We start from the raw sequence: 49,774 nt of genomic DNA on the forward strand, positions 1-49,774 counted from the left end.
ACGCGATCCGGCCGCTGGCCGACGCCATCGCGGCGCTGTGAGCGCGGAACCAGCTCCCCAATCGACGCGCCTCAGCGTCCTGATCCCGTTCGCGATCGTCACGCTGATCTGGGGCTCGACCTGGATCGTGATCCGCGACCAGCTGCTGGTGGTGCCGCCGAGCTGGTCGGTGACCTATCGCTTCACCGTGGCGGGCGTGACGATGCTCGGCTGGGCGCTGTTGCGCGGCGAGCGCCTGGCGATGGATACGCGCGGCATCGGCTTCGCGGTGCTGCTCGGGCTCGCGCAGTTCGTGCTCAACTTCAACCTGGTCTACCGTTCGGAGCAGTACATCACCTCGGGCGTGGTCGCGGTGGTCTATGCGCTGCTGCTGGTGCCCAATGCGGTGCTGGCGCGGATCTTCCTGGGCCAGAAGATGGGCCGCCAGCTGGTGATCGGCTCCGCCATCGCGGTGGCAGGCGTCGCGCTGCTGTTCGTCCATGAGGCGCGGCTGAGCGCGGTCGGGCCGCATGCGGCGCTGCTCGGCATCGGCATCGCGCTGGGCGGCGTGATGTGCGCGTCGGTGGCGAATGTCATGCAGGCGACGAGCACCGCCAGGGCCTATCCGATGGCGACGATGCTCGGCTGGGCGATGCTGAGCGGCGCGGTGCTCGACGCGCTGTTCGCGCTCGCCACGGTCGGCGCGCCGGTGTTCGACTGGCGGCCGAGCTATGCCGGCGGCATCCTCTATCTCGGCGTGCTGGGATCGGCGGTGAGCTTCAGCCTCTATTTCCGGCTGATCCGCACGATCGGCCCGGCCAAGGCGGCCTATACCGGGGTACTGATCCCGGTGATCGCGATGCTCTTCTCCACCCTGTTCGAGGGCTATCGCTGGTCGTGGCTGGCGGCCGGCGGCGCGGTGCTGGTGGTCGCCGGGCTGGTCGTGGCGCTCAAGGCGCGCAGGCCCAACCGGTAATCCGGATAGCGCGGGCGCCAGCCGAGAATGCGCTTCGCCTTCCCGTTCGCGACGCGCCGGTTCTCCGCATAGAAGGCGCGGGCCTGGGGGCTGAGGTTTGCCTGTTCGAGCGGCACCAGCGGCGGAACCGGCAGGCGGAGCAGCGCGCAGCCATAGGCGAGGACGTCGCTCTGCGGCGCGGGGCAATCGTCGGCAAGGTTATAGGCGCCGGGCGGACCGTCGAACCCGGCGATCACGCCGCCCACGATATCCTCGACATGCACCCGGCTGAACACCTGCCCCGGCACGTCGATCCGCCTGGCCTCGCCGGCGCGGATGCGGTCGAGCGGCGAGCGGCCGGGGCCGTAGATGCCGGGCAGGCGGAAGACGCGGGCACCCAGCGCCAGCCAGGCGGCGTCAGCGTTGCTGCGCGCGGTCCGGCGTCCGGTGCCGGTGGGGGCGGTCTCGTCCACCCAGGCGCCGCCGGTATCGCCATAGACGCCGGTCGAGGAGAGATAACCGATCCACGCGCCCGACGTGGCGATCTGCGCGCCGTACGCGGCGAGGACAGGGTCATCCTCGCCCGGCGGAACGGTGGAGAAGATGTGCGTGGCACCCGCGATCTCGCCCGCCCGCCCGGCGAAGTCCTCGCGGGTGACGGTGGCGATCTCCGCCTGTCCCGCCAGCCGCGCGATCAGGCGGCTGGCGCTATAGCCCGGACCGAACACCAGCAGCCGCATCTAGCTTCCCCTCCCTGGAAGGGAGGGGATCGAGGGGTGGGTCGCGTCCAGGCAATACTGCCGCCAAAGATGCAATGGCCGCCCCATCGCGGGAATCCACCCACCCCCGGCCCCTCCCTTCCAGGGAGGGGGGCAGAGGTCACTCCGCTCCATAGCCCCCGAACTGGACCCCGAAGAAATCGCCCTTGTTCCAGCGCGGCCGCTCGGGCGCGTCGGTGAGGGTGCGGGCGATCGCATAGTTCAGCCGCATATACTTGGCGGCCGAGTTCCAGTCGAACGGCAGGTCGATCTGGTCGGAGGGCTTGTGGTAATTCTCGGCCAGGAACTTCTTCTGCGCCTCGGCGCCCTGCCCGCCCGGCCCGGTATCGAGCGACACTGCCGGCACGCCCGACTTGACGAAGCTGTAGTGATCGGAGCGGACGAAGAACATCTCCTCCGGGCTCGGATCGGGCACGACCTTCAGTCCCTCGGTAGCCGCCGCCGCCGCGATCACCGGCCCCAGGCTCGAGCGCTCGCCGCCCAGCGCCACCACATCGACCAGCGGATAGGTGAGGATCGGCATGTCCATGTTGACGTCGGCAACCAGCTTGTCCTTCGGCACCGGCGGATAATGCGCGAAATAGTCGGAGCCGAGCAGCCCCTTCTCCTCGCCCGCCAGCGCCACGAACAGCATCGAGCGCTTCGGCTTCTCGCCCGAGGCGATGAACTTGCGCGCCACTTCGAGCATCGTCGAGACGCCCACCGCATTGTCCATCGCGCCATTATAGATGCGGTCGCCGTTCACCGCGTCGCCCACCCCGACATGATCGAGATGCGCGGAGAGCACGACATATTCGCCCTTGAGCGCGGGATCGCTGCCCGGGATCATCCCGACCACGTTGCGGGTCGACTGGGTCACCAGCCGCGTCTTGCTCGCCACCTTGAGCGTGCCGATCAGCGGACCGGTCGGGATCTTCGTGCCCTTGCGCTCGGCGGCCAGCACCTCGGACCATTTGATCTTCGCGCCCTGGAACAGCTTCTCGGCGCCGGTGCCGCCGACATAGCCGACCGGCGGCGCCCCCGCGGCGATGGCGAAGGCGGTGCCGTCCGGCCGCGCCCAGCTGTTCCGCTCATAGTCGTAATAGGGAACGATCGCTTCGAACGGGAACTGCTCGCGCTGCGCGACGGACTCCAGCACGACCACCGCCACCGCGCCCTTGGCCTGCGCGATCGCCGCCTTCTGCTCGTCGTCGCCGAAATGCGCCTCGACTTCGTTGGGCAGCCCCTTGGGCACGCCGGGGAGGATCGCGACGATCTTCCCCTTCACGTCGAGCCCCTTGTAGTCGTCGCGCTTCCCCTCGGGATAGACGATGCCGTAGCCGGCAAAGACCATCCCGCCCTCGGCCTTGAAGTCCGGGGTCGCCGGCGCCGGGGTGTTGACGAAATCGATGCCGAACTGGAGCGGGATCTCGCTCGACCCGCGCACCAGGCTCCACTTCGCCTTCTCGGCCGGCTTGAACGCCACCAGCTTGAGCGGCTGGAACCAGCTGCCCTCCACCCCCGGCTGCAGCCCGATCGCGAGCATCTGCGCCGCGACATATTCGGCCGCGATCTCATAGTCGCGCGTCCCCGCCTCGCGCCCGCGCATCGCATCCGAGGCAAGGAACTGGACATGCCCCTTCAGCGCCGCCTGTTCGGGCGGCAGCGGCTGGGGCGCCGTCTGCGCATGCGCGAGCGGTGCCGCGAGCAGCGCGGCGGCGAGGAGGAGGCGGCGCAGGATCATTTAGCCATCGGGCCCTTGTACAGCGTGCCGAAGAAGTCGCCCTTGTTCCACACCGGCTTGTCCGCGCCATCGGCAATGGCGCGGGCGATCGCATAGTTCAGGCCGACGAAGCGCAGCCCCTGCTTCCAGTTGATCAGCTCCACCTGGTCCGAAGGCTGGTGGTAGTGCTTGTCGAGGAACTCCTTGGTCGCGGCAGCCCCCTCGCCGCCCGGCCCGAGATCGAGCGAGACCGCGGGGATGCCCGCCTTGACGAAGCTGTAGTGATCCGAGCGGACGAAGCTCGCTTCCTCTGGCGTGGGATCAGGCACCAGCTTGACGCCCTCGGCCGCCGCGGCCTGCTCGACGATCTTGCCCACCGTGCTGCGATCCGCGCCATAGGCGACGAGATCGACGAAATTGTAGGTCAGGATCGGCATGTCGAGATTGACGTCGGCGACGATCGATCCCTTGGGCACGGTCGGGTTGGCGGCGAAATATTCGGAGCCGACCAGCCCCTTCTCCTCCGCCGTCACCGCGACGAACAGGATCGAGCGGCTCGGCGCCTTGCCCGATGCCTGGAAACGCCGGGCGACCTCGAGCATCGAGGCGGTGCCCACGGCATTGTCCATCGCGCCGTTATAGATGGTGTCGCCCTTCGCATCGGGCTTGCCGACGCCGACATGATCGAGATGGGCGGAGATCACCACATATTCGCCCGCCTTGTCGGTGCCCGGCAGCAGGCCGGCGACATTGTTGGCGCTGAGCTTGCGGATCGCGGTGTTGGCGGTGCCGGTGATCGTCACGCCGATCGCGCCGGTGGGCAGCTTCTTGTCCGCCTTGTCGGCGACGAGCACCGCGTCCCACTTGATCTTCGAGCCGGCGAACAGCTTCGCCGCGCCGTCAAAGCCCAGATAGGCGAAGGGCGGCGCGCCGCCGCCCGCGTCCGATCCGGCCCAGGTCATCGCCTCGCTCTGCGCATAGCCGACGCTGACCGCGAACGGGAAGATCGCGTGGCGGGCATTGCCCTCGAGCAGGATCACGCCGACCGCGCCATGGCGAGCGGCAACCGCCGCCTGCTGGTCGGGCTGCGACGAATGCGCGCGGATGTCGCTCGGCAGGTCGTGCGGCGAATCGCGCAGCACCGCGACGATCGCACCCTTGGCGTTCAGCCCCTTATATTCGGCCTCGCTGCCATAGCCGGCGAACACCACGGGCCCGGCAACCGCGACCTTGGGGTTGGACGGCACCGCGCGGGCGACATAGTCCTTGCCCCATTCGAGCGGGGTCTGGACACCGCCCCGGGTCATGACGAGCGTGCCGTGATCGGCCGACTTGTAGGCGACCAGCGGCACCGGCTGGAACCACGTCCCGTCCACGCCCGCCGGCTTGAGCCCGGCGGCGAGCATCTGCGCCGCGACATATTGCTCGGCGATGGTCAGCTCCGGCGAACCGGTGTCGCGGCCCTTCATCGCATCCGAGGCGAGGAACTGGACATGCGCCTTGAGCGCCGCCTCGTCCTTGCTGAGGTCCTGGGCGAAAGCGGGAGTCGCCGCGAGCAGGGTCGCGGCGAGCAGGAGTGCGCGCTTCATCATCACTTGGCGCCCGCGCCTTCATAGGTGAGGCCGAAAAAGTCGCCCTTGTTCCACACCGGCTTCTGGTCGCCATCGGCGATCTCGCGCGCGATGCGATAGTTCACATCGACGAAGCGCACGCCCGATTCCCAGTCGATCGCCGGCAACTGGCCGACTTCGTCCGAGGGCTGGTGATAGTGGTTCTTCATGAAGTGATCGATCGCCGCGCGGCCCGGGCCGCCGGCACCCGGCCACAGGAAGACCGAGGGCACACCCTTGCGGACGAAGTTGTAATGGTCCGAGCGGACGAAGATGTTCTCGCCGGGCAGCGGATCGTCCGACAGCGGCACGCCGATCGCCTTGCCGGCGCGCTCGACGATCGGGCCGAGCGTCGAGTGGCTGGCGCCGTACACCACGATGTCCTGGAACTTGTAGGTGATGATCGGCATGTCGAGGTTCACATCGGCGACGATGCTCGACAGCGGCACGGTGGGGTTGTTGGCGAAATAGTCCGAGCCGACCAGGCCCTTCTCCTCGGCGGTAACCGCGAGGAACAGGATCGAGCGGCGCGGCTTGGTGCCCGCCGTCTTGAAGCGCTTGGCTTCCTCGATCAGCGAGGCGATGCCGACGGCGTCGTCGAGCGCGCCGTTGTTGATCGTGTCGCCGGTCTTGTCCGGGCGGCCGACGCCGATGTGATCGAGATGCGCCGAGAGGACCACGACTTCCTTCGACAGCGCCGGGTCGCTGCCCGGCAGCATGCCGGCGACATTGTAGCTCTGCACCGGGGTCAGCGCGGTCTTGGCGGCGACGGTGATGCTCACCGGCAGCGCCTCGGCCTTGAACTTCGCGTCATCGGCTTCCGCCGCCTTGGCGATATCGGCCCATTTCTGCTTGGCCCCGGCGAACAGCTTCTCGGCGCCGACCAGGCTGACCGTGCCGGCCGAAGGCGTGCCCGGCGCGGCGATATGACCGGTGCCGTTGGCATTGCCCCAGGTGAAGCGCGCGCGCGCCACCGCGCCGGCATAGACGCTGAACGGGCGCGTCTTGGCGGTGCGCGGCGATTCGAGCGTGATCGTGGCGACCGCGCCATGCTTGGCGGCGATCTCCGACTTGGATGCCGGGTTGGAGAAATGCGCGGCGACTTCGCCGGGGAAGCTCTCGGGCGCGCCGCCGAAATAGGCGACGATCTTACCCTTCACATTGACGCCCTTATAGTCGTCACGGCCTTGGCCGACGATGCCATAGCCGACGAACACCACCGGCGCGGTGACGGTGTAATTGGGCGTCTCGGGATTGGCCGAGGAGACGAAGTCCTTGCCGAATTCGAGCGCGACCGGCGTGCCGCCCTTGCGAGTGAGCGACAGGGTGCCCGGGCCGTCGAGCTTGGCGCTGATCAGCGGCACGTTCTGGAGGTAGCCGCCGTCGTCACCGGCCGGCTTGAGGCCCGCCGCATAGAATTGCGAGGCGACGTACTGCGCGGCGATGTTGAACTCGTTGCTGCCTGCCTCCCGGCCCTTGAGCGCGTCCGAGGCGAGGAACATCACATGGCTCTTGAGCGCGGCCTGGTCGGCCGGCAGCTCGGCATTGATGATCGCATTGCGCTCGGCGGCGGTCGGAGTCGGCGCAGGTGCCGGGGCCGCATCCTGGGCATAGGCGGGCATCGCCAGCGACAGCGCAAGGGCGAGCGGCGTGGAGTTGCGGATCATGTTGGGGGGAACCTCTCGGCAGAAACTCGGTATATCGCTTCGGTAGCACGGCTTGGCGCAGGCGCAAGTCGGCAGATATCGTTACGGCGCGCGGAGATTGAAGTCGCGGCGAGCCGTTGAAACCTGCCGTCATCCCCGCGCAGGCGGGGATCCATTCTGGCTGGCCGCAGTGAGTCTCACAGGTCGCAACGCCAATGGATCCCCGCCTGCGCGGGGATGACGATACAAAATAGCCGGGATCCCGACCAAATTAGGTGTCCCCAATCCAATAGTTGCCCCTATATCCGAGGGATCATGGCAGACGCACGTATCGCACCGCAGACCCCGCAGATCATTCGCCGCGAAGACTATCGCGCGCCGGACTGGTTTGTTCCCGAGATCGCGCTCGACTTCGATCTCGACCCCACCGCGACCAAGGTCCGCGCAACGCTCAAGGTCGAGCGTAACGGCGCGCATGATCGCCCGCTGGTGCTCAACGGCGATGCGCTGGCGGCGGAATCGGTGCTCGTCGACGGCGTCGAGGCGCAGGGCTGGACGATGGACGGGCCCGACCTGGTGATCCCGCTCACCGGCACCGCCCATGTGATCGAGACGGTCGTGACGATCGCGCCCGAGCGCAACACCCAGCTGCAGGGGCTCTACGCCTCCTCGGGCATGCTCTGCACCCAGTGCGAGGCCGAGGGCTTCCGCCGCATCACCTTCTTCCCGGACCGGCCGGACGTGCTGTCGAAGTACAAGGTCCGCATGACCGGCGACAAGGCGCGCTTCCCGGTGCTGCTCGCCAATGGCGATCCGATCGCCCAGGGCGATGCCGAAGACGGGCGCCACTGGGCCGAGTGGCATGATCCCTTCCCCAAGCCGAGCTATCTGTTCGCGCTGGTCGCCGGCGACCTGGTGGCGAACAAGGGGCATTTCACCACGATGAGCGGCCGCAAGGTCGATCTCGGCATCTGGGTGCGCGAAGCCGATCTGCCCAAGACCGATCACGCGCTGCACGCGCTCAAGCTGTCGATGGCGTGGGACGAGAGCGTCTATGGTCGCGAATATGATCTCGACGTGTTCAACATCGTCGCGGTCGATGATTTCAATTTCGGCGCGATGGAGAACAAGGGGCTGAACGTCTTCAACAGCCGCTACATCCTCGCCGATCCCGACACCGCGACCGACTATGACTATGACGCGATCGCCGCGGTGGTCGCGCATGAGTATTTCCACAACTGGTCGGGCAACCGCGTGACCTGCCGCGACTGGTTCCAGCTTTCGTTGAAGGAAGGCTTCACTGTCTTCCGCGACCAGAGCTTCTCGGGCGACCAGGGCAGCAAGGCGGTCAAGCGGATCGAGGATGTGCGCGGCCTGCGCGCCTCGCAGTTCCCGGAGGATTCGGGGCCGCTCGCGCATCCGGTGCGCCCGGACGAATATATCGAGATTTCGAACTTCTACACGGCGACCATCTACAACAAGGGCGCCGAAGTGATCCGGATGATGTCGACCATCCTGGGCCCGCAGAAGTTCCGCGCGGCGACCGATCTCTATTTTGACCGGTTCGACGGCACGGCGGCGACCTGCGAGGATTTCGTGCGCTGCATGGAAGAGGCCGGCGGCGTCGACCTCACCCAGTTCCGCCGCTGGTACAGCCAGGCGGGCACGCCGCGCGTCTCGGCCAACCTGACCCAGGAAGGCGGGCGCGCGCGTCTCAAGCTCGCCCAGAGCGTGCCGCCGACGCCGGGCCAGCCGGTCAAGGAGCCGATGGTGCTGCCGCTCAAGCTCAAGCTGTTCGGCGGCGTGACCGGGCGGCCGATGTGCGACGAGCAGCTGGTGCTTTTGAAGGACGCGGCGCAGGAGATCGTGTTCGAGAACCTCTCCGAGACGCCGGTGCTGTCGATCAACCGCGGCTTCTCGGCGCCGGTGATCGTCGAGACCAACCGGACGGCGAAGGACCTCGCCTTCCTCTCGGCGCATGATGACGATCCCTTCGCCCGCTACGAGGCGATGCAGCAGCTGATGCTCGATACGCTGGTCGCCGCGGTGACCAGCGGCAAGGGCGAGCATGGCGCGGTGATCGAGGCGGTGCGCAACACGCTCACCGACGCGTCGCTCGACCAGGCGTTCATCGCCGAGGCGGTGCTGCTGCCGTCGGACAGCTTCATCGGCGACCAGATGGGCGTAGTCGATCCCGACGCGATCTTCGCGGCGCGCGAGGCGCTGCGCGGCGATCTCGGCAAGGCGCTCAATGCGGAGTGGCGCGCGGCCTATGACGGGGCGCAGGCCAATCGCTTCGAATATTCGCCCGCGGCCAAGGGCGCGCGCCGGGTGAAGACGGTGGCGCTCGGCTATATCGCCGCCAGCGGCGCGGCGGACGCGGCCGAGCTCGCTTATGGCCAGTTCCAGGCGGCGGACAACATGACCGACCGCCAGGGCGCGCTTACCACGCTGGTAAACGGCAATTCGGAAAAACGCACAGAGGCGCTCGAATCCTTCTACCAACGCTACCAGAGCAATTTTCTGGTCCTCGACAAGTGGTTCCAGACCCAGGCGCTGTCCTCGCGCGACGATACGGCGCAGGCCGTCGAGGCACTGGCGAACCACAAGGACTTCACCCTCGCCAATCCGAACCGCGCCCGTGCGCTGATCGGTGCGTTCAGCGTCAACCAGCGGGCGTTCCACGACGTGTCCGGTCGCGGCTATCGCTTCGTGGCGGACCAGCTGATCGCGCTCGATCGCCTCAACCCGCAGACCGCCGCCAAGCTGGTCCCGCCGCTCGGCCGCTGGAAGCGCTTCGACGCGGGCCGCGCCGCCAAGATGCGCGCCGAGCTGGAGCGGATCGTCGCGACGCCGGGGCTGAGCAAGGACATGTTCGAGCAGGCCAGCAAGTCGCTCGACTGAGGCTTTGGTGGCAAGCGCCGGGAAGTAGCTCGGCCCGGCGCAGGCCATATCGACAGGGAAGGAGAAACCCGATGACCCTGTCGAGCAAGACGATCCCCTCGCCGGTCGGCGACCTCACCCTGGTCGCCAGCGGCAAGGGGCTGGTGGCGATCCTGTGGGAGAATGACTCCCCCGATCGCGTGAAGCTGGGCGCGGTTGCCGAAGGCGCGGATCATCCCGTGCTGGCCGCTGCCGAGACACAGCTGAAGGAATATTTCGCCGGCAGCCGGACGGCGTTCGACCTTCCGCTCGATTTCCGCGGTACCGATTTCCAGAAATCGGTCTGGGCCGAGCTGCTCGCCATCCCGTTCGGCGAGACGCGGTCGTATGGCGAGATCGCGATGAAGCTCGGCCGCCCCCAGGCATCCCGTGCCGTAGGTGCCGCCAATGGCCGCAACCCGATCTCGATCGTCGCGCCCTGCCACCGGGTGATCGGATCGACCGGCAAGCTCACCGGCTTCGCCGGCGGGCTGGACGCCAAAGACTATCTGCTGAAGCTCGAAGGCCGCACCGGCTAGGGAGCGTTCGTCCGGCACTCGCGTTGGCGGGGCATGATCAAGCTGATTGCCGCCACTGCCCGAGACCAGCACCGCGTTCGCGAGATCGCCGGGGTCGCCACCCGCTTCGGCCTTGGCGTGCTGCTTGCCCGGCTGGGCTTCGCCGGCGAAGGCGACGAACCCGATGGCGGCGTGCCCCTGCCCCGCCGCACCCGGCTGGCGCTGGAGGCGCTGGGGCCGAGCTTCGTCAAGATCGGCCAGATCCTGGCGACGCGCGGCGACCTGCTGCCGCCCGAATGGATCGCCGAGCTGGAGCAGCTCCACAGCGATGCGCCGACGCTCGATTTCGAAACGATCCGGGCGGCGGTTGAAGAGGTGCTGGGCGAGCGGCCCGAAGCCGCCTTCGCCCGCTTCGACCCCATACCGCTTGCCGCCGCATCGATGGCGCAGGTCCACCGCGCGCAACTGACGGACGGGCGCGAAGTGGTGCTCAAGGTCCGCCGCCCGGGCATCCGCAAGGCGATGGAAGCGGACATGCGGCTGATCGCCGAGCTCGCCGCCCTGGTCGAGCGGAGCAGCGCCGAGGCGCGGCGCTTCGAGCCGGTCGCGCTTGCCCGGCAGCTGCGCCAGGCAATGCTCGAGGAGCTCGACTTCACCCAGGAAGGGCGCAACGCCGATCGCATCCGCGCCGACCTGACCAACCAGCCCGGCGCGGTAGTGCCCGAGATCCATTGGGAGTGGACCAGCGAGACGCTGCTGGTGATGGACTATATCGAGGGGGTGAAGCCGCTCTCGGCGGAAGCACTGCAGGAACGCGGGATCGACCCGCGCGCGATCGCCGAGCTCGGCGCCGACCTCGTCATCGAGATGGTGCTGATCCATGGCCGCTTCCACGGTGATCCCCATCCCGGCAATCTGCTGTGCCTGCCCGGCAACCGGCTGGCGCTGCTCGACCTGGGATCGATCGGCCATGTAGGGCCGGGGCGGCGCGAGGAATTCCTGGGCTTTGTGATGTCGCTCGCCTCGGGCAATCCGCGCGCACTGGCCGAGACGCTGGCGCTCTGGTCCGAAGGGCATGGCGTGCCCCGTCGCACGATCGACCGCGCCGCCGAGCAGATCGTCCAGCGCCATGGCGGCGGGCGGATCGTGATGGCCGAGATGGTGCCCGATTTCCTGCGGCTGCTGCGCGAGGAAGGGCTGGTGATGCCGCCCGACCTGCTGCTGGTGTTCAAGGCCTTCATGACGATGGACGGGGTGCTGGCGCGGATCGCGCCGGGCTTCGACCTGTCGGGCGCGATCCGGCGGGCGCAGGCGCGGCTGGTGGCGGAGCGCTTCGCGCCGGGCCGGCTGGCGGCGAGCGGCGGGATGCTCGCCTGGACGCTGGCCGGGCTGGGCGACGATGCACCCCGGCTGGTGCGCGCGGCGATCCGGCGGATCGAGGCGGAGCCGGTTGGCGACGCGGCTACAGCAGCGGCAATCCGCACCGGAACCGGATGGATCGCCGCCGCGCTGCTGGGCGGGGCGGCGATCCTGGCAGCGGCGTTGCTGCTGGCCTAGGCCATCACGTTCCGGCCGCGCGTCACCGTCGCGGTATGGCCGACGCTCGCCTTGGTGGTGCGCTGGAGGATGGTGTCCATGAACACCCAGTCGTTGGTCGCCTTTTCCGGCGTCAGCGTGAGCGCCATATAGCCGCGGCGGCTGGTGTCGCACCATTTCAGCTCGGGATTGGTGGCCACGAGCGCGGCGGCAATGATCCTGGGATCGGTGCTGCTGCCATTCTCATAGCCCGGCGAGGTGACGCTGTGCCCGGCGAACTCGACGCCGGCCGGCTTGCCGTCCTGACCAAGGTCGAACGCCCAGGCATTGTGGCTGTCGCCGCAGATCACCAGCAGATTGGCGTTCGCCGCCTGGGCCGACTTGAGGAAGCGCGCACGCGCCGCCGGGAAGCCACCCCAATTGTCGAGGTCCGACGGCAGGCCGAGCTTGCTCGCGGTGACGCCGGCCTGGACATAGGCCTTGGTGCCGGCGCCGGCATCGGCCTTGATCCAGTCCATCGCATTCTCGGGCATGCGCTGCTTGCCCATGATCGTGCCGAAGCCGACCACCTGCCACTTCTGGCCCGCGCGCACCGACTTCTTCATCGCATGGCCGAGCCAGGCTTCCTGCTCGGTGCCGAGCATGGTGCGCGCCGGATCCTGGAGCGCGCCGTCGCGGAACTCGATCAACGCCTTTTGCGCATCGGCCGAGCGGAACAGCGGGCCGAGCTCGGGCTCGTCGCTGCGATAGAGCAACCGGCTCTCGGTGCGGAACAGGGTAGCGAGGCCGCCAATGTCATAGCTGCCCCAGGGCGTTTCCGAGACCGGCATCCATTCCTTGAACGCCTGGAGCGCCGCCGCCTTGCGATCGTTCCAGTCAGCTTCGCCGGGCTGGTTGTTCTGCGCGCTCATCTCGCGGCTGTTGTTGGCCGATTCGTGATCGTCCATCTGGACGAGCATCGGCTTGACGCGGTGCAGCTCCTGCAGGTCCGGATCGGAGCGATAGCTGGCATAACGGAGGCGATAATCGGCGAGCAGGATGATCTCGCCGGCCGGCTCGGGCGATCGGCCGCCGACGGGGCCGTCCTTCGGGCCATAGCCGCCCGCCTTATACTCGTAGAGATAGTCGCCGAGATGGACCCACAGGTCGATGTCCTTGCGCGCCGCCGCGTGGCCATAGGCATTGAAATAGCCGAAGGGCAGGTTCGAGCAGGAGAAGATGCCGATGCCGAACCTGGCCGTGTTGCCGACTGGCAGCGTCTTGGTGCGGCCGACCGGCGAGAAGCTGCCGTCCGGCGCCACGAAGCGATAGAAATAGTCGGTGCCGGGCTCGAGGCCCTGGACGGTGATCTTGGCGGTGTGATCGCGCCACGGGCCGGTGATCTGCTCGCCGCCCGAGACGATCCTGGCAAAATCCTCGGTCTTCGAGATCTCGGCCTTGAGCTTCACCGGGCCGCCGCTGACCGGGACATAGCGCGTCCACAGCAGCATCGTGTCCGGTCCCGGCTCGCCGCTGGCAACCGAATGGGTGAAGCCGCGCGCCAGACTCTGCGCCAGCGCGAAGCCCGGGATGGCCAGCGCGCCAAGGCCGAGCGTGCCGGTGAGGATGAGCGAGCGGCGATCGATGCGCAGTGTCATTTTGAGGCGTTCCCAAGCTATTTCGTCGCAAGCCTTGCCGGGCCTGCGTGTCGAGTTCGTGACAGCGTGCGCCATGGACGCTAAGCACAGCGCACGTCGCAAGCAACAAGGCCCTGACCAGACTCCATGCCGCATCACCTTCCGCCCGGGGCTTCGCGCTCCTGATGGCAAGCAAGTCCGAAGTGCTGGGGAGCCGGACGACTCGCCTGACCGACCTCACCACAGGGTTCGCCCAGCTGCCGCGCTGGTCCATCCTGTTGCTTGCTGCCGTCGTGGTGCGCGCGCTGACCTTCGGGAACCCGGTGGTCCATGTCGATGAGGAATTCTACTTCGTCACGGCGCAGCAGATGCTGCACGGCGCGGTGCCCTTTGTCGATGTGTGGGACCGCAAGCCCGTCGGCCTGTTCCTGATCTACCTGCTGCCCGCCGCCTTCGGCGTGCCGGCGGGAATCTGGGTATATCAGGCGATGGCGCTGGCCTGTGTGGTGGGCACCGCCATGCTGATCGCGCGGCTTGCCGAAAAGGCCGGCTGGGAACGCGGTGCGCTGATCGCGGCCCTGCTCTATCTGTTCATGATCAACTTTGCCGATGGCCAGGGTGGCCAGGCGCCGGTCTTCTACAACCTGCTGATGGCCTGGGCCTTCCTGCTGGTGGTGCCTAAGCCCGAGGACCAGAGCGGCGACCGCCGCCGCATCCATCGCGGCACGCTGGCCATGCTGATCGTCGGCGTGGCGATGCAGGTGAAGTATTCGGTGGTGTTCGAGGCGATGTTCCTCGGCATCTGGCTGATGTGGCGCGAGATGCGGCTGGGCACCAGCATCGCCCATATCCTGCGCCGCGGTTGCCTGTGGGCAGCGGCGGTGTGGCTGCCGACGCTGATCGTCTGGGCCGTGTTCATCCTGATGGGGCATGGCGAGGCCTGGTTCTACGCCAATTTCGGTTCGATCGTGGACCGGCTGAGCGATCCGCCCCTGGTGCTGCTGCGCGCCTTCCTGAAGATCGCGCTGATCCTGGGGCTGCTGCTGATCGTCTCGGGCCTGTCGCGCCATGTGCCGGTGAAGGACCCGAGCGAGCATCCGGTGCGCGCGCTGTTCTTCGGCTGGCTGATCGCCGCCGTCATCGGGCTGCTCGTGTTCGGCAGCTGGTTCAACCATTATGCCCTGCCGGTGCTGGTGCCGGCCAGCCTGTGCTGTGCCGGATATCTGGGCGGCACCGAATTCGGCCGAAAATGGGTGGCGCCGGTGATGCTGCTCGCAGCGGGCCTGGGCGGCGAGTATACCGCCTGGAGCGCCAAGTGGCACCGCGGAAATGCCGAGCAGCTCGAAGCGCTCGCCGATGGCATCGGCAAGGGCAGCGGCTGCATGTACGTCTATTCGGGCAACGCCATCCTCTACAGCTATACCGATCGCTGCACGGTGACGCCGTGGATCTTCCCCAGCCATTTGTCGCGCGAGCGCGAGAATGGCGCGCTGGGCGTCGATCAGCTCGAGGAGATCAACCGGATCTTCGCCAACCCGCCCGAGATCGTGGTGATGCGCCCGGCCTATTATGGCGAGCGCGCGGAATCGCACCAGTTGGCGGTGAAGCGGATGGACGAGCTGGGCTATCGCCTGCGGGGCCGCTGGCCGCTCGGCGATCTCTACATCTCGGTCTACGAGTTGCCGGAAGCCCGCAAGTCGACGCCGCCGCGCCTGGCTTCGAGCAAGCCGGCATAATAGGTCATCAGCTCGGCGGCGTGATCGGCGTCGCTGCGGACCTTGCCGGCGGCGATGCGCGCGGCATTGCGCAGGATCGTCTGCTCGCGGCCGAACATGCGGCGAATCGCGTCAGCCGCCGAATAGGCGTCACGGGCGCGATAGGTTTCGGCGAACAGCGGATCGGCGATCTCGGCGAAGCCGCCCTCGTCCGGCCCGATCAGCGGCAGGCCCGAGGCAAGCGCTTCCGAGGCGACGAGTCCGAACGGCTCCGCGTCCGAGCCGTGGATCAGCGCGTCGCAGCTCGCCATGATCCGCGAGAAGCGCACCCGGTCATAGACCGGGCGGAAGATCTTGATGTGCGGGCTGCCGGCGATCCGCTCCTCGAGCTGGCGCCGCTGCGGGCCGTCGCCGATCAGCATCAGCCCCACCGGCAGGTCGTTCGCCGCCGCCTCGACCGCGTCGATCACCAGCGGCCAGCGCTTTTCCTTGTGATGCCGGCCGAGCCCGAGCAGCAGATGCCCCTCGGGCGGCAGGCCGAGCTGGGCGAGCAACGCCACGCGCAGCTTCTCGTCTCGCAGGTCGGGCGAGAACCATTGCCGCTCAATCCCCAGCGGCATCGATGCATCGACATGCATGCCGCGCCGGCGGAAACGCTTGGCGAGCGCCGGACCGTTGGTGACGAACGCGTCATAGGACGCAAGGAAGCGGTTCATGTACCGCGTGTACCAGGCAAAGGCCTGCTCGACCTGGATCGGCGTCGCCACGCTGTCGAGCCAGCGCTGCGGATAGGCGCCGATATTGTCGCCATGCGCGAAGAACACCTTCACCGCATCGCCCTTCCACCGCGCCACGGTCCAGCCGGGCAGCCAGGGCGAGCTGGTCTCGACGATATCGGGCTTCAGCTCGTCGAGCAGGTTCCAGACCGGCTCGTCCTTGACGAAGATGCCGTAGTTGCGATCGAGGATCAGCGGCGGCGCCTTCACCCAGATCACGCGGCCGCCGCCGGGCCGCTCCTCCACGCTCGATTCGAGCGCGGGGGCGATCACGGTCAGCTCATGGCCCATATCGGCCATGATCCCCATCTTGCGATCGAGATAGGTGCGTACGCCCCCGCCGGTGGGGGAGTAGAACTCGTTGACGTCGACGATGCGCATCCGCCGCACCTTCCCTAGTCGTCGAGCGGGCCGAAGCCGCCCAGGCCCCTCAGATATTGGGCCTTGATCGTGATCTGTCCACCAGCCGGGCCGACATTGACCAGCGCCTGGCGTACCTTGGGCCGGCTGCGGCCGAGCTTCTGGTTGCTGGCGAAGCCGGCGCCGTCCTCCCAGAAGTTGAACTTGTTCTTGCCGTCGCGGTCATGCGTGAACAGCACCGCCCAGGTGCCGGCCTGGGGTGCGCGGATGCAGATGCGCACCGGGCCCGACTGCGGCACCGACGCCCAGACGCGGCGGAACGGCTTGCCTTCCTTCTTGAGCGAGGTGTCGTCGCGCAGGAAGTCTTCCTCGTTCGGCGGATAGAGCTCGACCTTGAGCCGGCCGGTCCGGTCCTTGAGGCCGGTGACGTTGACATAGAGCCGCGCACCGCCGGGGATCGCGCAGGTGCCGTCGACCGGATCCTGCTGCGCGGCGGCCGGGCTCGCGGCGAAGGCGAGCAGGGCGGCGGTGCTGGCGGTCAGGACGCGGATCATTGCTGCTTGTTCCTCATGAGCAGGGCCTGGACGCTGAACCCTCCGATCAGCGTGACATGGGCGAGAAGGGTGAGTCCGGCGATCAGCGCCATCAGCTCGGACATCGCCGAGCCCTGGCCGATCACCACCCCGGTGATCGCGGCGAAGGCGGCTTCCTTGCTCGGCACCAGCGGCAGGCGCCAGACGAGCAGGCGGCCGGCGGCCATCATCAGCCACACGCCGATCGATACGTTCGGCATCGCCAGATGCCAGGCGATGGCGACGAGCAGCGATCCGGTGAGGATACGGATGCAGTGGACCATGAACACCCACCACAGCTCGCGGCGGGGCAGCGAGAAGACGCGCTTGGAGAAGAGCAGGAAGGGCAGCGACATCAGCGCCAGCACCCCGACCGATCCGATCACCGCCAGCTTCCACTGCGGCGGCACCAGCCCCAGATAGAGCGGCAAGCCGAGGATCATCATCACAAAGGTGATCGCGTTGCCCGCGATCGCCGACAGGATCATGACGTCCTTCACCGCGCCGAAGGGCGCCGCGACCATCTGGGTGCGCTGGCGGGCCCAGGCGTAGAAATAGGCCTCACCCGAATAGCCGAACAGCACTTCGTTCGAGATGCGCTTCTTGTGGAGCGCGGCGAGTCCGGCGAGCGGAATCTGCCACAGCCGTTTGAAGATGATATAGTCGAAGGTCGGCGGCCCCACATAATAGAGCGCGAAGACCAGATAGAAGAGCGGGTTGGTCGGCAGCGTGCGGTACAGGCCGGCCAAGCCCGAGCCGAACAGCTCGCGGCCAAGCGCTACGATCATCAGCAGCGTCAGCGCACCGCCGACGAGCGCCGGCCAGCGACGCTTGATCTTTTCGACGGGCTCAAGGCCCGCAAGGTCGGGCGCGCCCGGAAGGGGAACGGCCTCGACAACGCTCGTGTTCACCGAAGCCTCCAAACTGGGTTCGTTCACTGATTCGTATCCGCTGCCTAAATAACCGGCATATTACAGTACTTTACCGGCGCCATGCGGCTTTGCAGCCCCCAGTTCACACGACGCGAAATTGGCTGGTGACAGCAGAATGCGGTTTATTGCGGGGGCGATTTGGGCGTAAGAGTGGCAATTCGCAAGGTCTATGTTGCACTGCACCCATCCTGAAACCGCCCATCACATCCTCACTTATGCCCAGCGCTTGCAGGGCGGCGGTGTGGAGCGGGCGATGCTGCGCATGGCTGCCGGGTGGCTGCGCCAGGGGCGCCGGGTGACCTTGGTGCTGGGCAGCCGCGAGGGACCGCTGGCCGCCGAGATCCCAGACGGAATCGACCTGATCGAACTGGGCGACCCGCGATATCAGGCGCTGTTCCGGCTTGCCGGCGAGGTGCGGCGGGTACGGCCGGATATCCTGTTCTGTCCCGGCAATCGCTATACCGGCGTCACCGCGCTCGCGCGCCTGCGGCTGGGCCGCACATCGCCGCCGATCGTCGGCAAGGTCTCGAACGCGCTGGTGCGCCCCGAGCTCTCTCCGGGCGCCGCCTGGCGCTATCGCCAGTGGCTCAAGCTCCACCCACGCTTCCTCGACCATGTCGTGGCGATGACCCCGGCGATGGCGGCGGAAGCGATCGCCGAAATGGGCATGCCTGCCGCGCGGGTGAGCGTCATCGCCAATCCACCGGCCGCTACGATCGCCGGCGCGGCACCCGTGACCTTGCCCGACGGACGCTATTTGATCGGCGTCGGCCGGCTCGAACCGCAGAAGCGCTGGGACCGGCTGCTGTCCGCCCTGCCCCGGCTGGTGGATCAACAGGTGAAGCTCCTCCTGCTCGGCGAAGGCGGCGCTCGCGCGGAACTCGAAGCGCAGGTGGCGGCGTTGGGGCTCGGCGACCGGGTGACGATGCCGGGCCATGCCGGCGATCCGCTGCCCGCTCTGAAAGGCGCGGCAGTGGCGGTGCTGACTTCGGACTATGAAGGCGTACCCGGCGTGCTGCGCGAGGCGCTGTCGGTGGGGACGCCGGTGGTCTCGACCGAATCGAGTGTTGCAGTGCGCGAGATCGTCCATGCGCCCGAACTGGGAACGGTGATCGACCGCGAGGACGCCGAGGGGCTGGTCGCGGCACTGGACCATTGGCTGCGTGCAGACGCGGTGCGGCCCGCGCCGGTCGCGGTGAGCGGCGATCCGATCGCGGAATATCTCGCGCTGTTCGATCGGCTGGTTGGGGAGAAGTAGCCGTCATCCCGGCGGAAGCCGAGATGACGAAGATCGATCACCGCAGCCGGATCTTCGCCCCCAGCCACAAGGTCCGAGGCAGGGCGCGTTCGATCACGCCGGGCCCGCTGATCCCGGCCTGGACCTCGGCATCGAAGATATTCTCTGCCCGCGCCTGGAGCGCGAAGCTGCGCGTGAGCGGCAGCACCGCACCGGCGTCGAGCGTGAAGGCGCCCTTCAAGGTTCGTGTGTTCTGGTCGTCCTCGAACTGCGGCCCGGCGTAGCGCGCGGTCAGCGAGGCGCCGGCATCGTCCCGGCTCCAACCGAGAGTCGCGCTCGCCTGGTGGCGCGCGGTCTGGGCCGGGCGAAGCCCGTCGAGCGGCGCGGACACGCCCGAGGCGGAAACCCGCGAATCGGTATAGGCATAGGAAGCCCCCAGGCTGAGATCGCCCGACGTCCAGCGGCCGTCGAATTCGACGCCCTTCGCCGTCACCGCGTCGAGATTCCGGCGCTGGCGATAGAAGCCCGCCGCCGAGACGAACCCAACGCCGGGGAAGGTGCCGGGGCCCTGGGCAATCGTGACATTGGCGATCGCGCCGTCGAGCCGGTTCCAATAACCGGTCGTACGGAAGCTGAGCGTGCGGCTCGGCCGCCAGTCGGCACCGACCTCCGCACCGGTCAGCCGCTCGGGATCGAGCGCGGCGTTCGCCGCAGTCGCGTCGGCACCGGCCCGGAAGGGACGGTAGAGCTCGTTGAGTGTCGGCAGGCGCCAGCCACGATAGCCGGCCATGCGCAGGGTCACTGCGCCGAATCGCCAGGCCGCACCGGCCCGTCCGGTGGCTTCCCAGCCGTGACGATCGGGGAAGCGGCTGTCAGTCAGCACCGGTCCCGGTGCCAGCGAAGTCTCGCGCAGCGATCCGCCCGTAATGTCCCAATGATCGAGTCGGCCGCCCAGGCTGAGCGTCAGCGGACCGCTTTCATAGCTGGCATCGGCAAAGCCGCCCACCGTCAGGCTCTCGCCGCCCGCGCCCCGGCGGCGAGTGGGCAGGCCGGCGACATAGGTGAACAGCTCCTCGGTCTGGCCCGACACCCGGCGCAGGTCGCTGCCGAGACGCAGGGTCACCCCGCCGCCAATGGGTGGGGCGATCTCGAAGCGCGCGCCGATGCCGGTAGCGGGCACCGCATATTGGTCGAGCGTGGCGGTCGCCGTGGTCCGCGTATCGTTGACGCTGGCAAAGCCCGAGGCGAAACCGCGCGTCTGTAGATAGGCGAGGGCCGACCAGCCCCAGGTGCCGCGGCCGACAAGGCGGATGCTGGCATCGGCGCCCTCGCTCTTCACCCGGGTGAAATCGACGCCGCGATCGCGGTGGTCGGTAAAGGCGGAAAGATTGGCCTGCAGCTCGACATCGCCGCCAAGGTCGGTGACCGCGCGCAGCGCCGCCGCCGCCTGCTCATAGGGCGCCGGCCGATCCGCCGGGCCGCGATCACCCTCGACGATCGGCGTGAAACCGTCGCCTCGGGCATATTGGCCGGCAAGCGTGACGAAGCCGCGCCCCAGGGTTGCCGCGCCGACGCCCGAGACGTCGATGCTGTCGCGGCTGCCATAGAGCGCATCAAGGCCGAGGGCACCGAGCTGTGCGGGGCTGCCACTCTCCAGCTCGATCGTGCCGGCCAGCGCGCCCGGCCCGGCATAGCCGCTGCCGCCGCCCCGGACGATGCGGGCGCCGGCGAGACGATTGGGGAGATAGGCCGGAAAGGCGACCCAGCCGCCGAACGGATCGGCCTGGGGCACGCCGTCGAGCAGTAGCAGCGCCCGACTCGAGGCATTGCCGCCCAGGCCGCGCAGCGTAATGCCCTGTGAGGTCGGATGCGCCGAACGCGAATCGGAACGGCGGAACTGGGCGAGCCCGGCAGCATCGCGCAGCGCATCTTCGAGCCGGCCGCTGGCGGTGCCGGCGATCCGCGCACGATCGATCGTCACCACATCATAGGCGGCATCGCCCGGAGGCGCCTCCAGCCCGCGCCCGGTGACGACAATCTCATCGGGATCACGGTCCTGGGCAAAGGCCGGCGCGGCGAGCAGCAAGCCCGCCGCGATCCCCAGGCGCCTCACTTCGGCGCCACGGCGTCGGGACGGGCAGCGGCGAAGGCGGGCAGCGCGGCGCAGGCCGCGTCGATCGCGACCAGCCGGGGAAAGGCATCCAGCGGCGTGTCGAAGCGCCGGGCATTGTACATCTGGGGCACCAGGAACAGGTCGGCCACGCCGGGGGCCGCGCCGCCGAGGAACGGGCCGTCGCCGGCCATCGCTTCCAGCGCGGCGAAGCCCTCGGCGATCCAGTGGCGAGTCCAGTCGTTCCGCCCCGCCTCGTCCACGCCCATTTCCTTCAGCCGACGCATCACGCGCAGGTTGTTGAGCGGGTGGGTGTCCGCCGCGATCACCAGCGCCCGGGCCAGCGCGGCGGCGCGGGCATCGGGATCGGCGGGAATCAGCCTCGGCTCCGGATAGCGCGCGTCGAGCCAGTCGAGGATCGCCAGGCTTTGGGTGATGACATGGCCGTCATCCGCCTCCAGCGCCGGCACGAAACCTTGCGGGTTGCGGGCAAGGTGCTCGGGGCTGCGCTGCTGGTTCTCGAGCAGCAGGATGTCGCGCCGCCCGACCGCCACGCCCTTGAGGTTCAGCGCGATGCGGACGCGGTAGGAAGCCGAGGAGCGGAAATAATCGTAGAGGATCATGCCGCGCTCGTCGGTGGCTCGAGCGGCGTGGGTGCATCCTGGTCATAGCCCTTGCGCAGGCGCACCCGCCATTTGACCCGCGGACCCTGTTCGTCGGCGGCGCGGGCGGCGCGCTCCGCCTCGCTCTCCAGCGCGACCTTGATCATCGCCACGATCGGATCGGCCAGCGCCAGGCCGAGCACGCCGAACAGGGTACTCGCGAGGATCTGCGACGACAGGGTAAGCGCCGGCGGCATGTCGACCGTGCGGCGCGCGACCAGCGGCAGCACGACATAGCCGTCGAAATTCTGCACGCCGAAATAGATGATGATCGCCCAGATGCCGGTCTCGGTGCCGGCGCTGAAGCCGACCGAGACCATCATCACGCCCGAGATGAAGGCGCCGATATTGGGGATGAAGGCGAGCACGCCGGTGATGATGCCGAGCAGCAGCGCCATCGGCACGCCGGCGAACCACAGCAGGATCGCGGTGAGCACGCCTTCGAACAGCATGCCGAGCAGGCGCCCGGCGAGCAGGCGGCGCATCGTCGTCGCCATGCGGCTGATCGTGACGGCGAAGGCGTCGCGCGCATCGCTCGGCACCAGCCATTGCAGCCCGCGCTCATAGATGCGCGGCTCCAGCGCCACGAACAGGCCGATGATCACGATCATCAGGAAGGAGGAGACCGCGCCGAACACCGAGCCGACCGCGGAGGTCAGCTTGCCGACGCTGCCCAGCGCCTCCTTGGCCAGGCCGGTCAGATCCGAACGGCCCGGCATCAGCCCGAGCTCGGCCACCCATTGCGCCACCTTGTTGGCCTGCACTTCCAGCGTGGTGCGCAGCTGCTCCGCCTGAGCAGCGATCTGCATGCCGGTCAGGTAGAAGATGCCGCCGAAAAAGGCGATCACCAGCAGGATGACGATGACGATGCGCAGCGTGCGCGGGATCGGCAGGATGCGGCCGAGCAGGCGCGCGCCGCCATCCAGCATCGAGGCGAAGACCAGGCCGCCGAAGATGATCAGGATCGGCTGGACCAGCAGCACGAACAGCGCCACCGCGATGCCGAGGCCGAACCAGACGCTCGCCTTTTTCAGCTCGGCGCGGACCACGGGATCGCGCAGCTCGTTGGGGCCCGGCTCCTGGACGACATGGACCTTCGCGGATTCGAGCGCATCACTCATCACTGGTTATCCCGTTGGGGGTGGAGCGTGGTGCCGGCGCGGCCGGGACGGAAGGACTTGGGCCAGGTCAGCGGGTTCCAGCTGGCGCTGCCGTCGAGGCTGAAGGTGATGAACTCGGCGCGACCGCCGATATTCTCCCAGGGCACCGGCCCGCCCAGCCCGTTCTGCGAGAGCGGGAAGCGGCTGTCGGCCGAATTGTCGCGATTGTCGCCCATCAGGAACACCTTGCCCTGGGGCACCCGGATCTCGGGATAATTGTCGCCGCGCCCCGCACGGAAGCCGAGATCGACCGTGTCGTAGGACCGGCCATTGGGCAGGGTCTCGCGGAAGATCGGCAAGCGGCAGAACTGCTTGCCGCCGCGCGTGACGAGGAAGCCGTGATAATGGTCGTCGTCGCAGCGGGTGTTGGTATCGACCGGAATGTAGCGATCGCCCATCGCGCGGCGGGGCACTGCCTTGCCGTTCAGATAGACGATGCCGCCACGCACCCCGATCATGTCGCCGGGCAGGCCGATCACCCGCTTGATATAGTCGGTATTGGTGCCGGGCGGGGTGACGATCACCACGTCGCCGCGCTCGGGCAGGCGTCCCAGGATGCGGCCGGGCATGTGCGGCAGCACATGGAAGGTCGGCGTCACCCAGCTATAGCCATAGGGATATTTGGTGACGACCAGCCGATCGCCGACCAGCAGCCCGGGCAGCATCGATTCGCTGGGAATGAAGAAGGGTTTGGCGATCAGGCTGTGGAAGCCGAGCACGGCGAGCACGAGCCACAGGATGCCGCGCGCCTCCGCCCACCAGTCGGTGTGCGGTCGGGCTTCGGCCTCTTCCTCGAACGCTTCGTGACTCAACGCGAGCTCGTCCGCCCCCATCAACCTTCCTTCACCGCCTCGATCATCACCATGGCGAACGCCCAGGGATGATCGTCCGTCAGCGTCAGATGCACCTTGGCGACGTGACCCGGAGGGGTGATGGCGTCAAGCCTCGCCTTCGCGCCTCCGGTCAATGCCAGCGTAGGCGCGCCGGAGGGCGCGTTGACGACACCGATGTCCTTCATGAACACGCCCGCCTTGAACCCGGTTCCCACCGCCTTGGAGAAAGCCTCCTTGGCGGCGAAGCGCTTGGCGAGCGTGGCGGCATAATTGTGCGGGCGGGTCTTCGCCTTGGCGATCTCGCGATCGGTGAAGCTGCGCTGCTCGAAACGTGTGCCGAAACGGTCCAGCGACTTCTGGATGCGTTCGATATTGCAGAGGTCGGAGCCGAGGCCGAGGATCATCTAGGGTCCCGTCCAGAGAAAGGTCAAAATGCTGGCCGGGGCGGCGAGCAGCATCAGGAACAGCCACCACCGGATGCCGTTCCCGCGCACATAGCTGATCCAGGCCAGGACCTGGAAGAGTATCGCAGGGGCAAGGATAATTCCTGCACGCACTATCGCTCTGAGAAGCAGATCGCCGGGAGGGTCGGGAATCTTGCCGTAGAGAATCTCGATCGGAAGCAATGCCGCCCGGACGGCGAGCAGCAGCGGCAGCAGTGACACCAGCGCAAGCCCGATAGGCGCGCGGCGTGGCGACTTCACCGCGCCGCGTCCATCAGCGCGCGCATGTGGCGGATCACCGGTGCCAGGCCATCGAAGATCGCCTCGCCGATCAGGAAATGCCCGATGTTCAGCTCCATGATCTGCGGGATCGCCGCTATCGGGATCACATTGTCGAAGGTCAGGCCGTGGCCGGCATGGGGCTCCAGCCCCGCCTTCACCGCCAGCGCGGCGGCATCGGCGATGCGCTTGAGCTCAGCCTCGCGCGCGCCCTCCTCCAGCTCGCAATAGCGGCCGGTGTGCAGCTCGACGACCGGGGCGCCCAGCCGGAGCGCCGCGTCGATCTGGCGCTCGTCGGGCTCGATGAACAGCGAGACGCGGCTGCCATTGGCACGCAGCTTCTCGACCATCGGCGCGAGATGGTTGTGCAACCCGGCGGCATCGAGCCCGCCCTCGGTGGTCCGTTCTTCGCGCTTCTCCGGCACGATGCACACCGCGTGCGGACGCGCGCGCAGGGCGATCGCCAGCATCTCCTCGGTCGCCGCCATCTCGAGGTTGAGCGGCACGGTCAGCTGGTCGACCAGCCGGGCGATGTCGTCATCGGTGATGTGGCGGCGATCCTCGCGCAGGTGCGCGGTGATGCCATCGGCACCCGCCTCGACCGCGAGCAGCGCGGCGCGCACCGGATCGGGATAGCCCGAGCCGCGCGCGTTGCGCACGGTCGCGACGTGATCGATGTTCACGCCCAGGCGAAGCGGACCGCCCACCTCAGGCAATCGCGCGGCTGCCCGGCTTGGTCGCGGGAATCGCGGCCAGTTCGGGCGGGAGCTGGTCGGCCGGATAGGCGGGCACGTCCATCTTGAGCAGCGAGACGAGCGGCACGCCGACGTCCGCGGTACCGTTCGAGCGGTCAACGATGCAGGCGGCGCCGAGCAGGTTTCCGGGATGCTTGCGGATCGCGGCGATGCATTCGCGCGACGACAGGCCCGTGGTTACGATGTCCTCGACCATCACGATCCGCGCACCTTCGGGAATCTCGAAGCCGCGGCGCAGCTGGAATTCGCCGTCCTCGCGCTCAACGAACACGGCCTTGCAGCCAAGTGCCCGCGCCGTCTCGTAGCCGGGAATGATTCCGCCGATCGCGGGCGAGACGACCATGTCGACTTCGCCGAACGACGCGCGAATCAACTTTCCTAGTGCACTGCACACACGCTCGGTTCGCGCAGGGTCCTCGAAAATACGCATCTTTTGCAGGAAGATGGGCGAACGAAGCCCGGAAGACAGGATGAAATGACCTTCGAGCAACGCACCTGCAGCACGAAACTCATCCAGAACTGCGTTGCCTTCCAATGCTCACTCCATCATTCCCGGGATTGTCGATTTCCCTTAGGACCAGCCTCTATCGACCGCAACGGCCGATCAAAAAGGGTTGAGAATGGATGCATGACTCGTATACCCCGATTGCACTGGGGGTAATCCTTTCCCAGCCCGGGGCTCTTGCGGAACAGGGTGAAGATAGACGATGCGCATGCTTGGGTTGACTTCGATCCTCCTGGCGGCGGGGATGGCGTTCGCCACGCCCGCATCCGCCCAGGAGCCCGCCGCAAATGCCGCGGCACCGGTCGCCAACACCGCCGCTCCGGCGGCGGTCGCGACTCCCGCTATTGCTGATCCCACACTCGATGCCGCAGGCAAGCCGAAGACCAAGGCGGCCCCGGGCATCGGCCAGCCGATCGCCGATGCGATCTCGCTGCAGCCGCAGGTGACGCCTACCGGACGCGAAGCGCACTGGTTCCACAATGTGGTGCTGCTGCCGCTGATCACGATCATCTCGATCTTCGTGCTGATCCTGCTGCTCTGGGTGATCGTCCGCTATCGCCGCGCCGCCAATCCGACGCCGAGCCGGACCGCCCACAACACGCCGATCGAGATCGTCTGGACGCTGGTGCCGGTGCTGATCCTGATCGCGATCGCGGTCCCTTCGATCCGCCTGCTCGCCGCGCAGTTCAAGCCGGCGCCGAAGGATGCGATCACCCTCAAGGCGATCGGCAACCAGTGGTTCTGGAGCTATGAATATCCGGACAATGGCGGCATCCAGCTGACCGCGAACATGCTCAAGGAGCAAAGCCAGGTCGGCAAGGGCGAGCGCTTCCGCACCGATGCCGACGGCCCCCGCCTGCTGGCGACCGACACCCGCGTCGTGCTGCCGGTCGGCGTGCCGATCCGCCTGGTCACCACCGCGCAGGACGTGATCCACAGCTGGGCGGTCCCCGCCTTCTGGATCAAGCTCGACGCGGTGCCGGGCAAGCTCAACGAGACCAGCTTCATCATCGAGAAGCCCGGCCTCTATTTCGGCCAGTGCTCCGAACTGTGCGGCGCGCGCCATGCCTATATGCCGATCGCGGTCGAGGCCGTGTCGCCGGCCGAATTCGCCCAATGGGTGAAGTCGAAGGGCGGCACCATGCCGAACGAGGTTGCCGCTGCCGCAGCCGCCGAAGCCGCGCAGAACGCGGCCGCGCCGGCTGCCGAGACCAACGCCGCCGCCGAACCGGCCGCCACCAACGAGACCGCGCCGGCCGCCAATGCCGCCGCCGGCAACACGACGGGCAACTGAGATGACCGACACCGCCATCCACGCGCATGATCACGGGCACGACCATGCCCATGATCACCATGATGCCGATCACAAGCCGGGCTTCTTCGCCCGCTGGTTCATGTCGACGAACCACAAGGACATCGGCACGCTCTACCTGATCTTCGCGATCGTCGCCGGCATCATCGGCGGCTCGATCTCGGGCCTGATGCGCGTCGAGCTCGCCGAGCCCGGCATCCAGTACCTGCCCTACTGGCTGAGTTTCCTGCACGGCAACGAGACCAAGTTCGACGACGCCATGCACTTCTGGAACGTGCTGATCACCGCGCACGGCCTGATCATGGTGTTCTTCATGGTCATGCCGGCGATGATCGGCGGCTTCGGCAACTGGTTCGTGCCGATCATGATCGGCGCGCCGGACATGGCGTTCCCGCGCATGAACAACATCTCGTTCTGGCTGCTGATCCCGGCCTTCCTGCTGCTGCTCGCCTCGCCCTTCGTCGGCATCGGCGCGGGCACGGGCTGGACGGTCTATGCGCCGCTCTCCACCTATGGCGAGCCCGGACCGTCGGTCGACATGGCGATCCTGTCGCTCCACCTTGCCGGTGCCAGCTCGATCCTGGGCGCGATCAACTTCATCACCACCATCTTCAACATGCGCGCGCCGGGCATGACCCTGCACAAGATGCCGCTGTTCGTGTGGTCGGTGCTGATCACCGCCTTCCTGCTGCTGCTGGCACTGCCGGTGCTCGCCGCCGCGATCACCATGCTGCTGACCGACCGCAACTTCGGTACCGCCTTCTATGATCCGCAGTACGGCGGCGACCCGATCCTGTACCAGCACCTGTTCTGGTTCTTCGGCCACCCCGAAGTGTACATCATGATCCTGCCGGGCTTCGGCATCGTCAGCCACATCATCGCGACGTTCAGCCGCAAGCCGGTGTTCGGCTATCTCGGCATGGCCTATGCCATGGTCGCGATCGGCTTGGTCGGCTTCGTGGTGTGGGCGCACCATATGTTCACCACCGGCATGTCGGTGACGATCAAGATGTACTTCACCGCCGCCACCATGGTGATCGCGGTGCCCACGGGCGTGAAGATCTTCTCGTGGATCGCGACGATGTGGGGCGGCTCGATCAGCTTCAAGACCCCGATGGTCTGGGCGATCGGCTTCATCTTCATGTTCACCGTGGGCGGCGTCACCGGCGTGGTGCTCGCGAACGGCGGCGTCGACGACTATATGCAGGACACCTATTACGTCGTCGCGCACTTCCACTATGTGCTGTCGCTCGGCGCGGTGTTCTCGCTGTTCGCCGGCTTCTACTACTGGTTCCCGAAGATGTCGGGCCGGATGTACAGCGAGCTGCTCGGCCAGCTGCACTTCTGGTTCTTCTTCCTCGGCGTGAACATCCTGTTCTTCCCGATGCACTTCCTCGGCCTGCAGGGCATGCCGCGCCGCTATCCGGATTATCCGGACGCTTATGCGCTGTGGAACCATGTCGCGACGATCGGCTATTTCATCATGGCCGCGTCGATGGTGCTGTTCTTCGTCAACATCATCTGGGCGCTCGTCGCCGGCCGCAAGGCCGAGGGCAATCCCTGGGGCGAAGGCGCGACGACGCTGGAATGGACGCTGTCCAGCCCGCCGCCGTTCCACCAGTTCGAGACGCTGCCGGTGATCGAGGATCACGGACACCACTGAGCAGCGCCGAAAGGCTGACAATGCAAAGCGCCCCGGGAGGAGACTTCCGGGGCGCTTTCGTTTCGTCCCTGTCGCGTGAAGAGCGGATCTGGTCGCGACGCGGCCGAAAGTTCATCATCGCGAAAGATGCGATATCGAAACGATGCCCGGGACCACAGGGAGACAGAAGATGAAGTTCCTGCCCGCCGCCTTCGCGCTGCTGCTTGCCGGCATCCCCGCCGCCGAAGCGCAACAGGCCCCCGCGGCGCCCGACGCAGTCATCCAGATGAAGCCCTGGCGCACCCGCTGGGCAATGGAAGCCGAGGTCGGCGGCAGGAAGGGGCTCTACCTGCTCGACACCGGTGCGGGGATCACGCTCGTCTCGCCGGAAAGCGCAAAGCGGGCGGGATGCGAACCCTGGGGCCGGCTGACCGGTTACAACATGATGGGCACCCGTCATGATGGGCCGCATTGCGGAGAGACCGTACCGATCATGGTGGCCGGGACAACGCTCAAGCCGCCGATCCTCGGCCTTATCAACATGGGCAAGCTCAACCCCAAGGACGTCGATCTCGACGGGATCATCGGGCTCAACCTGTTCGAGGGCCGTACCGTGACCTTCGACTTCGCCGCAGGCGTGATGACGCTCGAATCGGAGGCAAGCCGTGCCGCGCGAATCGCGAAGATGCGCCCGCTGCGCATCCGGCTGAAGCGTGAAGTCGATGGCGGCGCGCTGGCGGTGATGGCCGCGGTGCCGTCGAAGAAGGGCACGCTCTGGTTCGAGCTCGATTCGGGCAATGGCGGCACCGTGCTCGCTTCGAAGCCGATCGCCGGGCTGGTGGGCATGGACCCGGCGATGGAAGGCAAGCAACCGGCCGATTTCGAAGTGCTGGGCGATATCCGCGCGACCACGCCGGACGCCTTCACGCCCGACATGATCATGGACGGCAATCTCGGCATGCCCTTCCTGCGCAATTGGGTGGTGACGCTGGACCTGGCGCGCGGCCTCGCCTGGATCGGCGAGCCGCCGGTGCCGCCCAGGCCCGCCGTGCCGCTCGATACCGCGGTGAAACACTGAACGGCCCAGCGGGGGTCAAATCGTCCACTTTGCCGCCGGCTCGTGCTGTCCTATAGCCGGTGGCACGACCATGAGCACTTCCGCCGCCACCGTTTCGCTTCCCGCCGACTGGCGTGACTTCCTCGCGCTGACCAAGCCGCGGGTGATGACCCTTGTCGTCTTCACCGGGCTTTGCGGCATGCTTGCCGCGCCGGCGCACATCCACCCGATTCTCGGCTTCACCGCGATCCTGTGCATCGCGCTGGGCGCGGGCGCGGCGGGTGCGCTCAACCAGTGGTACGAGGCGGATCTCGACGCCAAGATGAAGCGGACGCAGAAGCGCCCGCTGCCGGCCGGGCGGATGGACCGCCAGTCGGCGCTGCACTTCGGCGTGGGGCTGGCCTGTTTCAGCCTCGTGCTGATGTACTTCGCGATCAACCTGGCGGCGACCCTGATCCTCGCCGCCTCGATCCTGTTCTACGTGTTCGTCTACACGATCTGGCTCAAGCGCCGGACGCCGCAGAACATCGTTATCGGCGGTGCCGCCGGCGCCTTCCCCCCGATGATCGGCTGGGCGGCGGCGACCGGCGATGTCAGCACCATGCCGGTGCTGCTGTTCGCGCTGATCTTCCTGTGGACCCCGCCGCATTTCTGGGCGCTCGCGCTGTTCGTGAAGACCGACTACGCCAATGCCGGCGTGCCGATGCTGCCGGTGGTGGCGGGCGAGCGCACGACGCGCATCCAGATCGGGCTCTACACGATCCCGATGATCCTGTGCGCCGCCGCGCCCTGGCCGCTCGGCTTCACCGGCGCGATCTACGGGATCACCGCCGCGGTCATGTCCGGCCTGTTCCTCGCCATGGCGGTGCAGGTGGCGATCCGCCGCACCGGGCCGGATGACGACATGGCGCCCGAGAAGCGGCTGTTCAAATTCTCGATCCTCTATCTGTTCGTCGTTTTCGGCGCGCTCGTTATCGACAGGTGGTTCGCATGACCGATGATCTGATCCAGACTCCCGCGACTCCGCTCGAGGAGGCCGAACTGGTCCGCGCCCGCCAGCGCAGCCGCGCCGTGGTGATGGCGGTGCTGCTCGGGCTGTTCGTGGTGCTGGTGTTCGCCATCTCGATCGTGAAGATCCAGCTGGGCCACGCCGGATGAAGTGGCCGAGCCGCAACCTGCGCGTCGCCATCCTCGCCGGCATCGGCGTGTGTTCGATGACCGGGCTCGGCTTCGCGGCGGTGCCGCTCTACCGGATGTTCTGCGAGGCGACGGGCCTGAACGGCACCACCCAGCGCGGACTGCGCGCGCCGGGCAGCGTCGGCCAGAAGATCACCGTAGCCTTCGATTCGAACGTGGCGAAGGGCATTCCCTGGAAGTTCCAGCCCGAACGCCGATCGGACACGATCGATATCGGCGGGCGCGACATGGCGTTCTTCACCGCCACCAACACCGGCGACCATGAAGTGACCGGCACGGCGACGTTCAACGTCACCCCCACTTTCGTCGGCAAATATTTCACCAAGATCCAGTGCTTCTGCTTCACCCAGCAGACGCTCAAGCCCGGCGAGACGGTGCGCATGCCGGTGATCTTCTATGTCGATCCCAAGATCCTCGACGATCCGGATGCGCGCGACGTGCAGGAAATCACCCTGTCCTACACTTTCTACCCGTCCGAATCGCCCGCGGTGAAGGCAGCGGCGGCCACCGCGCACGGATCCTGAATCCGCCAGGCACGAGGGTTGTTGCGGGAAGCGAATTCGCGCCCTAAGCTCCGAGCAAAAGCTTAGGACAGGGAAGATCGATGGCCGGGGCAAAGAACCACCAATACCATATCCTTCCACCCAGCATCTGGCCGCTCTTCGGTGCATTTGCTGCCTTTGTGCTCGCCATCGGCGGCATCATGGTGATGCACAGCTACACGAGCGCCTATCTGGTCTTCTTCTCGGGCCTCGCGCTCGTGGCGATCACCATGTTCGGCTGGTGGGCCAAGGTTATCCAGGAAGCGCATGCCGGCGATCACACGCCGATCGTGCAGCTCCACCTGCGCTACGGCATGATCCTGTTCATCGCTTCCGAAGTGATGTTCTTCGTCGGCTGGTTCTGGGCCTGGTTCGACTTCTCGCTCTTCCCCTCGCACGTCGAGGCAGTCGGCGGGCAATGGCCACCCAAGGGCATGGAAGTGCTCAACGCCTGGCAGTTCCCGCTGCTCAACACGCTGATCCTGCTCTGCTCGGGCTGCACCGTGACCTGGGCGCACCACGCGCTGATCAACGGCGATCGCGAGGGGCTCAAGAAGGGCCTGTGGCTGACGGTGCTGCTCGGCATCTCGTTCAGCTTCTTCCAGGCCTATGAGTATATGGAGGCTCCCTTCCCCTTCAAGGCGGCGAGCGAGGGCGGCTCCAGCTATGGCGGCGCCTTCTTCATGGCGACCGGCTTCCACGGCTTCCACGTCATCGTCGGTACGATCTTCCTGATCGTGAACCTGGTGCGCGCCTATAAGGGCGACTTCACTCCGAAGCAGCATTTCGGCTTCGAGGCGGCCGCCTGGTACTGGCACTTCGTCGATGTGGTGTGGCTGTTCCTCTTCGCCTCCATCTATGTCTGGGGCGGCTGGGGCGCGCCGGTCCACGGCTGACGTGACCGACACGCCCAACGACAATTCAGGCGACAATAGTCCAGGGGGAGGCGGCCCGGTGTCGCCTCCCCCTATCCTTTCGGGGACCAGGGGCGCCTGCCCGCGCTGCGGGGCGGCCACGCTGTTCCGCAGCTTCGTCGGCTTTGCCGACAAATGCGGTGCCTGCGGGCTCGACTTCACCCGGTTCAACGTGGGCGACGGGCCGGTGGTGTTCCTAACCCTCGGCATCGGCGCGCTGGTCACCGGACTGGCGCTCTGGGTCGAATTCACTTTCCAGCCCGGCCTGCTGATCCATGCGCTGCTGTGGATTCCGATCACCGCCGCGCTGGTGATCCTGTCGCTGCGCTTCTCCAAGGGGCTGCTGCTCGCGCTCGAATATCGCAACCGCGCGGGCGAAGGGCGCGTTCGGGAGGAATGATACCGCGTTTCCCGCTGATCCCGACGATCATCGTCGCGCTCGCCGTCGCCGCGATGATCGGCCTGGGCATCTGGCAACTCGAGCGCCGGAGCGCGAAGCTCGCCGCGCTCCGGCTCTATGCGCAGAATCTCGGCAAGCCGAAAATGGCCTTTCCACGCCTCCCAGTGGGAGACGAGAATCTCTTCCGCCGCGCCGATGCCTTCTGCCTCGAAGTGATCGACTGGCAACCCCAGGGCGGGCGCTCGATCAAGGGCACCAATGGCTATCGCCATATCGCCCGGTGCCGCACCGGCGCGGAGGGCCCGCTACTGCTGGTCGATATGGGCGTGGCGGCCAATCCGACATTCTTTCCTACATGGAGCGGCGGCAAGGTGACGGGCACGATCACCCATGCCCCCGATCACCGCCCGCTGCTTGCCGGCCTGTTCGACAGCGAACCCAAGCATTTGATGCTTATTTCGGAAAGCGCCGCGCCGGGGCTCGAACCGACCGCGAAACCCGACCTGTCGAGCGTGCCGAACAACCATCTCTCCTATGCGGTGCAATGGTTCCTGTTCGCGCTTATCGCCTCGGTGATCTACGTCCTCGCGCTGCGCTGGCGGCAGAAGCCGAAAGCCTGACCAACGCACTTTCAGTTCCCCGGCGAAGGCCGGGGTCCAGTTGCATAGCGCGTCTCAAATCTCGACGACGAGAGCCGCCTAAACATAGCCTATCTTGTCCCCCTCCCCGCTCCCCGCTAGGCCCCGCCCTCATGCAATATCAGAGCACCCGAGGCGCTGCGCCGCTGCTTGGCTTCCGTGACGTGACGCTCGCCGGCCTGGCGAGCGACGGCGGTCTGTATGTCCCGACCAGCTGGCCGAGCTTCAGCCGCGAGCAGATCGAAGGCCTCAAGGGCCTGTCCTATGTCGAGACCGCGGTCCGCGTGATGCTGCCCTTCACCGGCGACGACCTCAGCGAGGACGAGCTCCGCGCGCTGTGCGAGCAGGCCTATGGCCGCTTCTCCCAGGCTGCGGTCACCCCGCTCGCCCAGCTCGATCATCGCCACTTCCTGCTCGAGCTGTTCCACGGCCCCACCCTCGCCTTCAAGGACGTCGCGCTCCAGCTGCTCGGCCTGCTCTTCGAGAAGTTCCTGACCGGCAGCAGCGAGCCGCTGACCATCGTCGGCGCGACATCGGGCGACACCGGCAGCGCCGCGATCGACGCGGTCGCCGGGCGGCACGGCGTCGACATCTTCATGCTGCACCCCAAGGGCCGCGTCTCCGACGTGCAGCGCCGCCAGATGACCACGGTGCTGGCGCCCAACGTCCACAACATCGCGATCGAGGGCAGCTTCGACGACGCGCAGGCGATGGTGAAGGCGCTGTTCAACGACGCCGACTTCTCCGGCCGCTTCCGCCTGAGCGCGGTCAACTCGATCAACTGGGCCCGGCTGATGGCGCAGGTGGTCTATTATTTTTACGCCGCCGTCCGCCTCGGGGCGCCGGCGCAGAAGGTCGCCTTCGCGGTGCCGACCGGCAATTTCGGCGACGTCTTCGCCGGCTATGTCGCGGCGCGCATGGGCCTCCCCATCGAGCGGCTGGTCGTCGCCACCAACGTCAACGACATCCTCCATCGCGCGCTGTCGAGCGGCGACTATTCGGCGGGCACCGTCACGCCGACCGCCGCGCCGAGCATGGACATCCAGGTCAGCTCCAACTTCGAGCGGCTGCTCTCCGACCTTGCCGGCGGCAGCGTAGCCGAGCAGATGGCCGGCTTCGAATCGAGCAAGGCGATGCGCCTGACCAATGCCCAGACCGAAGGTGCCGCGAAGATCTTCGCGAGCGACCGGATCACCCCGGACGAAATGAACGCCGCGATGCGCTGGGCCTCGGCCGAGGCGGCGCAGGTGATCGACCCGCATACCGCGATCGGCCTCGCCGCCGCGCGCCGCGCGGACATCCCCGCCGATGTTCCGGTCGTCACCCTGGCGACCGCGCACCCGGCCAAGTTCGCCGACGCCGTCGAGCGCGCCACCGGCATCCGCCCGTCGCTGCCGGCACGCGTGGGCGACCTGTTCGAGCGGCAGGAGCGCTACGACGTGCTGCCCGGCACGCTCGACGCGGTGCGCGCCTACATCGCCGAGCGCGCCAGGCCGCGCGGCTGATCGTCTGGCTCCCTGGGCCCCGGCTTTCGCCGGGGAACTGCACGGGTGAATACCGGCGGGGATGACGGGCGTTTTGTTGCGTTCTAAAGACCCCCCATGGACCTCATCACTCTCACCGGCGAGCCCTGGGCCGATTACGGGCTGGTCGACAGCGGCCATGGCCGCAAGCTCGAGCGCTATGGCAAATATCGCTTCATTCGCCCCGAGCCCCAGGCGATGTGGGCGCCCGCGTCCGAAAACTGGGACGCGCATGGCGAGTTCGTACCCGGCGCCGATGAGGATGGCGGCGGCCGCTGGAACTTCACCAAGCCGGTGCCGAGCGAAGGCTGGCCGCTGCGCTGGGAGGAAGTGCGCTTCACCGCGCAGAACACCCCCTTCCGCCACCTCGCCTTCTTCCCCGACATGTCGCCGGTCTGGCACTGGATGCGGTCGCAGATCGACGGGATGGACGCGCCCGAGTTCATGAACCTCTTCGGATATACGGGGGTCGGCAGCCTGGCGATGGCCGCGAAGGGCGCGAAGGTCACCCATGTCGATGCCTCGAAGAAATCGGTGGCCGAAGGCAAGGCCAATGCCGCGCTGTCGGGCATGGAAGACCTGCCGATCCGCTGGATGATCGACGACGCCGCCAAGTTCACCGCGCGCGAAGTGCGGCGCGGACGGCGCTATGACGGGATCATCCTCGATCCGCCGAAATGGGGCCGCGGCCCGAACGGCGAAGTGTGGAAGCTCGAGGAAGGCCTGCCCGGCCTGATCGCCGACACGACCAGGCTGCTCGACGCCAATTCGCGCTTCCTGTTCCTCACCGTCTATGCCGTGCGCATGTCGGCGCTGGCGATCGGCGAGCTGCTCCGCCAGCATGTGTCGCACCTGCCCGGCAAGGTGGAATGCGGCGAACTCGCGGTGCGCGAGGAAGCACGCGGGCTCGAACTGCCGACCGCGATCTTCGCACGCTGGAGCCGGGGCTGATGGGCCTCTCGGTATTCCTCGCGACCGCCGTCGCCGACACGGTCGAGGGCCGCCGCCCGGGCGGGCGCCACGCGATGCTGATCTATGTCTCCGCCGACAGCTTCGAGGAGGCCCAGGCCAAGGCCGCCGGCGTCGCGCTCGGCACCGGCTGGATGCTGGTGCGGCTGGAAAAGGGCATGGAGGTCGCCGATCCGGGCGCAACCGAGGACCCGGTCCTGCGTGCAGCGGCTGCCGATGCACTGGCGGAAGGCTCGGCGATGGTTGTCTATGGCGACGAGCTGCCGCCCGAGGCCTGAGCTAGCGCCATTTGCCTAAACCGCTCCCCGGCGAAAGCCGGGGAACAGGTTTGCAGGACGGCACCCTCAGCCAATATTGACCGCCAGGCGCTTCAACCGGTTGGAAAGATAGGACGCCACCAAGGGCGCAATCCGACACGCGCGCCTGCTGGAGAATAAGGACCGCAAAAACCGCGCTTGGCCTGTACTTCGTGTACTTCCAAAACGGATCTAGTTCCGCCCCATTCGTACCGCCGCCCCCGCCACGAACGGGCAGCCCGCCATCAGCAACAGGCTTACCGCGCCGAGCAGCTTGAGCGCACCCGGCTGCTCGGCGGTGGCGCCGAAGATCAGCAGCGGCACGGCGAAGGGCAGCATCACCAGCCCCGCCAGCGCCCCCGCCCCGCGCAGCCCGGCGACGAGCGCGGCAGTGGCAACACCCAGCGCGGCCAGTCCCGGCGTGCCGATCAGCAGCGCAAGAAGCAGCGGCACCAGCGCATCGCCGGGCAACTGGAGCAGGCCCGAGGCGATCACCGTCGCGACGAGCAGTGCCGGCGCAAAGCCCAACCAGTGCCCGGCGACCTTGGCGGCAGCGATCCCGGCATCGGGCAGCCCGCGCACCGCCAGCTGGTCGAGCACCCCGTTCTCCAGGTCGGGCGCGAGCAGCCGCTCGACCGGGAGCAACGCGGCGAGCAGCGCCGCCGCCCAGATCACCCCCGGCGCGATGCGGGCGAGCAGCTTCCCATCGGGGCCGACCGCAAAGGGGAAAAGGATCGCAACGAGCAGGAAGAACACGACAGGCAGCGCCAGTCCGCCGGTGCTCCACGCCCGCCGCAGCTCGCGCCAGACGATCGCGGCATAGGCGCTCACAGCGCAACCTCGCGGACATCAGGCAGTGCGATCGGCAGATGGGTGGCGACCAGCGCGATGCCGCCGGCGGCACGGTGGCCGGCAATCAGCCCCTCGAGCAACGCCACCGAAGCCACATCCAGCCCATTGGCCGGCTCGTCGAGCAGCCAGATCGGCGCCCCGCCCGCCACCACCCGTGCCAGCGCGGCGCGCCGCCGCTGGCCGGTGGAGAGCATGCGGACGGGCACCCGGGCAATGTCGGCGAGCCCGACCGCGGCCAGCGCGTCCGGCACCGCGTCGCGCCTGCCGTCGAGCCCGGCCCAGAAGCCCAGCGCGTTGCCCAGCGGGAGTTCGGGATCGAGCGCCGGCGCCTCGGCCATCAGCGCGCGGTCGCCCTCGACTTCGACGCTGCCGGCGGCGGGCGCGAGCAGGCCGGCGGCGATGCGGATCAGGCTCGACTTGCCGACGCCATTGGGCCCGCTGACCAACGCCGCCTCACCCGGCGCCAGCACCAGGTCCAGCCCCTCGAACAGCAACCGCCCCCCGCGCAGGCAGGCCACCCCTTCAAGGGCAAGGCGGGTCACTCGGCCGAGTCTTCCAGCGCGTGCATGTCGTCGTCGGACAGGCCGAAATGATGTCCGACCTCGTGGACCACGACGTGGTTGACCAGCGATTCGAGCGTCACCCCGGTGTGCACCCATTCGTCGAGTAGCGGCCGGCGATAGAGGTGGATCTCATCGGGCATGGTCACCCCGTCCCAGGCCGATTTCTCGCCGACGGGGCGCCCGCGATACAGACCGGTCAGGTCGAACGGATCCTCGATGCCCATGGCGTCGAGCGTCTCGTCATCGGCGAAGTCCTCGATCACCAGCACGATGTCGACGAGATAGCCCTGGAAGGGCTCGGGGATGCGCGCAAGGGCAGCGCGGGCGAGGCGCTCGATAATGGCGGCGTCTGGGGCTTGTCCGGTCATGTCGCCCGGAATAGGCCGGGGAACGGAGCTACGGCAAGGAGGCAGTGATGGTTGCGCGGTTGACGGATGGACTTCGCGAGGAATCGCTCGCCGCGCTGCCCGGCTGGACCTGGGACGCGGAACGCGATGCGATCACCCGCAAGTTCGAGTTCCGGGATTTCAACCAGGCCTTCGGCTTCATGACCCGCGTAGCACTGATCGCCGAAAAGGCCGATCATCACCCCGAATGGTCGAATGTGTGGAACAAGGTCGAGATCCTGCTGACCACGCATGACGCCGACGGGCTCTCCACCCGCGACATCCAGATGGCGCAGCAGATCGACGCGCTGCTCTGAGCGTTACTTGAACGCGCGACGCTGCAGCTTGCGCAGCGTACCGGGCATCCAGCGCTGCATGAACCAGAGCCGGTGGGCGGTCTTGCCGACCCGGGTATGGACGTCCTTGCGCACATCCAGCATGTGGCGGACCGTCTTCACCACTTCGCTCACCGGGGTGATCTCAAGCCCGGCAGCAGTCACCGATTCGCGCACGTTGCGGTTCGAGTCCTGGGTGACGTGGTTGAGCAGCGGCGTGTCGATGAAGCTCGGCATCAGCGAGCCGACATAGATGCCCTCATGCCCCCATTCGGCGTTGAGCGCCTCGGCAAAGCCGCGCATCGCGAACTTGCCGGCGCTGTAGATCGACATGCCGGCATTGCCCGAGATGCCGGCGGCCGAGCTGGTGATGATCATCGCCGACCCCGGCGTTGCCTTGAGCAGGGCATGCGCGGCGCGGGCACCATGAACGACGCCGTTGATGTTGATCGCCAGGCCGCGCTCGATGTCGGCATCGGACATGGTCTCAAGCTGCCCGCCCACCGCGATCCCGGCATTGTTGAACAGGAAGTCGAGCCGGCCGCCGCTCTTGCTCGCGAAATCGGCCAGCGCTTTCACCCAGGCATCGCGGTCGCGCACATCCATTGCATAGGTCTCGGCGCCAGGGACTGTCGCCTTTGCCGCTTCGAGGCCGTCCGCGTTGACGTCGGCCAATCCTACCAGCCAGCCATCCGCCGCCAGGCTCTGCGCCACCGCCAGACCGATACCCGACGCGCCGCCGGTGATGAATGCCGCCTTGGCCATTGCCCCACTCTCCCTTTTTTGACCTTTGCCATTTCATCTCGCACAACGCTGCACGATGCCAGAGCAAAGCCGCTCCGTTACCTTCAAAAATGTCAGCAAGGTCTGGCCCGGGGGCGTGAAGGCCGTCGATGGCATATCGCTGGAGGTTGCGGCGGGCAGCTTCGTCGCATTGGTCGGTGCCTCGGGCTCGGGCAAGTCGACCCTGCTCAAGATGGTCAACCGGCTGATCGAACCGAGCGAAGGCGCGGTGCTGGTCGGCGGCGAGCCGGTGGACGCCGGCCCCGCGCCGGAACTGCGCCGGCGGATCGGCTATGTCTTCCAGAATGTCGGGCTGTTCCCCCATATGCGGGTGGGGGAGAATGTCGCGATCGGGCTGCGGCTGGCGGGCGAGAAGGATAGCGCCGGGCGCGTGGCCGAGCTGCTGGAACTCGTCGAGCTGCCGGCCGACATGGCCACGCGGATGCCGGATGAACTTTCGGGCGGGCAGCGCCAGCGCGTCGGCGTGGCGCGGGCGCTGGCAACGGGGCCGGGCATATTGCTGATGGACGAGCCGTTCGGCGCGCTCGATCCGGTGACGCGCGACGGCCTGGGCAAGGCGATCCGCGCGCTGCACGACCGAATGGGGCTCACCACGATCCTGGTCACCCACGACATGGCCGAGGCGCTGCTGCTCGCCGATCGCGTGCTGGTGATGGAGAAGGGCCGCATCGTCGCCGATGCCAACCCGCGCGACCTGCTTGCCGGCAAGGGCGGCGCGGCAGCGGATGCACTGGTCGCGGTACCCCGCGCGCAGGCGCACCGGCTGGCGGAGCTCGAGCCCTGAGCGGCGCGCTCGCCCGGGTGCCCGAGCTGCTCGCCCAGCATCTGCTGCTGGCGCTGGCGGCACTGCTGCTCGGACTGGTGATCGCACTGCCGCTTGCCGTGCTCTCCGCGCGCAACCGCCTCGTGGGGCGGATCGCTCTGGGTTTCGCCAGCCTGGTCCAGACGATCCCCAGCCTGGCGCTGCTCGCGCTGTTCTACCCGATCCTGCTTTCGCTCTCCTCGCTGGTCGGCGGCGGGATACCGGCATTGGGCTTCCTGCCCTCACTGCTCGCGCTGTCGCTCTACGCGCTGCTGCCGATCCTGCGGAACGGTGTGACCGGGCTCGCGACGATCGACCCGGCGGTAATCGAGGCGGCGGACGGCGTCGGCATGACCGCGACGCAGAAGCTGTGGCTGGTCGAGACGCCTTTGGTGCTGCCGGTGCTGATGGCAGGCATCCGCACCGCCGCGGTCTGGACGATCGGCGCGGCGACGCTCTCCACCACCGTCGGCCAGCCGAGCCTGGGCGACCTGATCTTCGCCGGGCTGCAGACCCAGAACTGGTCGCTGGTTCTGACCGGCTGCATCGCCGCCGCCTGCCTGGCGCTGGCGGTCGACGGGCTGCTCGGACTGGCGGAATATGGCATTGCCAGGCGCAGGCGCGCGCTGGCCTGGGCAAGCCTCGGCACGCTGCTGGTCGCGGTTGCCGTGGCGCTCGTCCCGGCCCTGCCCTCGGCACGCGGCACGGTGACGATCGGCGCCAAGGGCTTCTCCGAGCAATATATCCTCGCCCGGCTGATCGGGCATCGGCTGGAGGCGGCGGGCTACAAGGTCCGCTACCGCGAGGGGCTGGGATCGGCAGTCGCGTTCAGCGCGCTCGCGAGCGGCGATGTCGACGTCTATGTCGATTATTCCGGCACGATCTGGACCAACGAGATGCGCCGCAGCGACGTACCGCCGCGCGACGCGATCGTCGCCGGCGTCGCCAAATGGGCGCAGGACAGGCACAGGGTCACCCTGCTCGGCTCGCTCGGCTTCGAGAACGCCTATGCATTTGCGATGCGCGGCGACGATGCCAGGAAGCGCGGCATCGCCAGCATCGCCGACCTCGCGCCGATCGCCGGCAGCCTCAGCCTCGCCACCGATGTCGAGTTCCTCGAGCGGCCCGAATGGGCGGCGGTGAAGAAGGCCTATGGCCTGAGCTTCAAGTCCGCCCATCCCTATCAGCCGACCTTCATGTACCGCGCGCTGGCGAGCGGCACGGCAGACGTGATCCCCGCTTTCTCCTCCGACGGGCGGATCGCGGCGGACAAGCTGGCGGTGCTCAGCGATCCCAAGGGCGCCATCCCCGGCTATGACGCGATCCTGCTGCTCACCCCGAAGCGCGGCGACGATGTCCGCTTCCAGGCCGCACTCCGCCCGCTGATCGGCGCGATCCCGGTCGAGCGGATGCGCGAGGCCAATTACATGGTCGATCGCGACAGTAACAAATCAAGTCCCGACGAAGCCGCGCGCTGGCTGGAGCGTGGACTCGCCCGATGAACTTCTGTTATCGCTACCAGATATAAGAAACGAGGAGAGTGAAATGCGGCCTGGCCTGAAGCTGTTGCTGTCGACCACCATGATCTGGGCCGCATCGCCCGCTTTTGCGCAGCACGCGCCGACAACGCTGTCTGGTTCACAGGTCGCCAATCCCGCCAAATGGCCGACCGCCGGCTCGCAGGGTCTGGTCGATCCGGCGACCGAGAAGTTCATCACCGATCTGATGGCGCAAATGACGCTGGAGGAGAAAGTCGGCCAGATGATCCAGGCCGATATCGGCGCGATGAAGCCCGAGGAGCTGCGCCAATATCCGCTCGGCTCGATCCTGGCCGGCGGCAGCTCGCCGCCGCTCGGCGCACCCGATCGCTCGCCCCAGGCCCCCTGGGTGGAGACCGCCAAGGCCTTCCGCGCCGTCGCGATGGAACCGCGCGGCAAGCATGCCCCGATCCCGCTGATCTTCGGCATCGATGCGGTGCACGGCAACAACAACGTGATCGGCGCGACGATCTTCCCGCACAATGTCGGGCTCGGCGCGATGCACGATCCCGCGCTGATCCGCCGCATCGGCAAGGCGACCGCGGAAGAAACCGCCGCGACCGGGCCCGACTGGGCGTTCGGCCCGACCCTCGCTGTGCCGCAGGACGATCGCTGGGGCCGCAGCTATGAGGGCTATTCGGAGGACCCTGCGGTGGTCCGCTCCTATGGCGGCGAGATGATCCTGGGGCTGCAGGGCGAACCCGGCACCAGGGATCGTATCCAGAAGGGGCTGGTCGCGGCTTCGGCCAAGCACTTCCTCGGCGATGGCGGCACCTTCGAGGGCGTCGACCAGGGCGATACCCGCGTCTCCGAGGATGAACTCATCAAGACGCACGCGCAGGGCTATGTCCCGGCGATCCAGGCGGGCACGCTCACCGTGATGGCCAGCTATTCGAGCTGGAACGGCGCCAAGATGCACGGCAACAAGTCGCTGCTCACCGATGTGCTCAAGGGCCGGATGGGCTTTGAAGGCTTCGTCGTCGGCGACTGGAACGGCCATGGCCAGGTGCCGGGCTGCACCAAGGAGGACTGCGCCCAGACCTTCAATGCCGGGCTCGACATGGCGATGGCGCCGGACAGCTGGAAGGGCCTGTTCGAGAGCACCGTCCGTCATGCCAAGGACGGCACAATCCCAATGGCGCGCATCGACGATGCGGTGCGCCGCATCCTCCGCGTCAAGGTGAAGCTCGGCTTGTTCGATCCGGCCCGCCCCTATGAAGGCAAGGCCGGGGTGCTGGGCAATGCCGAGCACCGCGCGGTCGCCCGCGAGGCCGTCGCCAAGTCGCTGGTGCTGCTCAAGAACACGGGCGTGCTGCCGGTAAAGGCTTCCGCCAACGTGCTGGTCGCGGGCCCCGGCGCCGATTCGATGGCGCAGCAGACCGGCGGCTGGACACTGAGCTGGCAGGGCGACGGCAACGACAATTCGATGTTCCCCAACGGCCAGACGATCTTCTCGGGCATTGCCGAAGCGGTGAAGGCAGGCGGCGGCACCGCGACGCTTTCGGCGGACGGCAGCTTCACCGCCAAGCCCGATGTCGCGATCGTCGTGTTCGGCGAGCAGCCCTACGCCGAAATGCGCGGCGATATCCCGACGCTGGAATTCCAGCCCGGCGACAAGCAGGCGCTGGCCCTGCTCAAGAAGCTCAAGGCCGCCGGCGTGCCGACCGTTTCGGTGTTCCTCTCGGGCCGGCCGCTCTGGGTGAACCCGGAGATCAACGCCTCCGACGCGTTCGTCGCCGCCTGGCTGCCGGGCAGTGAAGGCGCGGGCGTGGCGGACGTGATTATCGGCGACAAGGCCGGCAAGCCGCGCAAGGACTTCAACGGCACGCTGTCGTTCAGCTGGCCCAAGACCGCCGGCCAGTTCACCCTCAACAAGGGCAAGCCGGGCTATGACCCGCTGTTCGCGCTCGGCTATGGCCTGAGCTACGCCAAGCCGGGCAAGGTCGCCCTGCTGGGCGAGGATCCGGGCTTCGATGCCTCGTCGCTCAACACCAGCGTCTATTTCGCCAAGGGCGTGACGCCCAAGCCCTTCTCCTTCGCCACCGAATCGAAGATCACCCGCGCGCCGATCGACGGGCCCCAGACCCAGGAAGGCGCGCAGCAGCTGAGCTGGACCGGTGGCCAGGCGCGGCTGAGCATCGGCGGCGGCGCGCCGATCAACCTTGGCCGCGAAGCCAATGGCGACCTGTCGCTCGCGCTCACCTACCGCCTCGATCGCGCGGCGAGCGGGCCGGTGACGCTCGGCATGGGCAATGGCAAGGGCCTGGATGCGACCAGCCTGTTCACCGGCGAGACCGGCACCTGGCGCACGGTGAAGATCCTGCTCAAATGCTACCAGACCAACGGGACCGACATGAACGCGGTGTCGGCACCGGTGGTGGTGACCGCTTCGGATCCGCTGGTGTTCAGCCTGTCCGACGCGCGGATCGTCTCCGATCCCGCCAACTCGATCTGCCCGGGTACGCCGAAGTGACGATGGTCGCGGGCGCTCCGATCGAGACGGTCGCGATCGCCCGCGGCCGGTTTCGCGCCGAGCTGCTGACGCTCGGCGCTTCGCTGCGCATGCTGGAGGTGCCCGATCGGCACGGCAATCCGGCGAATGTGGTGCTCGGTTTCGCGAACCTCGAAAACTATCGCGGGCAGCCCCGCTTCTATGGCGCGGTTGCCGGGCGCTACGCCAACCGGATCGGCGGCGCGCGCTTCACGCTCGACGGCGTCGAGTACCGCATCACCGCGAATGACGGGGCGAACAGCCTTCATTCCGGGCCGCTCGGGCTCGACCAGCAGATCTGGAAGATCACCGCGCGATCGACGGAGTCGGTCACCTTCCGGCATGTCAGCCCGGCCGGGCATAACGGCTTTCCCGGCACACTGGCGGTGGAAGCGCGCTACACGATCGAGGAGGACGGGCTCGCCATCGCGCTGAGCGCGACCACCGACGCGCCTACTGTCGTGAACCTCACCCACCACGCCTATTTCAACCTGGCCGGCGAGGCGAGAGGCGCGACGATCCTCGATCACCTGCTGCGGATATCCTCCAGCCGCACCACGCCGGTCGGCCCGGGACTGATCCCCACAGGGGCATTCGCGGAAGTGACCGGCACACCCTTCGATTTCCGCGCCCCGCGGCGGGTCGGCGAGCGGATTGGCGCGGACGATGCGCAGCTGAGGCTCGGCCATGGCTATGACCATAATTTCGTGATCGACGGTGCTCCGCGCTGCGTCGCCACGTTGTTCGATCCGGGCTCGGGCCGGGTGCTCGACCTCCATTCCGGCGAGCCCGGGCTGCAATTCTATTCGGGCAACCATCTGGCAGGCGGCGCGCCGGGCACGAGCGGGAAAACCTATGTCACGCGCCAAGGGCTGTGCCTCGAGCCGCAGAAATTCCCCGACAGCCCTAACCGGCCGGAATTCCCGTCGGCACGGCTCGATCCGGGCGAGTCTTACCGCCACGACATCGCCTTCCGCTTCCGAACGGCGGAAAGTGTCGAGCAGGCCTTTGGTCAGGTCATGGACTGATAAAGGCAGCACTGGCAATAAACACCCCAGTTGCGGCTACAAGAATAGCGTGTAAATTTCGGAAGCCGATGCTCGGGAGACTATTATGCTCGCGGTCTTGCTTGCTTTTATGAACGACCCTGCTCTGTCTGACCTGCCTCGACAATGGGCGCAGTTCAGTCGAACCGGGGCACTCAATCATATCAGCGAAACTATCGACATCGCGACCGGGGACCGGGGCACGGACGCGGAATTCCGATACATCCTTCGTCGCACCAAAAATTCGCTCAACGCGGTACCGGAAATCGCATGGGCCGACAGCGCTACATGCCCTGCCGTCAGGTCCGTCATCGCCTCCATGCGGAAAATTCAAGTGCCGTCACCGGCACCCTATGGCCTGGAGGACAAATCCACGGCGCTCACGCTGGATGGCACGGGCTATTCGCTCACGGCGCCGTCCTCGGATAACATGGGCAAGCTGACGATTAGTTCGAACATAGGCACTCCGCTTGCGGCCTGGGTCGATACGTCTCTCAAGCAACTTGAGGCGTGCTGGAGAACAACGGCTTCCTAACCCGTCATGCAAAAAGCGGTCGTTTACGGGCTCACGCCCTGGTTCGCCTTGCGCTCGGCCTGGAAGATCTTGTTGACGATCCGCCACTCGCCATCGGCCTTCACCAGCGAGAGATAATCGACAAAGCGCACGGCCGGGTAGTCGAGCACCACCTTGGCCATGCCGACATTGCCGGTGACGTCGAGGCTCTCGATCGAGCGCTTGCGCTGGGCCTCGTCTGCGGCGGGCTTGCCCGTCGCGGCGGCGGCGATGAAGTCGGCGAGAGTCCGCTCGGCAAAGGCGCCGTCGCGGTTCCAGTAGAGCATCGCCTTGGGATGGAATGCGGCGGAGAATTCGGCCGCGCTGCCGGTCGCATGGCCGGCGAGATAGTGGTTCACCGCGGCGCGGGCGCCCGCCTCGTCCTTTTCCTGCGCATGGGCAGGCAGGGCGGCGAAACTGAGAGCGGTGGCGATAAGCAGGAAACGCATGGAGACCCTCCGTTGCAGGAAGATCCCCATGCTAGCATCCGATGACCGGGCATGCACCCGGCCCGGGCCGAACGTCGCGCAGGCGGGACGAACAACCAATACTCCGCTCCCTGGAAGGGAGGGAAAGTGGGCCCTTACAGGGTCGGCTTGCCGTCGATGCGGCGCGGGATGCCCGCGTCGCCGTCGCGCAGGTCCGCTGGCAGCAGTGCCGCCGGCAGGTCCTGATAGGCAACCGGGCGCAGGAAGCGGTCGATCGCCAGCGTGCCGACCGAAGTGCTGCGACCATCCGCCGTCGACGGGAACGGGCCACCATGGACCTGCGCGTCGGTCACTTCGACACCCGTCGGCCAGCCATTGGCGAGGATGCGCCCGGCGAGCCGCTCGAGCAGCGGCAGCAGCTTGGCTGCGACTTCCGTATCGGCATCGTCGAGGTGCAGCGTCGCGGTGAGCTGGCCCTCGAGCAGCGACACGACCTTGAGCAGCTCCTCGATCGTCGCGCAGCGCACCAGCAGCGAAGCGGCACCGAAGACTTCCTCGGCATGGCTCGGATCGGCGATGAAGTCCGCGCCGGTCATCGTGAACAGCGCGGCGCGGCCGCAGCTCGCCGAGCCTTCCTGGCCCTGCGCGACCTGGTTCAGCCCCGGCGCGGCGGCCCAGCGGGCAACGCCCTGCTCATAGGCCTTGAGGATGCCCGGGGTGAGCATGGTCTGTGCTGCCGCGCCGGAAACCGCCTCGGTCGCAGCGGCGAGGAAGCGATCGAGCGCGGGGCTCTCCAGCGCGAGGACCAGGCCCGGATTGGTGCAGAACTGGCCGGCACCCATGGTCAGGCTGCCGATATAGGCCTTGCCCAGCGCCTCGGCGCGCGACTCGAGCGCGGCGGGGAGCAGGAAGACCGGGTTGATGCTGCTCATCTCGGCATAGACCGGGATCGGCACCGGGCGGCTCGCGGCAAGCTTCATCAGCGCCGTGCCGCCGCCGCGCGAGCCGGTGAAGCCCACCGCCTTGACGACCGGGTGGCTGACCAGCGCCGAGCCGACTTCGTTGCCCGCGCCGTTGATCAGCGAGAACACGCCCTCGGGCATGCCGGTCCGCGCGACCGCACGCTCGATCGCGCCGGCGACCAGTTCCGAGGTGCCGGGATGCGCCGAATGACCCTTCACGATCACCGGGCAGCCCGCGGCGAGCGCCGAGGCGGTGTCGCCCCCGGCAACCGAGAAGGCGAGCGGGAAGTTGGACGCGCCGAACACCACGACCGGGCCGACGGGGATCATGCGCAGGCGCAGGTCCGGCTTGGGGGCGGGCTGGCGATCCGGAATGGCGTGGTCGATGCGCGCGCGCAGATATTCGCCGAGGCGCAGTTCCTTGGCGAACAGGCGCAGCTGGCCCGAGGTCCGGCCGCGCTCGCCGGTGAGGCGGGCATGCGGCAGGCCGCTTTCCTGCATGGCGCGCTCAGTGAGCGTCTCGCCCAGCGCATCGATCTCCTCAGCGATCGCCTCAAGGAACTCGGCACGCTTCTCGCGCGGCAGGTTGGAATAGATCGGGAAAGCAGCCTCGGCGGCGGCAGTCGCGGCTTCGACGTCTTCCTTGGTCGCCATGCTGAAGCTCGGCTCCAGCGGCGCGCCGGTCGACGCGGCGACGGCCTGGAAGCCCGGTCCGTCGCGGTGAACGCGCTTCGATGCAATGAACAAATCGCCGGTCAGCGCCATGCCTGCTCTCCTGTCTTTCGAATTAAGTTAGCGGTAACATCGCTCGCGCGGGACTTAGGCAGCGCTATGGCAAAATGCAAATGCGCTTGTCAGCACGGTTGTTGCGGCGGGCGATAGAAAAGCTGTCGCGTTCAGCAGGCGCGACGACGGCCGACGGCGTTGTTGGCGGGATCGCGCGCTTCCATCGTGTCCTGGAAGCCGCGCTCGACCAGCCGCGCCATCGCGTCATGCGCCCGGTCGGCGTCCTGCGCCTCGATCGCCTCGAGCACTGCGAGGTGGACGGGCAGCGCGTCGTGCGGGGCGGGAAGGTGCTGCTGCTTGAACGCCGTGGTCAGCTCGATCGCGGCAGCGACCCCGCTGGTGAGCGACATGATGAAATCATTGCCCGAAGCCTCGAGTAATGCCGAATGAAAGGCCTCATCGCAGCAGCGCCCCTCCTCCGAATCGAATCCATGCCTGCCGACCCCCGCCAACCCTTCCTGCATGCGGGCGAGCTGCTCGGGCGTGCGGCGCAGCGCGGCAAGGCGGGCGGCGTCGGGCTCGACGATTCGGCGCAACTCGAACAGGCTCTCGATCAGCGAATCGTCGGGCTCGCCGGCGAAGATCCAGCTGAGCACGTCGGGATCGAGCAGATGCCATTCGCGGCGCGGGCTGACCTGGGTGCCGATCTTGGGACGGGAGTGCACCAGCCCCTTCGCCGCGAGAATGCGGATCGCCTCGCGATAGGCGGTGCGGGAGACCTTGAACTGCTCGCTCGCGGCGATTTCGCCCTCGAGGATCTCGCCCGGCGTGATCTGGCCGGAGACGATCCGGATACCGAGGGTGCGCGCGACGGTGCCGTGCAGACGCAGCGAACGGGGCCGCGGCTTGCGGGTGCGGGATTTTTTCTCTGTGCGCGGGATCGACGCTTTGGGCTGCCAGCTGGGCATATCCCTGCCTAAGCGCTTTGGCGGCGGCTGCCAAGACCTGCGAATCGGGCGGGCCGGGCCGGCATCACATTAAAAATATAAGTAATATCAGCACATTACCAAGGTGGCGGAGACGGAGGGATTCGAACCCTCGATACGGTTTCCCGTATGACGCTTTAGCAAAGCGTTGGTTTCAGCCACTCACCCACGTCTCCGGATAACGGCTCGAAGGCAGGGCCTATAGCGACGGGTTTCGCAGCAATCAACGCCCAGCTTGACGTGAAATCGACTCAATTTGCCGCTCGTTCATTGCCGCGACAGCCCCGCCCCCTACAAAAGGGCCAATCTGATGAGCTGGGGTAATTCCGCGATGAACGTTCGTGCACTGGTGTTGATGGCTGCGACGGCCGCATTCGCGATGACGGCCATGCCCGCCGCCGCCCAGCAGCAGATGACCACGATCGATCCCAACACCGCGATCGATTCGGACATCAACACGCCCCCGCCCGCGCAGGACCCGTACAACCGGCCGGCGCAGCAGCAGGACGTGCCCGCCCCGCCGCCGCAGGATCCCTATCCCCAGCAGCAGGGCCCGGCCGGCCAGCAGCAGCAGCCCGCCCCCTCCGCCCAGCAGGGCGGCACCTCGCGCGACCAGGCCACCACCTACCAGCAGGACGAGCTGGTCGGCGCCGCCGAGGGCGTGTTCGGCAAGGGCGCATCGGGCCTGGCCAAGCTGATCGAGGACATCCTCAAGGACCAGGGCCAGCCCAATGGCTATATCGCCGGCAGCGAAGCCTCGGGCGCGATCGGCGTCGGCCTGCGATATGGTTCGGGCATGCTGTTCCACAAGGTCGAGGGCCAGCGGAAAGTCTACTGGACCGGCCCGTCGATCGGCTTCGACCTGGGCGGCGACGCCAACAAGGTGTTCGTGCTGGTCTACAACCTCTACGACACCCAGGACCTCTACAAGCGCTTCCCCCAGGGCGAGGGCCGCGCCTATTTCGTCGGCGGCCTCTCCGCCTCCTATATGCGCCGCGGCGACGTGGTGCTGATCCCGGTGCGCCTGGGCGTCGGCTGGCGGCTGGGCGTCAACGCCGGCTATATGAAGTTCAGCGAAAAGGCGCGCTGGCTGCCCTTCTGAGGTCTGCGCCTCGAGATTCAGCCCTTCCGGTTCCGCGGGGGGGGGGGGGGGGGGGGGGGGGGGGGGGGGGGGGGGGGGGGGGGCCGCCGGGGGGGGGGGGGGGGGGGG

Annotated in this window: 48 protein-coding genes, 1 tRNA gene and 1 pseudogene (1 of these 50 running past the window's edge); 26 read left to right on the forward strand and 24 right to left on the reverse strand. The window is 67.5% G+C overall.

The genetic code is table 11. The features are described 5' to 3' along the window. Both AAHM44_RS07125 and AAHM44_RS07130 read left to right on the forward strand, forming a co-directional pair. Positions 1-41 carry the 3' portion of a threonine aldolase family protein gene (locus AAHM44_RS07125; protein ID WP_342249517.1) on the forward strand. Its footprint begins 961 nt before the window's first position, so only the last 41 of its 1,002 coding nucleotides appear in the window; its start codon lies off the left edge, out of view; the stop codon is at positions 39-41. After that, complete coding sequence (locus tag AAHM44_RS07130; RefSeq protein ID WP_342249518.1) at positions 38-955, forward strand: DMT family transporter; 918 nt, start codon at positions 38-40, stop codon at positions 953-955. Before AAHM44_RS07125 ends, AAHM44_RS07130 begins: the two co-directional genes overlap by 4 nt. Here the strand turns inward: AAHM44_RS07130 and AAHM44_RS07135 are convergent. The 4 genes from AAHM44_RS07135 to AAHM44_RS07150 form a co-directional block, all read right to left on the reverse strand. Next, entirely contained in the window at positions 865-1,674 is an 810-nt protein-coding gene (locus AAHM44_RS07135; protein WP_342249519.1) for an NAD(P)-dependent oxidoreductase, read from the reverse strand. The genes AAHM44_RS07130 and AAHM44_RS07135 overlap by 91 nt on opposite strands. 139 nt (positions 1,675-1,813) lie before the next feature. Further along, complete coding sequence (locus AAHM44_RS07140) at positions 1,814-3,436, reverse strand: M28 family metallopeptidase (protein ID WP_342249520.1); 1,623 nt, start codon at positions 3,434-3,436, stop codon at positions 1,814-1,816. Beyond that, positions 3,433-5,004, reverse strand: a complete 1,572-nt coding sequence (locus tag AAHM44_RS07145) for a M20/M25/M40 family metallo-hydrolase (RefSeq protein ID WP_342249521.1) — start codon at positions 5,002-5,004, stop codon at positions 3,433-3,435. Before AAHM44_RS07145 ends, AAHM44_RS07140 begins: the two co-directional genes overlap by 4 nt. A 2-nt stretch (positions 5,005-5,006) precedes the next feature. After that, entirely contained in the window at positions 5,007-6,692 is a 1,686-nt protein-coding gene (locus tag AAHM44_RS07150) for a M28 family metallopeptidase (protein ID WP_342249522.1), read from the reverse strand. Between the two features lie 294 nt (positions 6,693-6,986). Between AAHM44_RS07150 and pepN the strand changes: the two genes are divergently transcribed. From pepN to AAHM44_RS07165, 3 genes are all read left to right on the forward strand, one after another. After that, positions 6,987-9,575, forward strand: coding sequence for an aminopeptidase N (gene pepN, locus AAHM44_RS07155; RefSeq protein WP_342249523.1), 2,589 nt, complete (start codon positions 6,987-6,989; stop codon positions 9,573-9,575). A 71-nt stretch (positions 9,576-9,646) separates the two neighbouring features. Next, positions 9,647-10,132 carry a methylated-DNA--[protein]-cysteine S-methyltransferase gene (locus tag AAHM44_RS07160; protein ID WP_342249524.1) on the forward strand — a complete coding sequence of 162 codons (486 nt, stop codon included), beginning with the start codon at positions 9,647-9,649 and terminating at the stop codon, positions 10,130-10,132. A gap of 33 nt (positions 10,133-10,165) precedes the next feature. Further along, on the forward strand, positions 10,166-11,668 hold the full coding sequence (locus AAHM44_RS07165) for an ABC1 kinase family protein (RefSeq protein WP_342249525.1): 1,503 nt from the start codon (positions 10,166-10,168) through the stop codon (positions 11,666-11,668). Here the strand turns inward: AAHM44_RS07165 and AAHM44_RS07170 are convergent. Continuing rightward, positions 11,665-13,284, reverse strand: a complete 1,620-nt coding sequence (locus AAHM44_RS07170; protein ID WP_342249526.1) for an alkaline phosphatase D family protein — start codon at positions 13,282-13,284, stop codon at positions 11,665-11,667. The two genes, AAHM44_RS07165 and AAHM44_RS07170, sit on opposite strands and share 4 nt — an antisense overlap. Positions 13,285-13,448: 164 nt before the next feature. Between AAHM44_RS07170 and AAHM44_RS07175 the strand changes: the two genes are divergently transcribed. Continuing rightward, on the forward strand, positions 13,449-14,999 hold the full coding sequence (locus tag AAHM44_RS07175) for an ArnT family glycosyltransferase (protein WP_342249527.1): 1,551 nt from the start codon (positions 13,449-13,451) through the stop codon (positions 14,997-14,999). Here the strand turns inward: AAHM44_RS07175 and AAHM44_RS07180 are convergent. The 3 genes from AAHM44_RS07180 to AAHM44_RS07190 are packed head-to-tail and all read right to left on the reverse strand — an operon-like array spanning position 14,936 to position 17,597. After that, the gene (locus AAHM44_RS07180) at positions 14,936-16,135 is read right to left on the reverse strand and encodes a glycosyltransferase (protein ID WP_269573088.1); all 1,200 of its coding nucleotides are present in this window, start codon (positions 16,133-16,135) and stop codon (positions 14,936-14,938) included. The two genes, AAHM44_RS07175 and AAHM44_RS07180, sit on opposite strands and share 64 nt — an antisense overlap. A 14-nt stretch (positions 16,136-16,149) precedes the next feature. Next, a complete protein-coding gene (locus tag AAHM44_RS07185; protein ID WP_184164070.1) occupies positions 16,150-16,668 on the reverse strand; it encodes a DUF2141 domain-containing protein in 519 nt (172 codons plus the stop codon). Beyond that, positions 16,665-17,597 carry a hypothetical protein gene (locus AAHM44_RS07190; RefSeq protein ID WP_184164067.1) on the reverse strand — a complete coding sequence of 311 codons (933 nt, stop codon included), beginning with the start codon at positions 17,595-17,597 and terminating at the stop codon, positions 16,665-16,667. Before AAHM44_RS07190 ends, AAHM44_RS07185 begins: the two co-directional genes overlap by 4 nt. A 190-nt stretch (positions 17,598-17,787) precedes the next feature. On the opposite strand from AAHM44_RS07190, the gene AAHM44_RS07195 reads away from it, so the two are divergent. Further along, complete coding sequence (locus AAHM44_RS07195) at positions 17,788-18,876, forward strand: glycosyltransferase (RefSeq protein ID WP_342249528.1); 1,089 nt, start codon at positions 17,788-17,790, stop codon at positions 18,874-18,876. A 37-nt stretch (positions 18,877-18,913) separates the two neighbouring features. On the opposite strand, the gene AAHM44_RS07200 is transcribed toward AAHM44_RS07195, so the two are convergent. Genes AAHM44_RS07200 through pyrE form a run of 8 tightly spaced genes read right to left on the reverse strand, consistent with a single transcriptional unit; the run spans position 18,914 to position 25,632 of the window. Next, positions 18,914-20,968 (reverse strand): TonB-dependent receptor, encoded by a 2,055-nt coding sequence (locus AAHM44_RS07200; protein WP_342249529.1) that lies wholly within the window; start codon positions 20,966-20,968, stop codon positions 18,914-18,916. Continuing rightward, positions 20,965-21,588, reverse strand: coding sequence for a maleylacetoacetate isomerase (maiA, locus tag AAHM44_RS07205; protein ID WP_342249530.1), 624 nt, complete (start codon positions 21,586-21,588; stop codon positions 20,965-20,967). Before maiA ends, AAHM44_RS07200 begins: the two co-directional genes overlap by 4 nt. Beyond that, on the reverse strand, positions 21,585-22,748 hold the full coding sequence (locus AAHM44_RS07210) for an AI-2E family transporter (RefSeq protein WP_342249531.1): 1,164 nt from the start codon (positions 22,746-22,748) through the stop codon (positions 21,585-21,587). The genes maiA and AAHM44_RS07210 overlap by 4 nt, the downstream gene beginning before the upstream one ends. Next, positions 22,748-23,620, reverse strand: a complete 873-nt coding sequence (gene lepB, locus AAHM44_RS07215) for a signal peptidase I (protein ID WP_269573093.1) — start codon at positions 23,618-23,620, stop codon at positions 22,748-22,750. The genes AAHM44_RS07210 and lepB overlap by 1 nt, the downstream gene beginning before the upstream one ends. Beyond that, complete coding sequence (gene acpS / locus AAHM44_RS07220) at positions 23,620-24,024, reverse strand: holo-ACP synthase (RefSeq protein ID WP_184164049.1); 405 nt, start codon at positions 24,022-24,024, stop codon at positions 23,620-23,622. The genes lepB and acpS overlap by 1 nt, the downstream gene beginning before the upstream one ends. Next, positions 24,025-24,324, reverse strand: a complete 300-nt coding sequence (locus AAHM44_RS07225) for a hypothetical protein (RefSeq protein WP_342249532.1) — start codon at positions 24,322-24,324, stop codon at positions 24,025-24,027. Next, entirely contained in the window at positions 24,321-25,049 is a 729-nt protein-coding gene (locus tag AAHM44_RS07230) for a pyridoxine 5'-phosphate synthase (protein ID WP_342249533.1), read from the reverse strand. The genes AAHM44_RS07225 and AAHM44_RS07230 overlap by 4 nt, the downstream gene beginning before the upstream one ends. Before the next feature lies 1 nt (position 25,050). Beyond that, positions 25,051-25,632 carry an orotate phosphoribosyltransferase gene (gene pyrE, locus AAHM44_RS07235; protein WP_269573096.1) on the reverse strand — a complete coding sequence of 194 codons (582 nt, stop codon included), beginning with the start codon at positions 25,630-25,632 and terminating at the stop codon, positions 25,051-25,053. 178 nt (positions 25,633-25,810) lie between these two features. On the opposite strand from pyrE, the gene coxB reads away from it, so the two are divergent. From coxB to AAHM44_RS07295, 12 genes are all read left to right on the forward strand, one after another. Further along, entirely contained in the window at positions 25,811-26,896 is a 1,086-nt protein-coding gene (coxB, locus tag AAHM44_RS07240) for a cytochrome c oxidase subunit II (protein ID WP_446745962.1), read from the forward strand. Position 26,897: 1 nt separating this feature from the next. Further along, a complete protein-coding gene (ctaD, locus tag AAHM44_RS07245; protein WP_269573098.1) occupies positions 26,898-28,577 on the forward strand; it encodes a cytochrome c oxidase subunit I in 1,680 nt (559 codons plus the stop codon). 169 nt (positions 28,578-28,746) lie between these two features. Next, positions 28,747-29,634, forward strand: a complete 888-nt coding sequence (locus tag AAHM44_RS07250) for a hypothetical protein (protein WP_342249535.1) — start codon at positions 28,747-28,749, stop codon at positions 29,632-29,634. Positions 29,635-29,704: 70 nt separating this feature from the next. Next, positions 29,705-30,607 (forward strand): heme o synthase, encoded by a 903-nt coding sequence (locus tag AAHM44_RS07255; RefSeq protein WP_184164029.1) that lies wholly within the window; start codon positions 29,705-29,707, stop codon positions 30,605-30,607. Next, positions 30,604-30,771, forward strand: a complete 168-nt coding sequence (locus tag AAHM44_RS07260) for a hypothetical protein (protein ID WP_269573100.1) — start codon at positions 30,604-30,606, stop codon at positions 30,769-30,771. The genes AAHM44_RS07255 and AAHM44_RS07260 overlap by 4 nt, the downstream gene beginning before the upstream one ends. After that, entirely contained in the window at positions 30,768-31,334 is a 567-nt protein-coding gene (locus AAHM44_RS07265) for a cytochrome c oxidase assembly protein (protein ID WP_184164023.1), read from the forward strand. The genes AAHM44_RS07260 and AAHM44_RS07265 overlap by 4 nt, the downstream gene beginning before the upstream one ends. Positions 31,335-31,414: 80 nt before the next feature. Continuing rightward, positions 31,415-32,248, forward strand: a complete 834-nt coding sequence (locus tag AAHM44_RS07270; protein ID WP_269573101.1) for a cytochrome c oxidase subunit 3 — start codon at positions 31,415-31,417, stop codon at positions 32,246-32,248. 58 nt (positions 32,249-32,306) lie between these two features. Next, a complete protein-coding gene (locus tag AAHM44_RS07275) occupies positions 32,307-32,666 on the forward strand; it encodes a DUF983 domain-containing protein (protein WP_269573102.1) in 360 nt (119 codons plus the stop codon). Then, positions 32,666-33,286, forward strand: a complete 621-nt coding sequence (locus AAHM44_RS07280) for an SURF1 family protein (protein WP_342249544.1) — start codon at positions 32,666-32,668, stop codon at positions 33,284-33,286. Before AAHM44_RS07275 ends, AAHM44_RS07280 begins: the two co-directional genes overlap by 1 nt. Before the next feature lie 131 nt (positions 33,287-33,417). Then, a complete protein-coding gene (gene thrC, locus AAHM44_RS07285) occupies positions 33,418-34,809 on the forward strand; it encodes a threonine synthase (protein ID WP_342249536.1) in 1,392 nt (463 codons plus the stop codon). A gap of 96 nt (positions 34,810-34,905) precedes the next feature. Then, positions 34,906-35,778: a class I SAM-dependent methyltransferase gene (locus AAHM44_RS07290; protein ID WP_342249537.1), complete on the forward strand. Its 873-nt coding sequence runs from the start codon at positions 34,906-34,908 to the stop codon at positions 35,776-35,778. Next, entirely contained in the window at positions 35,778-36,074 is a 297-nt protein-coding gene (locus tag AAHM44_RS07295) for a hypothetical protein (RefSeq protein ID WP_184000378.1), read from the forward strand. Before AAHM44_RS07290 ends, AAHM44_RS07295 begins: the two co-directional genes overlap by 1 nt. A gap of 210 nt (positions 36,075-36,284) precedes the next feature. Here AAHM44_RS07295 and AAHM44_RS07300 read toward each other — a convergent pair whose 3' ends face one another. Genes AAHM44_RS07300 through AAHM44_RS07310 form a run of 3 tightly spaced genes read right to left on the reverse strand, consistent with a single transcriptional unit; the run spans position 36,285 to position 37,875 of the window. Further along, positions 36,285-36,923 (reverse strand): heme exporter protein CcmB, encoded by a 639-nt coding sequence (locus AAHM44_RS07300; protein WP_342249538.1) that lies wholly within the window; start codon positions 36,921-36,923, stop codon positions 36,285-36,287. Next, positions 36,920-37,486, reverse strand: coding sequence for a heme ABC exporter ATP-binding protein CcmA (gene ccmA, locus AAHM44_RS07305; protein WP_269573107.1), 567 nt, complete (start codon positions 37,484-37,486; stop codon positions 36,920-36,922). Before ccmA ends, AAHM44_RS07300 begins: the two co-directional genes overlap by 4 nt. After that, complete coding sequence (locus AAHM44_RS07310; RefSeq protein ID WP_342249539.1) at positions 37,483-37,875, reverse strand: metallopeptidase family protein; 393 nt, start codon at positions 37,873-37,875, stop codon at positions 37,483-37,485. The genes ccmA and AAHM44_RS07310 overlap by 4 nt, the downstream gene beginning before the upstream one ends. A 38-nt stretch (positions 37,876-37,913) precedes the next feature. Between AAHM44_RS07310 and AAHM44_RS07315 the strand changes: the two are divergent. Then, a pseudogene (locus AAHM44_RS07315) lies at positions 37,914-38,210 on the forward strand (4a-hydroxytetrahydrobiopterin dehydratase); the annotation flags it as partial. A 3-nt stretch (positions 38,211-38,213) separates the two neighbouring features. Here the strand turns inward: AAHM44_RS07315 and AAHM44_RS07320 are convergent. After that, a complete protein-coding gene (locus tag AAHM44_RS07320) occupies positions 38,214-38,993 on the reverse strand; it encodes an SDR family oxidoreductase (protein ID WP_269573110.1) in 780 nt (259 codons plus the stop codon). Between the two features lie 55 nt (positions 38,994-39,048). On the opposite strand from AAHM44_RS07320, the gene AAHM44_RS07325 reads away from it, so the two are divergent. From AAHM44_RS07325 to AAHM44_RS07345, 5 genes are all read left to right on the forward strand, one after another. Further along, a complete protein-coding gene (locus AAHM44_RS07325; protein WP_269573111.1) occupies positions 39,049-39,816 on the forward strand; it encodes an ATP-binding cassette domain-containing protein in 768 nt (255 codons plus the stop codon). A 17-nt stretch (positions 39,817-39,833) separates the two neighbouring features. Then, on the forward strand, positions 39,834-41,336 hold the full coding sequence (locus AAHM44_RS07330) for an ABC transporter permease/substrate-binding protein (RefSeq protein WP_446745963.1): 1,503 nt from the start codon (positions 39,834-39,836) through the stop codon (positions 41,334-41,336). A 43-nt stretch (positions 41,337-41,379) separates the two neighbouring features. Beyond that, positions 41,380-43,845: a glycoside hydrolase family 3 protein gene (locus AAHM44_RS07335; RefSeq protein ID WP_342249540.1), complete on the forward strand. Its 2,466-nt coding sequence runs from the start codon at positions 41,380-41,382 to the stop codon at positions 43,843-43,845. Between the two features lie 2 nt (positions 43,846-43,847). After that, positions 43,848-44,891: an aldose epimerase family protein gene (locus AAHM44_RS07340; RefSeq protein ID WP_342249546.1), complete on the forward strand. Its 1,044-nt coding sequence runs from the start codon at positions 43,848-43,850 to the stop codon at positions 44,889-44,891. Between the two features lie 85 nt (positions 44,892-44,976). Further along, the gene (locus AAHM44_RS07345) at positions 44,977-45,444 is read left to right on the forward strand and encodes a hypothetical protein (RefSeq protein WP_342249541.1); all 468 of its coding nucleotides are present in this window, start codon (positions 44,977-44,979) and stop codon (positions 45,442-45,444) included. Positions 45,445-45,467: 23 nt separating this feature from the next. Here AAHM44_RS07345 and AAHM44_RS07350 read toward each other — a convergent pair whose 3' ends face one another. The 4 genes from AAHM44_RS07350 to AAHM44_RS07365 all read right to left on the reverse strand — a co-directional run bounded on the left by AAHM44_RS07350 (position 45,468) and on the right by AAHM44_RS07365 (position 48,740). Further along, positions 45,468-45,911, reverse strand: a complete 444-nt coding sequence (locus tag AAHM44_RS07350) for a nuclear transport factor 2 family protein (RefSeq protein WP_342249542.1) — start codon at positions 45,909-45,911, stop codon at positions 45,468-45,470. Positions 45,912-46,045: 134 nt separating this feature from the next. Then, positions 46,046-47,617: an aldehyde dehydrogenase (NADP(+)) gene (locus AAHM44_RS07355; RefSeq protein ID WP_269573115.1), complete on the reverse strand. Its 1,572-nt coding sequence runs from the start codon at positions 47,615-47,617 to the stop codon at positions 46,046-46,048. Between the two features lie 131 nt (positions 47,618-47,748). Next, entirely contained in the window at positions 47,749-48,546 is a 798-nt protein-coding gene (locus AAHM44_RS07360) for a FadR/GntR family transcriptional regulator (protein ID WP_184163970.1), read from the reverse strand. A gap of 104 nt (positions 48,547-48,650) precedes the next feature. Then, positions 48,651-48,740, reverse strand: a tRNA-Ser gene (locus AAHM44_RS07365). A gap of 134 nt (positions 48,741-48,874) precedes the next feature. Between AAHM44_RS07365 and AAHM44_RS07370 the strand changes: the two genes are divergently transcribed. Beyond that, positions 48,875-49,666 (forward strand): DUF1134 domain-containing protein, encoded by a 792-nt coding sequence (locus AAHM44_RS07370; protein ID WP_446745964.1) that lies wholly within the window; start codon positions 48,875-48,877, stop codon positions 49,664-49,666. The last annotated feature ends 108 nt before the right edge of the window (positions 49,667-49,774 follow it).

Source organism: Sphingomonas sp. OTU376, from assembly GCF_038440415.1.
Taxonomy (GTDB): Bacteria; Pseudomonadota; Alphaproteobacteria; order Sphingomonadales; family Sphingomonadaceae; genus Sphingomonas; species Sphingomonas kyeonggiensis_A.

Coding starts and splice junctions, on each gene's coding strand:
- AAHM44_RS07135 (WP_342249519.1), bottom strand. CDS start 1,674: ATGCGGCTGCTGGTGTTCGGTCCGGGCTATAGCGCCAGCCGCCTGATC.
- AAHM44_RS07140 (WP_342249520.1), bottom strand. CDS start 3,436: ATGATCCTGCGCCGCCTCCTCCTCGCCGCCGCGCTGCTCGCGGCACCG.
- AAHM44_RS07145 (WP_342249521.1), bottom strand. CDS start 5,004: ATGAAGCGCGCACTCCTGCTCGCCGCGACCCTGCTCGCGGCGACTCCC.
- AAHM44_RS07150 (WP_342249522.1), bottom strand. CDS start 6,692: ATGATCCGCAACTCCACGCCGCTCGCCCTTGCGCTGTCGCTGGCGATG.
- pepN (WP_342249523.1), top strand. CDS start 6,987: ATGGCAGACGCACGTATCGCACCGCAGACCCCGCAGATCATTCGCCGC.
- AAHM44_RS07160 (WP_342249524.1), top strand. CDS start 9,647: ATGACCCTGTCGAGCAAGACGATCCCCTCGCCGGTCGGCGACCTCACC.
- AAHM44_RS07165 (WP_342249525.1), top strand. CDS start 10,166: ATGATCAAGCTGATTGCCGCCACTGCCCGAGACCAGCACCGCGTTCGC.
- AAHM44_RS07170 (WP_342249526.1), bottom strand. CDS start 13,284: ATGACACTGCGCATCGATCGCCGCTCGCTCATCCTCACCGGCACGCTC.
- AAHM44_RS07175 (WP_342249527.1), top strand. CDS start 13,449: ATGGCAAGCAAGTCCGAAGTGCTGGGGAGCCGGACGACTCGCCTGACC.
- AAHM44_RS07180 (WP_269573088.1), bottom strand. CDS start 16,135: ATGCGCATCGTCGACGTCAACGAGTTCTACTCCCCCACCGGCGGGGGC.
- AAHM44_RS07185 (WP_184164070.1), bottom strand. CDS start 16,668: ATGATCCGCGTCCTGACCGCCAGCACCGCCGCCCTGCTCGCCTTCGCC.
- AAHM44_RS07195 (WP_342249528.1), top strand. CDS start 17,788: ATGTTGCACTGCACCCATCCTGAAACCGCCCATCACATCCTCACTTAT.
- maiA (WP_342249530.1), bottom strand. CDS start 21,588: ATGATCCTCTACGATTATTTCCGCTCCTCGGCTTCCTACCGCGTCCGC.
- AAHM44_RS07210 (WP_342249531.1), bottom strand. CDS start 22,748: ATGAGTGATGCGCTCGAATCCGCGAAGGTCCATGTCGTCCAGGAGCCG.
- lepB (WP_269573093.1), bottom strand. CDS start 23,620: ATGGGGGCGGACGAGCTCGCGTTGAGTCACGAAGCGTTCGAGGAAGAG.
- acpS (WP_184164049.1), bottom strand. CDS start 24,024: ATGATCCTCGGCCTCGGCTCCGACCTCTGCAATATCGAACGCATCCAG.
- coxB (WP_446745962.1), top strand. CDS start 25,811: ATGCTTGGGTTGACTTCGATCCTCCTGGCGGCGGGGATGGCGTTCGCC.
- ctaD (WP_269573098.1), top strand. CDS start 26,898: ATGACCGACACCGCCATCCACGCGCATGATCACGGGCACGACCATGCC.
- AAHM44_RS07250 (WP_342249535.1), top strand. CDS start 28,747: ATGAAGTTCCTGCCCGCCGCCTTCGCGCTGCTGCTTGCCGGCATCCCC.
- AAHM44_RS07255 (WP_184164029.1), top strand. CDS start 29,705: ATGAGCACTTCCGCCGCCACCGTTTCGCTTCCCGCCGACTGGCGTGAC.
- AAHM44_RS07260 (WP_269573100.1), top strand. CDS start 30,604: ATGACCGATGATCTGATCCAGACTCCCGCGACTCCGCTCGAGGAGGCC.
- AAHM44_RS07265 (WP_184164023.1), top strand. CDS start 30,768: ATGAAGTGGCCGAGCCGCAACCTGCGCGTCGCCATCCTCGCCGGCATC.
- AAHM44_RS07270 (WP_269573101.1), top strand. CDS start 31,415: ATGGCCGGGGCAAAGAACCACCAATACCATATCCTTCCACCCAGCATC.
- thrC (WP_342249536.1), top strand. CDS start 33,418: ATGCAATATCAGAGCACCCGAGGCGCTGCGCCGCTGCTTGGCTTCCGT.
- AAHM44_RS07290 (WP_342249537.1), top strand. CDS start 34,906: ATGGACCTCATCACTCTCACCGGCGAGCCCTGGGCCGATTACGGGCTG.
- AAHM44_RS07295 (WP_184000378.1), top strand. CDS start 35,778: ATGGGCCTCTCGGTATTCCTCGCGACCGCCGTCGCCGACACGGTCGAG.
- AAHM44_RS07310 (WP_342249539.1), bottom strand. CDS start 37,875: ATGACCGGACAAGCCCCAGACGCCGCCATTATCGAGCGCCTCGCCCGC.
- AAHM44_RS07320 (WP_269573110.1), bottom strand. CDS start 38,993: ATGGCCAAGGCGGCATTCATCACCGGCGGCGCGTCGGGTATCGGTCTG.
- AAHM44_RS07325 (WP_269573111.1), top strand. CDS start 39,049: ATGCCAGAGCAAAGCCGCTCCGTTACCTTCAAAAATGTCAGCAAGGTC.
- AAHM44_RS07335 (WP_342249540.1), top strand. CDS start 41,380: ATGCGGCCTGGCCTGAAGCTGTTGCTGTCGACCACCATGATCTGGGCC.
- AAHM44_RS07340 (WP_342249546.1), top strand. CDS start 43,848: ATGGTCGCGGGCGCTCCGATCGAGACGGTCGCGATCGCCCGCGGCCGG.
- AAHM44_RS07345 (WP_342249541.1), top strand. CDS start 44,977: ATGCTCGCGGTCTTGCTTGCTTTTATGAACGACCCTGCTCTGTCTGAC.
- AAHM44_RS07350 (WP_342249542.1), bottom strand. CDS start 45,911: ATGCGTTTCCTGCTTATCGCCACCGCTCTCAGTTTCGCCGCCCTGCCT.
- AAHM44_RS07355 (WP_269573115.1), bottom strand. CDS start 47,617: ATGGCGCTGACCGGCGATTTGTTCATTGCATCGAAGCGCGTTCACCGC.
- AAHM44_RS07360 (WP_184163970.1), bottom strand. CDS start 48,546: ATGCCCAGCTGGCAGCCCAAAGCGTCGATCCCGCGCACAGAGAAAAAA.
- AAHM44_RS07370 (WP_446745964.1), top strand. CDS start 48,875: ATGAGCTGGGGTAATTCCGCGATGAACGTTCGTGCACTGGTGTTGATG.